Source organism: Fructilactobacillus sp. X7R9C1, assembly GCF_059901005.1.
Genome location: NZ_JBWXVG010000001.1, coordinates 57672 through 115342, shown reverse-complemented (window position 1 = coordinate 115342; position 57671 = coordinate 57672). Strand labels below are relative to the sequence as shown.

General features: G+C 36.7%; 60 protein-coding genes and 1 pseudogene (2 of these 61 cut by a window edge). 9 read left to right on the top strand and 52 right to left on the bottom strand.

Going from position 1 to position 57671, the window contains the following annotated elements; all coding sequences use genetic code 11:
• The 4 genes from ybeY to rpsU all read right to left on the bottom strand — a co-directional run.
• Window positions 1-435: the 5' portion of an rRNA maturation RNase YbeY gene (ybeY, locus tag AC6UD0_RS00605; protein ID WP_500696650.1), read on the bottom strand. The gene continues 48 nt to the left of window position 1, outside the view; only the first 435 of its 483 coding nucleotides appear in the window; the start codon lies at window positions 433-435; its stop codon lies off the left edge, out of view.
• Between the two features lie 2 nt (window positions 436-437).
• The gene (locus AC6UD0_RS00600) at window positions 438-1412 is read right to left on the bottom strand and encodes a PhoH family protein (protein WP_500707806.1); all 975 of its coding nucleotides are present in this window, start codon (window positions 1410-1412) and stop codon (window positions 438-440) included.
• Between the two features lie 116 nt (window positions 1413-1528).
• Complete coding sequence (locus tag AC6UD0_RS00595) at window positions 1529-1972, bottom strand: GatB/YqeY domain-containing protein (RefSeq protein ID WP_500707805.1); 444 nt, start codon at window positions 1970-1972, stop codon at window positions 1529-1531.
• A gap of 54 nt (window positions 1973-2026) precedes the next feature.
• Entirely contained in the window at window positions 2027-2224 is a 198-nt protein-coding gene (rpsU, locus tag AC6UD0_RS00590; RefSeq protein WP_039142968.1) for a 30S ribosomal protein S21, read from the bottom strand.
• Between the two features lie 142 nt (window positions 2225-2366).
• Here rpsU and AC6UD0_RS00585 point away from each other — a divergent pair, with 142 nt between their 5' ends.
• Window positions 2367-3185 carry a pyruvate, water dikinase regulatory protein gene (locus AC6UD0_RS00585; RefSeq protein WP_500693808.1) on the top strand — a complete coding sequence of 273 codons (819 nt, stop codon included), beginning with the start codon at window positions 2367-2369 and terminating at the stop codon, window positions 3183-3185.
• Here the strand turns inward: AC6UD0_RS00585 and AC6UD0_RS00580 are convergent.
• The 6 genes from AC6UD0_RS00580 to aspS all read right to left on the bottom strand — a co-directional run bounded on the left by AC6UD0_RS00580 (window position 3166) and on the right by aspS (window position 10149).
• Window positions 3166-4101: a deoxyribonuclease IV gene (locus AC6UD0_RS00580; RefSeq protein ID WP_500707804.1), complete on the bottom strand. Its 936-nt coding sequence runs from the start codon at window positions 4099-4101 to the stop codon at window positions 3166-3168. The genes AC6UD0_RS00585 and AC6UD0_RS00580 overlap by 20 nt on opposite strands.
• A complete protein-coding gene (locus AC6UD0_RS00575; RefSeq protein ID WP_500707803.1) occupies window positions 4094-5317 on the bottom strand; it encodes a CDP-glycerol glycerophosphotransferase family protein in 1224 nt (407 codons plus the stop codon). The genes AC6UD0_RS00580 and AC6UD0_RS00575 overlap by 8 nt, the downstream gene beginning before the upstream one ends.
• Before the next feature lie 11 nt (window positions 5318-5328).
• On the bottom strand, window positions 5329-6138 hold the full coding sequence (locus AC6UD0_RS00570; RefSeq protein ID WP_500693811.1) for an ABC transporter permease: 810 nt from the start codon (window positions 6136-6138) through the stop codon (window positions 5329-5331).
• A 27-nt stretch (window positions 6139-6165) separates the two neighbouring features.
• Window positions 6166-7233 carry a CDP-glycerol glycerophosphotransferase family protein gene (locus tag AC6UD0_RS00565; RefSeq protein ID WP_500695603.1) on the bottom strand — a complete coding sequence of 356 codons (1068 nt, stop codon included), beginning with the start codon at window positions 7231-7233 and terminating at the stop codon, window positions 6166-6168.
• 157 nt (window positions 7234-7390) lie between these two features.
• Window positions 7391-8269, bottom strand: coding sequence for a YitT family protein (locus tag AC6UD0_RS00560; RefSeq protein ID WP_500693813.1), 879 nt, complete (start codon window positions 8267-8269; stop codon window positions 7391-7393).
• A 101-nt stretch (window positions 8270-8370) separates the two neighbouring features.
• Window positions 8371-10149: an aspartate--tRNA ligase gene (gene aspS, locus AC6UD0_RS00555; RefSeq protein WP_500707801.1), complete on the bottom strand. Its 1779-nt coding sequence runs from the start codon at window positions 10147-10149 to the stop codon at window positions 8371-8373.
• 348 nt (window positions 10150-10497) lie between these two features.
• Between aspS and AC6UD0_RS00550 the strand changes: the two genes are divergently transcribed.
• On the top strand, window positions 10498-11349 hold the full coding sequence (locus tag AC6UD0_RS00550; RefSeq protein ID WP_500693815.1) for an N-acetylmuramoyl-L-alanine amidase family protein: 852 nt from the start codon (window positions 10498-10500) through the stop codon (window positions 11347-11349).
• Between the two features lie 13 nt (window positions 11350-11362).
• A complete protein-coding gene (locus AC6UD0_RS00545) occupies window positions 11363-12211 on the top strand; it encodes a fructosamine kinase family protein (protein ID WP_500701115.1) in 849 nt (282 codons plus the stop codon).
• Here AC6UD0_RS00545 and AC6UD0_RS00540 read toward each other — a convergent pair.
• From AC6UD0_RS00540 to AC6UD0_RS00495, 10 genes are all read right to left on the bottom strand, one after another.
• Window positions 12200-12832 (bottom strand): HAD hydrolase-like protein, encoded by a 633-nt coding sequence (locus AC6UD0_RS00540; RefSeq protein ID WP_500707800.1) that lies wholly within the window; start codon window positions 12830-12832, stop codon window positions 12200-12202. The genes AC6UD0_RS00545 and AC6UD0_RS00540 overlap by 12 nt on opposite strands.
• A 1-nt stretch (window position 12833) precedes the next feature.
• Window positions 12834-13289, bottom strand: coding sequence for a D-aminoacyl-tRNA deacylase (dtd, locus tag AC6UD0_RS00535; RefSeq protein ID WP_500695598.1), 456 nt, complete (start codon window positions 13287-13289; stop codon window positions 12834-12836).
• Between the two features lie 6 nt (window positions 13290-13295).
• Window positions 13296-15521 carry a RelA/SpoT family protein gene (locus tag AC6UD0_RS00530; protein ID WP_500707798.1) on the bottom strand — a complete coding sequence of 742 codons (2226 nt, stop codon included), beginning with the start codon at window positions 15519-15521 and terminating at the stop codon, window positions 13296-13298.
• A gap of 6 nt (window positions 15522-15527) precedes the next feature.
• Complete coding sequence (locus AC6UD0_RS00525) at window positions 15528-16271, bottom strand: RsmE family RNA methyltransferase (RefSeq protein ID WP_500707796.1); 744 nt, start codon at window positions 16269-16271, stop codon at window positions 15528-15530.
• A complete protein-coding gene (gene prmA, locus AC6UD0_RS00520; protein ID WP_500707794.1) occupies window positions 16272-17228 on the bottom strand; it encodes a 50S ribosomal protein L11 methyltransferase in 957 nt (318 codons plus the stop codon).
• 36 nt (window positions 17229-17264) lie between these two features.
• Entirely contained in the window at window positions 17265-17588 is a 324-nt protein-coding gene (locus tag AC6UD0_RS00515) for a hypothetical protein (protein ID WP_500695594.1), read from the bottom strand.
• A 152-nt stretch (window positions 17589-17740) separates the two neighbouring features.
• Window positions 17741-18127: a VOC family protein gene (locus AC6UD0_RS00510; protein ID WP_500693823.1), complete on the bottom strand. Its 387-nt coding sequence runs from the start codon at window positions 18125-18127 to the stop codon at window positions 17741-17743.
• Window positions 18128-18224: 97 nt separating this feature from the next.
• On the bottom strand, window positions 18225-18587 hold the full coding sequence (locus tag AC6UD0_RS00505) for a hypothetical protein (protein WP_500707792.1): 363 nt from the start codon (window positions 18585-18587) through the stop codon (window positions 18225-18227).
• A 20-nt stretch (window positions 18588-18607) separates the two neighbouring features.
• On the bottom strand, window positions 18608-18922 hold the full coding sequence (locus AC6UD0_RS00500) for an acetyl-CoA carboxylase (protein WP_500693825.1): 315 nt from the start codon (window positions 18920-18922) through the stop codon (window positions 18608-18610).
• Window positions 18915-20213 carry a Y-family DNA polymerase gene (locus AC6UD0_RS00495; RefSeq protein WP_500707791.1) on the bottom strand — a complete coding sequence of 433 codons (1299 nt, stop codon included), beginning with the start codon at window positions 20211-20213 and terminating at the stop codon, window positions 18915-18917. Before AC6UD0_RS00495 ends, AC6UD0_RS00500 begins: the two co-directional genes overlap by 8 nt.
• Before the next feature lie 450 nt (window positions 20214-20663).
• Here AC6UD0_RS00495 and AC6UD0_RS00490 point away from each other — a divergent pair.
• Window positions 20664-20792 (top strand): annotated as a pseudogene (locus tag AC6UD0_RS00490) (sunset domain-containing protein); the annotation flags it as partial.
• Window positions 20789-21571, top strand: coding sequence for a DNA/RNA non-specific endonuclease (locus tag AC6UD0_RS00485; RefSeq protein WP_500707790.1), 783 nt, complete (start codon window positions 20789-20791; stop codon window positions 21569-21571). The pseudogene AC6UD0_RS00490 and the gene AC6UD0_RS00485, both read left to right, overlap by 4 nt.
• Window positions 21572-21615: 44 nt before the next feature.
• Here AC6UD0_RS00485 and pnuC read toward each other — a convergent pair whose 3' ends face one another.
• Window positions 21616-22380: a nicotinamide riboside transporter PnuC gene (pnuC, locus tag AC6UD0_RS00480; protein ID WP_500693829.1), complete on the bottom strand. Its 765-nt coding sequence runs from the start codon at window positions 22378-22380 to the stop codon at window positions 21616-21618.
• Window positions 22381-22674: 294 nt separating this feature from the next.
• On the opposite strand from pnuC, the gene AC6UD0_RS00475 reads away from it, so the two are divergent.
• A complete protein-coding gene (locus AC6UD0_RS00475; protein WP_500696632.1) occupies window positions 22675-22944 on the top strand; it encodes a hypothetical protein in 270 nt (89 codons plus the stop codon).
• Window positions 22945-23756: 812 nt separating this feature from the next.
• Here the strand turns inward: AC6UD0_RS00475 and AC6UD0_RS00470 are convergent.
• The 24 genes from AC6UD0_RS00470 to rpsB form a co-directional block, all read right to left on the bottom strand.
• Window positions 23757-24242 (bottom strand): GNAT family N-acetyltransferase, encoded by a 486-nt coding sequence (locus tag AC6UD0_RS00470; protein WP_500707072.1) that lies wholly within the window; start codon window positions 24240-24242, stop codon window positions 23757-23759.
• Window positions 24243-24271: 29 nt separating this feature from the next.
• Window positions 24272-26110 (bottom strand): translation elongation factor 4, encoded by a 1839-nt coding sequence (gene lepA / locus AC6UD0_RS00465; protein WP_500693832.1) that lies wholly within the window; start codon window positions 26108-26110, stop codon window positions 24272-24274.
• Between the two features lie 115 nt (window positions 26111-26225).
• Entirely contained in the window at window positions 26226-27371 is a 1146-nt protein-coding gene (gene dnaJ / locus AC6UD0_RS00460) for a molecular chaperone DnaJ (RefSeq protein ID WP_500707071.1), read from the bottom strand.
• 97 nt (window positions 27372-27468) lie between these two features.
• Complete coding sequence (gene dnaK / locus AC6UD0_RS00455) at window positions 27469-29328, bottom strand: molecular chaperone DnaK (protein WP_500693834.1); 1860 nt, start codon at window positions 29326-29328, stop codon at window positions 27469-27471.
• 39 nt (window positions 29329-29367) lie between these two features.
• The gene (gene grpE / locus AC6UD0_RS00450; RefSeq protein ID WP_500707932.1) at window positions 29368-29949 is read right to left on the bottom strand and encodes a nucleotide exchange factor GrpE; all 582 of its coding nucleotides are present in this window, start codon (window positions 29947-29949) and stop codon (window positions 29368-29370) included.
• A complete protein-coding gene (gene hrcA / locus AC6UD0_RS00445; protein WP_500707788.1) occupies window positions 29946-30989 on the bottom strand; it encodes a heat-inducible transcriptional repressor HrcA in 1044 nt (347 codons plus the stop codon). Before hrcA ends, grpE begins: the two co-directional genes overlap by 4 nt.
• A gap of 90 nt (window positions 30990-31079) precedes the next feature.
• Complete coding sequence (gene ribF, locus AC6UD0_RS00440; protein WP_500707786.1) at window positions 31080-32030, bottom strand: riboflavin biosynthesis protein RibF; 951 nt, start codon at window positions 32028-32030, stop codon at window positions 31080-31082.
• A gap of 8 nt (window positions 32031-32038) precedes the next feature.
• Window positions 32039-32950, bottom strand: a complete 912-nt coding sequence (gene truB / locus AC6UD0_RS00435) for a tRNA pseudouridine(55) synthase TruB (protein WP_500695581.1) — start codon at window positions 32948-32950, stop codon at window positions 32039-32041.
• Window positions 32951-33012: 62 nt separating this feature from the next.
• A complete protein-coding gene (gene rbfA, locus AC6UD0_RS00430) occupies window positions 33013-33366 on the bottom strand; it encodes a 30S ribosome-binding factor RbfA (protein ID WP_500693838.1) in 354 nt (117 codons plus the stop codon).
• 21 nt (window positions 33367-33387) lie between these two features.
• Complete coding sequence (gene infB, locus AC6UD0_RS00425; RefSeq protein WP_500706410.1) at window positions 33388-35901, bottom strand: translation initiation factor IF-2; 2514 nt, start codon at window positions 35899-35901, stop codon at window positions 33388-33390.
• 23 nt (window positions 35902-35924) lie between these two features.
• Window positions 35925-36224, bottom strand: a complete 300-nt coding sequence (locus AC6UD0_RS00420) for a L7Ae/L30e/S12e/Gadd45 family ribosomal protein (RefSeq protein WP_500693840.1) — start codon at window positions 36222-36224, stop codon at window positions 35925-35927.
• Complete coding sequence (rnpM, locus tag AC6UD0_RS00415) at window positions 36211-36513, bottom strand: RNase P modulator RnpM (RefSeq protein ID WP_500695579.1); 303 nt, start codon at window positions 36511-36513, stop codon at window positions 36211-36213. The genes AC6UD0_RS00420 and rnpM overlap by 14 nt, the downstream gene beginning before the upstream one ends.
• A 19-nt stretch (window positions 36514-36532) precedes the next feature.
• A complete protein-coding gene (nusA, locus tag AC6UD0_RS00410; RefSeq protein WP_500699436.1) occupies window positions 36533-37645 on the bottom strand; it encodes a transcription termination factor NusA in 1113 nt (370 codons plus the stop codon).
• A 13-nt stretch (window positions 37646-37658) separates the two neighbouring features.
• Complete coding sequence (rimP, locus tag AC6UD0_RS00405; RefSeq protein ID WP_500695577.1) at window positions 37659-38132, bottom strand: ribosome maturation factor RimP; 474 nt, start codon at window positions 38130-38132, stop codon at window positions 37659-37661.
• A 117-nt stretch (window positions 38133-38249) separates the two neighbouring features.
• Window positions 38250-42560: a PolC-type DNA polymerase III gene (locus tag AC6UD0_RS00400; protein WP_500707785.1), complete on the bottom strand. Its 4311-nt coding sequence runs from the start codon at window positions 42558-42560 to the stop codon at window positions 38250-38252.
• Window positions 42561-42615: 55 nt separating this feature from the next.
• Window positions 42616-44322 carry a proline--tRNA ligase gene (locus tag AC6UD0_RS00395; protein ID WP_500693845.1) on the bottom strand — a complete coding sequence of 569 codons (1707 nt, stop codon included), beginning with the start codon at window positions 44320-44322 and terminating at the stop codon, window positions 42616-42618.
• A gap of 18 nt (window positions 44323-44340) precedes the next feature.
• Window positions 44341-45612: an RIP metalloprotease RseP gene (rseP, locus tag AC6UD0_RS00390; protein WP_500699433.1), complete on the bottom strand. Its 1272-nt coding sequence runs from the start codon at window positions 45610-45612 to the stop codon at window positions 44341-44343.
• Between the two features lie 24 nt (window positions 45613-45636).
• Window positions 45637-46425 (bottom strand): phosphatidate cytidylyltransferase, encoded by a 789-nt coding sequence (locus AC6UD0_RS00385; RefSeq protein WP_500693847.1) that lies wholly within the window; start codon window positions 46423-46425, stop codon window positions 45637-45639.
• Window positions 46426-46435: 10 nt separating this feature from the next.
• The gene (uppS, locus tag AC6UD0_RS00380; RefSeq protein WP_500707784.1) at window positions 46436-47173 is read right to left on the bottom strand and encodes an undecaprenyl pyrophosphate synthase; all 738 of its coding nucleotides are present in this window, start codon (window positions 47171-47173) and stop codon (window positions 46436-46438) included.
• A 53-nt stretch (window positions 47174-47226) separates the two neighbouring features.
• Window positions 47227-47640 (bottom strand): hypothetical protein, encoded by a 414-nt coding sequence (locus tag AC6UD0_RS00375; protein ID WP_500693849.1) that lies wholly within the window; start codon window positions 47638-47640, stop codon window positions 47227-47229.
• A gap of 20 nt (window positions 47641-47660) precedes the next feature.
• On the bottom strand, window positions 47661-48224 hold the full coding sequence (gene frr / locus AC6UD0_RS00370) for a ribosome recycling factor (protein ID WP_500693850.1): 564 nt from the start codon (window positions 48222-48224) through the stop codon (window positions 47661-47663).
• 1 nt (window position 48225) lies between these two features.
• Window positions 48226-48948 (bottom strand): UMP kinase, encoded by a 723-nt coding sequence (pyrH, locus tag AC6UD0_RS00365; protein ID WP_500695573.1) that lies wholly within the window; start codon window positions 48946-48948, stop codon window positions 48226-48228.
• 127 nt (window positions 48949-49075) lie between these two features.
• Window positions 49076-49957: a translation elongation factor Ts gene (gene tsf, locus AC6UD0_RS00360; RefSeq protein WP_500693962.1), complete on the bottom strand. Its 882-nt coding sequence runs from the start codon at window positions 49955-49957 to the stop codon at window positions 49076-49078.
• A gap of 80 nt (window positions 49958-50037) precedes the next feature.
• The gene (rpsB, locus tag AC6UD0_RS00355; RefSeq protein ID WP_500693852.1) at window positions 50038-50793 is read right to left on the bottom strand and encodes a 30S ribosomal protein S2; all 756 of its coding nucleotides are present in this window, start codon (window positions 50791-50793) and stop codon (window positions 50038-50040) included.
• Window positions 50794-51013: 220 nt separating this feature from the next.
• On the opposite strand from rpsB, the gene AC6UD0_RS00350 reads away from it, so the two are divergent.
• Complete coding sequence (locus tag AC6UD0_RS00350; protein ID WP_500696626.1) at window positions 51014-51712, top strand: HAD family hydrolase; 699 nt, start codon at window positions 51014-51016, stop codon at window positions 51710-51712.
• 41 nt (window positions 51713-51753) lie between these two features.
• Here the strand turns inward: AC6UD0_RS00350 and AC6UD0_RS00345 are convergent, their stop codons facing one another.
• The 3 genes from AC6UD0_RS00345 to AC6UD0_RS00335 are packed head-to-tail and all read right to left on the bottom strand — an operon-like array spanning window position 51754 to window position 53813.
• Complete coding sequence (locus AC6UD0_RS00345; protein WP_500693854.1) at window positions 51754-52755, bottom strand: D-2-hydroxyacid dehydrogenase; 1002 nt, start codon at window positions 52753-52755, stop codon at window positions 51754-51756.
• Between the two features lie 46 nt (window positions 52756-52801).
• Window positions 52802-53083, bottom strand: a complete 282-nt coding sequence (locus AC6UD0_RS00340; protein WP_500693855.1) for a GIY-YIG nuclease family protein — start codon at window positions 53081-53083, stop codon at window positions 52802-52804.
• The gene (locus AC6UD0_RS00335) at window positions 53073-53813 is read right to left on the bottom strand and encodes a tRNA1(Val) (adenine(37)-N6)-methyltransferase (RefSeq protein ID WP_500707783.1); all 741 of its coding nucleotides are present in this window, start codon (window positions 53811-53813) and stop codon (window positions 53073-53075) included. The genes AC6UD0_RS00340 and AC6UD0_RS00335 overlap by 11 nt, the downstream gene beginning before the upstream one ends.
• A gap of 96 nt (window positions 53814-53909) precedes the next feature.
• Between AC6UD0_RS00335 and AC6UD0_RS00330 the strand changes: the two genes are divergently transcribed.
• Complete coding sequence (locus AC6UD0_RS00330) at window positions 53910-54554, top strand: lysophospholipid acyltransferase family protein (protein WP_500693857.1); 645 nt, start codon at window positions 53910-53912, stop codon at window positions 54552-54554.
• A 12-nt stretch (window positions 54555-54566) separates the two neighbouring features.
• On the opposite strand, the gene AC6UD0_RS00325 is transcribed toward AC6UD0_RS00330, so the two are convergent.
• Together AC6UD0_RS00325 and AC6UD0_RS00320 are read right to left on the bottom strand one after the other, a co-directional pair.
• Window positions 54567-54785: a YneF family protein gene (locus AC6UD0_RS00325; protein WP_500693858.1), complete on the bottom strand. Its 219-nt coding sequence runs from the start codon at window positions 54783-54785 to the stop codon at window positions 54567-54569.
• A 69-nt stretch (window positions 54786-54854) separates the two neighbouring features.
• Window positions 54855-55106, bottom strand: a complete 252-nt coding sequence (locus AC6UD0_RS00320; RefSeq protein WP_500693859.1) for a DUF896 domain-containing protein — start codon at window positions 55104-55106, stop codon at window positions 54855-54857.
• Window positions 55107-55253: 147 nt separating this feature from the next.
• Here AC6UD0_RS00320 and lexA point away from each other — a divergent pair, with 147 nt between their 5' ends.
• Complete coding sequence (lexA, locus tag AC6UD0_RS00315; protein WP_500693860.1) at window positions 55254-55889, top strand: transcriptional repressor LexA; 636 nt, start codon at window positions 55254-55256, stop codon at window positions 55887-55889.
• Window positions 55890-55901: 12 nt separating this feature from the next.
• Here lexA and AC6UD0_RS00310 read toward each other — a convergent pair whose 3' ends face one another.
• Both AC6UD0_RS00310 and citG read right to left on the bottom strand, forming a co-directional pair.
• Complete coding sequence (locus tag AC6UD0_RS00310; protein ID WP_500706405.1) at window positions 55902-57086, bottom strand: hydroxymethylglutaryl-CoA synthase; 1185 nt, start codon at window positions 57084-57086, stop codon at window positions 55902-55904.
• A 46-nt stretch (window positions 57087-57132) separates the two neighbouring features.
• Window positions 57133-57671: the 3' portion of a triphosphoribosyl-dephospho-CoA synthase CitG gene (gene citG / locus AC6UD0_RS00305; protein ID WP_500699431.1), read on the bottom strand. The gene runs 349 nt beyond the window's last position; 539 of the gene's 888 nt are visible here — the last part of the coding sequence; its start codon lies off the right edge, out of view; its stop codon occupies window positions 57133-57135.

Sequence of the window (57671 nt, the reverse complement as noted above, 5' to 3'; positions counted from 1 at the left end):
CATGATGGCTTCATCCTCAGGCTTCATATGGTCATAACCATTTAGATGCAAAAATCCATGCACAACTAAAAAACCAAGTTCCCGATCATTTGAATGATTTAAAAAGTCAGCTTGTTCAGCAACTTTATCAACACACACAAAAATATCCCCAATATTTTCAGGAATATCTTTTTTCATTTCATCATTCATGATTACGGGAAAATCATCATCACTCTGATCTTCAATCGCAAAACTAATCACATCAGTGGCCCGATCTACACCACGGTAGTCCCGGTTAATTTCCTTGATGCGGTCATTGTTGACCAAAGTAACTGACATTTCAGTATTATTTTTTAAATCAATATACTTAGCGGCATAATTTAGAATATCTCTAATCAAATCAATTTTTTGGGGGTCGACCCCATCCTTAGTTTGATCATATATTTCCAGATCCATATCTATTCCCCATTATCATTTTTTTCGTAGGCATTAATGATTTTAGCCACAACTGGATGTCTAACTACATCATCAGCACTAAAGTTTACAAAATTAATATCATCAATATTTCTCAGGATTTTAGGAGCGGTGACTAATCCACTCCGGATTCTTCCGTTTAAATCAATTTGAGAAATATCACCATTAACAATCATTTTAGAACCAAAACCCAACCGGGTTAGAAACATTTTCATCTGAGCATTAGTAGTGTTTTGAGCTTCGTCTAAAATAACAAAAGAATTATCGAGGGTCCGACCACGCATATAAGCTAATGGCGCAATTTCGATAACGCCACGATCCATTAGCCTTTCAGTGTGATCAGATCCAAGGGTCGAATTCAGTGCATCGTACAGTGGTCGTAAATATGGATCAACTTTTTCTTTTAGGTCGCCAGGTAAAAAGCCTAAACTCTCACCCGCTTCAACAGCTGGTCTGGTTAAAACAATCTTATCAACGTCACCCTTTTTTAAAGCGGCAACTGCCATTACAATTGCTAGATAAGTCTTTCCCGTCCCAGCAGGTCCGATTCCAAAGGTGACATCATTATGCTTGATGGACTGAACGTACTGACGCTGCCCAAAATTCTTAACTCGAACTGGCTTCCCCTTATTATCCTTTAAAAGGACTTGATTATATAATTCTGGGAGAAAACCTAGAGTTCCTTTCTCAGCCATCTTCATTGCCGAAACAAAATCACTACCATTCAAAGTAATCCCAAAATGAACAAGTTCAAGCATTCCATTTAAAATATCAATGGTATTTTGAACCGCTTTCTGAATGTCACCTTCAACCGTAATCTTACCACCAGAATGGCGAATAGAAGTTTCCATCCCTCGTTCTAGAATATCTAAAAAGGCATCTTGAGCTCCAAATAAAGCTGATTCATCATTTGGATTCTTTAACGTTAATTCTTTTTTAAATTCAAAATTATCTGTCAATCAAACAGGTTCCTTTCATATCAACTCAACTTTTACTTAAAATACTAGCATATAATTTGCCACTTACAAAGTAAAAGAACAAAAAGAACCCATTGACCATTCAATGAGTTCCCTTCTTAACTAAGCGCTTTATTAACAAGTTTATTAACAGTGTTGCCATCGGCTTGTCCTTTAACTTTACCCATGACAGCACCCATTACTTTGCCAAAATCGCTCTTGTTTGACGCACCAAGTTGCTTAACCGTTTCGTTAACAATTTTTTTAAGATCAGCTTCTGACATTTGCTTTGGGGCATAATTTTCAAGAATCTTTAGCTCATCTTCTTGCTCCTTCACCAAATCATCCCTGCCACCATCTTTAAACTCAGCAATCGAATCTTTGTGTTGTTTAACTTCTCGATTAACAACAGCCGCTTCTTCACTATCAGAAAGATCATGACCTAATTTAATCTTTTCATTCATTAAGTTCGACTTAAGCATTCTGACAATTGTCAGCTTAGTCTTATCATGATTCTTCATTGCATCTTTTAAATCATTATTTAATTCATTTGATAAAGTCATATTGGACCTCTTTTCGTCAATATAAAAAACGCTCCTGATCAGGGGCGTTTACTATTAGAAGCTGCGACGCTTCTTTTTCTTATTGTTACGTTTACGAGCTGCTTCTGATTTTAATTTACGTTTTACGCTAGGTTTTTCGTAAAATTCACGTTTACGGAATTCCTGAAGGGTACCGCTTTTTGAAACCGTGCGCTTAAAGCGTCGAAGAGCATCATCAAGAGATTCGTTTTTACGAACGACAGTTTTTGACATGATAAAATCCCTCCCTCCGAGCTTAAATGATACCGTCTGTAATCCTTAACGGTCAATATTAATTATACATTATGGCACGGAGCCCGTCAACGAGTCTGAACAAGAAATATGATAAAATGTTAACAAAGTAGGAGGTAATATTATGGCAACTAATTTTAATGCATTTATCATTTCTGATTCAAGTGGTGCCACGGCAACTTCGATCGCCCGAACCGCTGCTTCTCAATTTCCAGAAGCAAACGCTAATTTTAAACGATACCCATTTACTCAAACGCAATCCATGCTCGATGGAATACTCAAACTTGCTAAAAAACAGGACGCCATCATTTTTCACACTTTAGTTGATCCGGGCCTGAGTAAAATGGTATCTCAATTTGCACTAGAAAATAACCTGTATAGTTTTGACTGCATTCAAAAACCCATTCAAATCATTTCTAAAAAACTCCATGAATCGGCTGCAGAAGTACCTGGCCTAGTTCACAACTTAAATGAAGACTACTTCAAACGGATCTCAGCAATCGAATTTGCGGTAGCTAATGATGACGGAAAACGACCTAATGACCTCAAAAAAGCTGATATCGTTCTCTTAGGAATATCAAGAACATCTAAAACGCCATTATCGCTATACCTTGCCAATCAAAACTTCTTGGTAGCAAACGTCCCAATCGGTCCTACCATCCAATTACCAGAAGAGGTTTATCAGATCGACCACAATAAAATATTTGGTTTAACCAATTCAGTTACCAATCTAAAAAAGATTCGGCAGGAAAGAATGATTGCTTATGGGTTAGACCCAAACACTCCATACTCGGACTCAAATCAAATAAAAAAAGAGCTTGACTATGCCAAGCAACTTTATCGAAAACTAAATTGTCTTCAAATTAACGTGTATAACAAGTCAATTGAAGAAACGGCCACCATCATAACTCAAAGTCTTAATATTAACGAACAAGATCATTAATCTTTTTAGCTTGGTAATCTTCTTTAATATCCTCAATCATATCAGGATTAAATTTCTGTTCTTTTAACATTTTAATTTCATATTGATGAGGATTAATTTTAACATCCCCAATCTTAACAACCGGCGTCTCTAAAATCTTAGGAACTTGATCAAACTTGGGATACCGGGCTACATAATTTAAAGCATCAAATCCAATGGTCCCGAAACCAATGTTAGTATGACGGTCTTTATGGGATCCCATCGGATTTTTAGAATCATTTAAATGAATCACTTTGATTCGATTAATACCAATAACTTGATCGAACTCTTCCATAACCCCATCAAAATCATTTTTAATGTCATAACCAGCGTCGCTAGTATGACAGGTATCAAAGGTAACCGATAACTTATCATTCAAATTAACACCGTTAATAATCTCAGCAAGTTGTTCAAAAGTCGACCCGATTTCAGTCCCTTTTCCTGCCATTGTTTCAAGTGCAATTTGAATCTTTTGTTCTGGGGTGATTACTTCATTTAACCCTTTAATGATCTGCTTAATTCCGGCTTCAACGCCAGCACCAACATGTGCACCGGGATGCAAAACAATTTGATCAGCTCCCATTGCTTCAGATCGATCAATCTCTTGTTTAAGAAAATCAACCGCAAAGTGGAAACTTTGTGGCTTTTTTGTGTTACCTAAGTTAATGATGTAAGGTGCATGAACTACCACCTCACGTAAATCATGATCAGCCATGTAGTCGTGTGCTTGATCAATTTTAAGATTTGCAATCGGGGTCCTTTTTGAGCTCTGAGGAGCACCAGTGTATAACATAAAGACATTCTCACCATCGCGTTCGGCTTCTTTTGCGGATCCTAACATCATCTCTGGCTTTTTCATTGCAACATGTGAACCAATCAAAAATTCATCATTACTCATGTTTATCCCCCATTACTTTAACAACTTGATTAGAAGCATCTCCATGCTCCCAACTACAAAACTTACCATAAAATTTCTTCATTTTCTGATGATACCCAGCAAACTTACCATTTTCATTAAAATTAGACAACTCTTCATAAAAAGAATTTTGATTTTGAACAATTGGACCAGGAGCATCGCTTAGAAAATCAAAATAAAATCCACGTAGTTCATCCTTATAATGCTTTAAGTCGTAAGTATAAAACAACATTGGCCGTTTTAGATTGGCATAATCAAACATTACTGAAGAATAGTCAGTAATGAGTAAATCTGAAATTAAGTATAACTCATTAATATCACGATCAGCTTCAATGTAAACTCGCTTTTCATACCCAGAAATATCAATTTGGTCCTTGACTAAGTAATGCGGACGAATAATTAAAACAGTGTCACTAGATACATACTTAAAGAAACCTTTTAAAGAAAACGGTAACTCAAAGTTATAACTGCCCTTCTTTTGATAATCATCATCACGCCAAGTTGGTGCATACAAAATAACTTTAGAAGTCGAGTCACCAATAATTTTTTCTTTTAATTTTTTAATCTCACCTGAAGTATTTTTATGATATAAGACATCGTTTCTGGGATAACCAATTCGTAACGGAATATTTCTAAAATCAAAGGCGTGATCAAAGATTCGTTCTGAATACTGATTAGGCATAATTAAATAGTCCCACCGCTTGGCTTCTTTGACAAAATCATCATGGTATTGATTAGTGGAAATACCTGGAATCGCAACGTGTTTGATATCAATTCCTAATTTTTTTAACGGGGTTCCATGCCATGTTTGGATATAGGTGGTCCGCTTATTCTTTTTCCACCACTTCGGAAATCGGGAATTAAAAACCCAAAAGTCTGCCCTAGCAATGTGCCAAACCCACCTTGGAAAAAAACGCCGTAAAATCTTTATGTTGGGGTACTTTTCGTGTAATTGTTTGTATTTGGAAGCTTTGACACCAAAATAGGCCTTTTTAGCATCATGAGGATGTTGCTTCACCCACGCAAGGTAAATGGCGGCTGGATTATCGTTTATATCCCTACCATTAAAACTTTCAAACATTACTTCATTTTTTTTAGTTGGTAAACAAATAAACCCATCGTTTAAAACGATGAGCCCAGTGCGAATAGTCAACTTAATCACATTAATTAACTTGTTTTTAATTTGTTTTCCATTCATGTTATTTTTACCTATACTAAATCAACAAAATGCGATCTAAATTTAAAGTGAAGATGAGATCCAATTAAAAAGAAAAATAACGTCATCAACCAAAAAATCACGGTTAACAGTGGCTTCTCCCAAAACCAGCTACTCGATAACATTGAATCCCGGAATCCTTGAACAATGTAAAAAAACGGATTCAACTCCAAAATTCTGATTAAAAATGGCGGAAATGATGCAGACGATTCGAAGTTAAATAGAACTCCTGAAATGTAGAACAGCATTCTCATAAACGATTGCAACATGACATGATAATCTCGGACCAAGACGGTAATGGTCGAATTAAAAATGCCAAAAGCAATTAACCAAGCAATCATGGCAATAAAGTAATAAATCCACTGGAACCAGAACAAACTCGGTCGAACTCCATAAAGATAACCAATTACAATTGAAAACGCCAACATTGTCCAAAAAGAACTCAAGTTACTGACTAACTTAATCGAAGGTAAAATGCTAATTGGAAACTTCATTTTTGAAACTAACCCAGCTCGTTGGTAAATACTCTTAGAAGCGTCTAGTGTAACTCGGTTCATAAAAAACCAAGGAGTAATCCCAATGACCATCCATGGGAGATAACTGCCGTTGTGTCCGGTACTACCCTTTAACCCAACACCAAAGACTAACCAGTAAATTGCAATTTGAATCAGCGGATAAAGATACTCCCAGACTAAGCCCAAATAATGACTTTGATACGTAGCCTTATCTTCATACTTTGAAATTCGAAAAATAATGCCTAAATTTTCAAATTGTTCCTTAAGTAAGGCCCAAACTTCCTTCAAGCTCAGCACTCTCCCTTTTCTGTTTATCTAATTATTTTGTAAAACATACTTTTTAATAACCCGTTCGGTTGCATACCCATCATTATAAGTGTTCCAGTGTTTATTAAAATTAGTAAAATCAATTTTTTGATTATCCACAATGGCTTTATTCAACTGATCAACCTTAGTGATTGGTTTAGATGGTAACCACTGTAAGAAATCCTTTTGAATTCCTGGGTCTTTTTCGTATTGTTCTAAATCAAACATAAAGAAAATCATTGATCGCGCTTGTGGCAATAAGCTAAAATCAAAGGCAACTGAAGAATAGTCCGTTACGAGTGTGTCACAAACTGAAAGTAAATCAGACGTTGAAAGTTGATTATAAAAACGAATATTTCCGTTTGAAAACTTTCTAATACGTGCTTCCTGATCCCTGAGTAAGGGATGAAGTTTAACCACTGTAATCGCATTTGGATCAGCGGTCAATGCTTCGCCAATACTTTTTGGAGGTTCAAACTCTAGACCATCCCGATATGTTGGAGCATACAAAATGACCCTTTTACCCTTTAATTCTGGAGCAACCTGATAAACACGATGTCTGGCAACTCTTCTCCAGCGTTCCTTAAACAATCGATCCGAACGTGGATAGCCTAAATATTTCATTTTACTAGGAACTTCATGATAACTGCGTTCAAAGATCTTTCCCATCGCTTTTGAAGCTACCACAAAGTCATCAAAATGATTGTACACACTTTGAAATCTAAGTCTATCGAAAAACGATCTTTTCTTGGTCGTGGGATCTTCCCATCCAAAACATTTAATGGCACCATCAGCATGCCACAATTGAACAATTCTCATCTTACTCTTTGGTCGTACTAAACCAGCCAAAAATGGGAAGTAATTATCACAGAACAAAACTCGAGCTGACATTAATTGAGGAACGGTAAATAACGCAAATTTAGCGTTTTCATTAAAGGGAATCGTCTTAATTCCAAATGCACTCAAATCAGTTGCTGCAGCTTCAATTTCGGGTTCGTATAATACGACTAATTCTTGTCCAATGGGCGTGTTAGTGGCAATCTGTTTAATCAACCTAAGGTTATTATCGAAACTCATAACATAATATATATTTTTCTTTGGTCGAAAATAAAAAATTGCAGAAACTATTTTAATTAACCATGTATACATGACTTTCACTTAAACCACCATTTTCAATAATTACAATGAGACATTATATCATAAAGAAAAAACCGGGACACTCTAACTTAATAAGCTATTTTCGCTTCTTTTCATAGAAATTCCCTAGTACCTTATCAACATCCACAACCACTCCAAATGAATCTGGATCAGATTCATTTAAAGCCGCTTCAAATTCGGTCATTTCATATCGTGAAATTGAGGTGAACAAAACCGACTTTTTTTTATGGTTATAGGCTCCCTCAGCATTATGAATAATCGTAATCCCTCTCCTAAGGTGATTTTGAATACTATCAACCACCGTCTTAGGACGATCAGTAACTACCATTACTTGCACGATTTGTTGCCTTGTATATGCCAGATCCATCGCTTTCGCGTTAACTAGGACTCCAATTGCTGAATAAAAGGCATATGGCCAACCATAAAAGAATCCCGCTGATAAGATGATAAAAGTATTGAATATCAGATTAATTGTCCCAATTGATTTACCGGTTTTACGTTGGATAACAATTCCTAAGATATCTAACCCACCAGTAGAAATCCCATTTTTAAGCGACAGACCCACTCCAAATCCGTTAATGGCACCACCAAAGATAGCACAAATCAATGGATCCGTTGTCAGAGTCAGTGGCCGTAATATTTTGATCATAACACTGGCAACCACAACGGAAACGAACGTAAACATGGTAAACTGATGACCAATTTGTTTCCAAGACAAAATAAACATTGGAATGTTCAGTAAGAAAAGTCCCAAAGCAGCTGAAATTGTAAATGGAAAATACCGTTCTGTAAGAGTATCCAATAGCTGTGCAAAACCGGTAACTCCTGAAGAATAAATGTGTCCGGGAGTCCAAAAGAAATTCATCGCAATTGAAACCATGATTCCGTACACGAAGGCAGTCGAGAACTTAGATATGTACTGATGTCGCTTTAAAATTTTCTGTACGTCGTCCATTTAAGTAGCCCCTGATCATTTAGAAATTCATAACTAGTATACCATTCCAAAATTTAAAAAAAATAAAAAGTTGTGGGGTTACCACAACTTTTAGCTAATATTTAATTATCCTTTTTATCGACTGAAATGCCTAATTCATCTAACTGTTTGTCAGAAACAGGTGTAGGAGCACCAGTCAATGGTTCAACTGCCTTTGAATTCTTAGGGAAGGCAATTACATCTCGAATATTACCACGATGTGCTAATAACCTAGCAAAACGATCTAATCCAATTGCCAAACCACCATGTGGTGGAAAACCATAATCCAATGCTCTAAGGAAATATCCAAATTGATTCTCCGCACTTTCCTTAGTAAATCCGAGGGCTTTAAACATCTTTTCTTGAAGATCACGGGTATGAATACGAATTGATCCTCCACCAAGCTCCAGTCCATTCAGAATAATATCATAACTTTGAGCATGCGCTTTGTGGGGATCTTCTCCATCATTTAGGTAATGTTCGTCACCTACATTTGGCATCGTAAATGGATGGTGAGCAGCAACCCAACGCCCAGCACCCTCATCATATTCAAATAGTGGCCAATCAACAATCCAAAGGAAATTATACTTGTCTTCTGGAATCATATTTAACTCATTGGCAATGGCAACCCGGAGATATCCTAAAGTATCAGCCACTACCTTACCCCGATCAGCAGCAAATAATAACAAGTCACCGTCTTTTGCCCCAGTGGCTTTTTTAATTTTACTTACCATTTCTGGATCTTTGAAGAATTTAGCGATTGGACCAGAGAATCCATCATCAGTAACTTTCATCCATGCAAGTCCCTTAGCGCCAAAACGCTTTACGTATTCACCGTACTTATCAATATCTTTTCTTGAGAAGTTTGCTGCACCACCAGGAATAGCAATGGCTTTAACCTGACCACCATCTTTAATTGCTGAATCAAATACCTTAAAGTCGGACTCAGTAACTACGTCCGAAAGATCCTTTAATTCCATCCCAAAGCGAGTATCCGGTTGATCTGTACCAAATCGGTCCATTGATTCCTGCCAAGTAATCCTCTCAAAGGGCAAATTAACATCAACGTCAACCGTATCTTTCATGACTTTTTTAATTAATCCTTCTGTGATTTCCTGAATTTCTTCAGCAGAAAGAAATGAAGTCTCCATATCAATCTGGGTAAATTCTGGTTGACGATCACCCCGTAAGTCTTCATCTCTGAAGCACCGTGCAATTTGATAATAGCGATCAAATCCAGCTCCCATTAGTAATTGTTTAAACTGCTGCGGAGATTGAGGTAATGCATAAAATGATCCCGGATATACTCTTGATGGGACTAGGTAGTCTCTTGCTCCCTCTGGAGTTGAAACCGTTAGATCTGGGGTTTCAATATCGATAAATCCATTTTCGTCAAAATACTTGTGAGTAGACTGTAAGATCCGATTCCGGATCAATAATCCCTTTTGCATCACTGGACGTCTAAGATCAAGATAACGATACTTTAATCTTAAGTCATCAGACGCATTGATATCATTTTTGATTTCAAATGGGGTTTGCTTGGAGGTGCTTAAAACCTTAGCGTCAGAAACATCAACTTCAACTTTTCCGGTATGGATATCCGGATTAATTTCTTTTTCTGCTCTAGCAACCACTCTTCCTTTAATCTGGATAACATACTCATTTTTAACTGATTCGGCTACTTTAAAGGCTTCTTTGCCATTTTTTTCATTAAAAACCAACTGAACGATCCCAGCACGATCACGTAAGTCAATAAAAATAAGACTTCCCAAGTTACGCTTTTTAGCAACCCATCCATCTAAGACTACTTCTTGATCTAAATAATCCTCGTTAACGTTTCCAGCATACGTTGTTCGCTTCATGTACTAATCTTCCTCTCATTTAGTTGAGTCAAAAGCATAAAAAAAGCGCACCATGTAATCACAAGGGCGCAATTAGCACGGTACCACCTTTTTTAGTTTCTTTTGTTTATTCATTTTACCTCGATGCGTCTTTACCATTTATAGGACACGCCCTCTCAGCATTTGGACGTTCTCTTCAGACCACTAAACGGTTACTATTCATCGTCAACAGCATTTTAAATCACTTTAAGACTAATAAAACCCACATAAATTGTCAAGATTCTAGTGAATATTTTTATTATATGCTTAAACAAAAAGTCAAAAAGTTATACTATTATGAGTAATCGTATCATTAATGAGGTCGAAAAGATGAATATAAATTTATACATAAAAAATAAACGCGGTTTTTACACTACTTTGATAATTGTTGGCGCAACCTTGATCATTCTTTTAGTTATGTTAATAAAAAATAATGTCAGTATTGGCTTTAATAACCTAAACATAAAATCCGGCCCAGGGATTGAATATCGTACTGTCAAAACCGTTAATCAAGGAACTAGACTTCAAATTCTAAGTGAAAAAGACAACTGGTACAGAGTTGTATATCAAAACCAAAAGATTGGTTGGGTCCCCACTTGGTTAGTCAATAACCGTAAGCTTAATAAAGCCACTAAACTATCGGAAACCACCATCGTCTTAGACCCTGGTCATGGAGGAAGTGACTCGGGTGCACTATCAACCAGCGGGCAAAAAGAAAAAAACTACACCCTTAAACTAGCCCAACAAGTCGCAAATAAGCTGCGTAATCGTGGTGCGCATGTTATCATGACAAGGGATTCAGATAAGACGGTTAGCCTATACAAACGACCCGATTTTTCAACTGATAATCATGCCAATTTCTTCGTGAGTTTCCATTTTGATTCATCCAGTACCGATAATACCGCAAGTGGATTTACCAGCTACTACTATCATTCAGGAAAATCAAAACAACTGGCATCTGACATCAATTCCAATATGGATGATGTTCCCCTTAATAATCGTGGTGTCCAAGTTGGTAACTATTTAGTGATTAGGGATGTCTCAATCCCATCGGTTTTACTCGAAATGGGATACATTAATAATGACCATGACTTTAGTAAGATTAAAAATGCTAGTTACCAAAATCTCGTTGCAAATGATGTAACCAATGGAATCAATAATTATGTAAACAAGACTTATTAGAAGGGAGTTTACTATGAAAAAATTAAATCAAGATTGGATTACTCAATTACCATTAAAGAACGTTGAATCGTTAACTCCGGTTTCAGGCGGAGACATCAATGACTCATACCAAGTTAAAACCCCAGATAAAACTTATTTTATGAAGGTCCAGCCTAATCGTGGAAAAGTATTCTTCGATCATGAAGTTGAAGGAATTCACTTGTTATCGAAAGCGGCCAACGTCCCAACGGTAGTAGCATCTGGTGAAATTGATGGTGACGGCTTTTTAATCCTGGATTGGATTGACGTTGGTTCTGGAAACCAATACAATCTTGGTAAAATGGTCGCAAACGTTCATAAAATTCATAACGATCAGTTTGGATTAGACCAAAACTTTGATGCTGGAAAAATACCAAAAAATAACACCTGGCAAGATACTTGGCAAAAATTCTACGTTGAACAACGCATTGATCCGTTGGTAAAAATAGCAAAAGAAAAGGGCCGCTGGAATGATTCCAGAGACCAACATTACCAAGTCATGAGACAACAAATTATTGACTACTACACAAAACATCCCAGTATCCCAAGCCTGCTCCACGGAGACCTCTGGTCTGGGAATGCTATTTTTACAGCTAATCATGAGCCCATGTTGATTGATCCAGACGTCTACTTTGGCGACCGTGAGTATGACCTTGGTGTAACAACCGTCTTTGGTGGATTTAACCGCGATTTCTACCGCGGTTACAATGACACCTATCCAATTGAACCGGGTTTTGAAAACCGGGTCGGTTGGTACCGCTTCTATTACTCACTAATGCACGTTGTATTATTTGGGGAAACATTTGGGCCCTTATTAGACGGCGTGCTAAGTTCATTTAATTAAACTTAACATATCGTTAAAATCATGAACTACGTAATCTGGGTCTCCTGATTCAGCAATTACGTAGTCAGGATCGAAAAGGATGGTTTTAATTCCAGCATTATGACCAGCATCAACATCTAAACGTCGATCACCAATCATAAAAGTATCAGAGCGATCTAAATTCATCTTTTCAATTAAATAATTCAAAGACCCCGGATCAGGTTTCCTTTTAAAAGACTGTTTGCTAGTAACAAAACCAGTAAACAGTCTTTTTAAGTCAAAATGATCAAGTAGAGTTAATGCTTGGTCATCTCTATAAGTTAAAAGTCCGTTCTTTCCATCCGTTTTTAAAACTTTTAACAAAACAGATTGAACCCCTTTAAATGGCTTTGCTAACATAACTTCATCAACTTCAAACTTTTTATAGTCTTTTAGAAATTGATCTCGATTAAGATTAAATTCAGCGCAATATTTGGTCTCAGCCGAGCCCAATGAATGAACTCGCATATCTTCATAGATTGACTCAGGATCAAAGTTAACATCACTCACTCCATTCTCAGCTAACGCCTTACAAAACGAAGTCACCATGTACGGGTAAGTATTAAAAAGTGTTCCATCAAAATCCCAAACTGCATTTGTCATGTTAAATCTTTCCTTTTTTCTGATAATTCAAAATAAATGTGGCAGGACCATGGTTCTCTAAATCAACGTTCATATCGGCACCAAACACGCCAGTTTCAACTTTCAATCCGATCTCTTTGAGTGCGTCATTAAACTTTTCGTAAATGAGTTTAGCGTGCTCAGGATTACCAGCTCCAGTGAAAGTTGGGCGATTTCCCTTTTTGGTGTCAGCAAGTAATGTAAATTGCGAAACAGAAAGAATTGAGCCGTTAACTTGCTGGATGTTTAAATTCATCTTGCCATGCTCATCTTCAAAAATCCTTAGATGAGCAACCTTATGAACAAGATGATTAATTTCCACTTGTCCATCGGATTCTGTAACCCCAACTAAGATCATATATCCGTTACCTATTTTCCCGTTTATTTTACCATCAATACTTACGCTTGCATGATTAACTCGTTGAATCACTAATTTCAATCTTCCTCATCCTTCCGTTCGTTTAACTTCATAAACATCAGGAACAGCACTCACACTATCAATAATGCGATTTAGTTGTTGAATATTTCTTACGCCCACAGAGACTCGGATAGAAACAAGGTCTTCGTGAATGACCTTTCCTTCAACTGAATTCAAATTCTTAGTAGCAGAATTAACTCGTTTTAAGATATCGTTTAAAAGACCACTTCGGTTGTACCCTTGAATCTCTAAATCACTACTATAAGTAATGACATTATTATCAATTTTACGCCAACTAAGATTAATAATTCGATTATTACCATTCTTTGCTTGAATTAAGTTAGGACAATTACTTCTATGAACTGAGATACCATTTCCCATTGTGATGTATCCCTCAATGTCATCTCCTGGAACCGGATCACAACAACGACTGATATGAACTAATAGGTTGTCAACGCCTTGAATCTTGATGTTATCTTCTGGTTTCTTTCCTTGTTCTGCGTCCTCACTCTCATGTGAGATGGTTTTATGACCTTCTAATACATCACGTTCGGCATCTTTTTGTCGTTTCTTCTCAATTTCATCTTTTTCTGGTTCTAGTAAACGATTAACAACTCCGTTAGGTTGAATATCACCAAACCCAATGGCTGCATATAAATTATCGATACTTGTATAATGCATTTCATTGATAACACGGGATAAATTATCATCAGTTAAAATGGTAGCCGGATCAAATCCAGAATCGACAATTTCTTTTTCAAGTATTTCTCTTCCAGAATTAATGTCATCATCGTGACTACTCCGTTTGAAAAATTGCTTAATCTTATGCTTAGCACGACGCGTTTTAACCATGCCCATCCAGTTCTTGCCAGGACCGTCGGAGCTACTGGAAGTGATAATATCAACAATATCTCCATTTTTAATTTCATAATCTAGGGGAACTAATTTACCATTAACTCGTGCCCCTGTGGTTGAATTACCAACATCCGTATGAATTGAGTAAGCCATATCAATCGGAATTGACCCCTTGGGTAATTCAATAACATCACCTGATGGAGTAAAGGCATAAACTCGGTCGCTAAATAAATCCCCTTGGACACTATCCATGAAATCAGAGGCGTCCTCTGACTCCTCTTGAATTTCAATGATCTTTTTAAAAAGATTGAGTTGAACATTGTTTTTATTACTTTCAACCTCGTCCTTTTTACCTTCTTTGTAAGCCCAGTGAGCAGCAACACCATATTCAGCAATTCGATGCATTTCCTCAGTTCGAATTTGAATTTCAAGTGGTTTGCCTTCAGGACCAACAACTGTAGTATGCAACGATTGATACATATTAGGCTTGGGCATTGCAATGTAATCCTTAAACCGATCTGGGAACGGTTTCCATTCAGTATGGATTGCACCTAAAACTGCATAACAATCCTTTACCGATTTCACAATCACCCGAACAGCTAGTAAATCATAGATTTCTTTAAAATCTTTATGTTTATCATGCATCTTACGATAAATGGAGTAGATATGTTTAGGCCTTCCATAGACTTCTCCCTTGATTCCCAGGCCCTTAATCGCTTGTTGAACTTTTTTTACGGCATTATCAACGTATGCCACTCGCTCATTCCGCTTGGAATTCATCAAATCAACAATTTGATAATAATCATCAGGCTTTAAGTAACGCAAAGAAAGATCTTCTAATTCCCACTTAATCGTTCCAATTCCGAGCCGATCAGCTAAGGGGGCATAGATATCTAAAGTTTCTTGAGCAATTCGCTTTTGCTTATCTGGGCGAAGAGCATCTAACGTTTCCATGTTATGCAATCGATCCGCTAATTTAACAATCATTACTCGAATGTCTTTGCACATTGCTAGTAATAGTTTCCGGTGATTTTCAGCAAGTTGTTCTTTACTCGATTTATACTTAATCTTACTAAGCTTTGAAACCCCATCAACGATTAATGAAACGTGTTTACCAAAAAGTTCAGTAACATCTTCAATCGTTGCACCGGTGTCTTCAACCACATCATGAAGAAAACCAGCCGTGATCGTTTCTGCATCCATATGAAGATCAGTTAAAATGCCTGCCACCTCAACAGGATGATTAATATAAGGCTGCCCAGAAGCACGTTCTTGCCCCTCATGAGCAATTTTGGCAAATTTATATGCTTTTTTTATCATTCGAACATCACTATCATCAAGATACTCAGAAGCATCACGAAAGATTTCTTGTGGTGTCCATTCTTTAATTTTCGACATTATATCCTACTCACCTTGTTTTAATTCTAATATAGTTGAAACGGCTGATAAAAAATATAAAGGCGCTGATTCAGTTCGCAAAATCCTCGGCCCCAATCCGACGGGAACAAAACCATCTTGCTTTAATTGTTCGATTTCTTTAAGTGAAATTCCACCTTCAGGTCCAAAAAAAGCGGTCAAGCTTTTGCCAGGCTTCATTTCCGACACACATTCATACAATTTACTGTTTTCACCCTGTTTAGCCGATTCCTCATAGGCCACAACTTTTTGATCACTACTAAGTTTTTTTACCTTAGTGATTGAATCGGTGTACTTCACCATTGGAATAATATTTCGGTGAGATTGTTCGGCAGCACTTTGAGCGATTTTTTGAAGTCTCTTAATCTTCTTCGGTGCCTTATTCCCCCATTTAGCAATTGACCACTCAGTAGGCACAAAAATAATCTCACTGACCCCCATTTCGGTTGCCTTTTGCGTGATGAGGTCGGCTTTGCTCGCCTTCGGGATTCCACAAATAATCGTTACTTTAACCGGAAGTTCAGTATTTTGACTAGTTACATCAACAATCTTAATTGTTGAGGCCGTTTCATCAACTAATTCCCCAATATAAATAATATTTTGACTAGAAACAAACTCAGCCTTGGTTCCAGCTTTTGCTCTTATAACCCCAACAAAATGATGTGTCACATCGTTTGGAAGTTTAACAATTTGACCCACTTTTAGTGGCTTATCTAAAAAGTAGTGTTGCAATTAATTAACCTCAATATCTTTCTTTGCAATTACTGATCGCCAATCATCCATACTTAAAATTTGATCAACCTTAAAATGATGTTTTTTTAGCGCGTCAATCACTAGCTCTAATTTATCGGCAATAATACCGGAAGTAATGAACACGCCACCTTCATTTAAACATTGTTCTGCTTGCGGGATTAACGGAATGATAATCTCAGCTAAAATATTAGCTACCACAATATCTGCTTTTTCATCGATTCCATTTAACAAATTATTAACACTAACGTTGATTCCCTTCATCCCAGAATTCAATTCAATGTTTTTTTCAGCTGATTTAACGGCCACCTTATCGACATCATAAGCATTTATATTGCCAGCACCAAGTTTCCTCGCTGCAATACATAGCACTCCAGATCCAGTTCCAACGTCAAACACTCTTTCGTTTCCTCTAATAACAATCTCAAGTGCTTGCATGGCAAGTTTAGTAGTAGGATGGGTGCCGGTTCCAAATGCCATTCCAGGGTCTAATTTTACCATCAACTCGTCAGAGCTTTTGACATCATAGTCTTCCCAACTTGGGACAACGGTTAAAAATCGTGTCACCCGTTCTGGATGATAATACTTTTCCCAAGATGTCGCCCAATCCTCATCTTTTACATCATGAACATTTATCACATTTTTACCAGGATTCAAACCGAACCGCGTTAAATCAGCAACTTTTTCATGAATCTTTTTTACGGTCGCATCTACCTCAATATCATCCTGAAAATAAGCACTTACTTTAGCGTTAACTAGATCGTTATCAGCTTTAGAATCTCCCAATTCATACTGATCCCAATTAGATTCTCGTTTTAAAACCTCATAATCATTTCTATCATTAATCTGAACCCCATTTGCTCCAAGATCCATTAAAATATTAGCGACCGCATCAACTGCTTCGTGACTGGTTTCAACTGAAATCTCGACTAAGTTCATTGTTATCCCTCATTCTTTTTATAAAAAAAGCACCCGTTAATTGGATGCATTATTTTTATTGTCCTCAATTTTTTTAAGCTTCTGCTCGTGTTGTTTCAAATGACCAGCCAAATACTTAAGCAATCCTCGTTCTGTCTTAAAAATTCGAGGATGCTTTTGTTTATGCAATCGAAGATCAATTTCCTTAATTCTTTGTCGCCCTGTCCATCCATGGCCATAACGAATAATGAGCCGATTATTTAAATTATCTTTACCGAAGCGAAATACATAGACGTTATCTGGAGTAATTAACGGTCTGATATATGTTTTTTTGTAATGATATCCTTGATCGCGCAAAAACCTTTTAGTTTGATCTAACATATTCATCCTCCTCTCATATTTTTAATAAAACTCGTTCTTAAAGCCTTTAGTCTATATCATAATGGAGATATATTTAATTGGCAAGCATCTAACTTCCAGCAAACAAAAAGACGTGTATCGCCACGTCTTAATATAAACATTCAAACTATAAACTAAACAATTTGACAGAATTCAATTTTTTCGTGGTTAGGCCCATAAATGTTAAAGAAACGGATTCCCTTATCCCAGAATGGACGAGTATCAATTTCATCTTCCTGAACATCTAAGCCCATTTTCTTAGCTTCTTTAAACGCTGCGTCAGCATCAGTAGTGTTTAATGAGATATGGTTAATAGCGCCATCTTTATCAGCAACTGGATCGCCCTCCCATGTCTCAATCATTAAATTGCCATACTTCATAAAAGCACAACGATTTCCTTGATACATGAATTGACCAGCTTTATCAAAACCTAACTTCTTATAAAAATCAATCGTTTCATCTAAATCTTTTGCTGGAATACCAACATGTTGGATGCCGGTAAAGTAATTACTAAGTGCCATAATAATTCTCCTTATGATATATTTTTCACCATATGTGAAATCTCTAACAACTACATTGTAAGACATTAATGATAAATAATAAAGCCATCATCCTAGTTTATTTTATTAATTTAGCATTCACAATTTCATTCCATTTAAGAATTTGGTCTCCCACAATTACTAAGTTCTTATAATACCCTTTCATCCTACCGATAATTTGTTCCACTTTTAGTTCGTTTTTGTCATAATAAGCATACTGTAGTTCCACTCTCAGTCGACTGACAAACGATTTTTGCAGAATTTCATCAATTTTTGAGTGATCCATCTGATCATCTAATTTTCTGGTTTGCTCATTATCCTTTTCTTTCTTTATTTGATTTAGTTTACTGGTATGATCTGATAAAAAATAACCCTGCCATTTTTTAATCCCACGATCATGATAATCAAACTTAAAAAAATCATGTACAGCTTCTTCGTTCATAACGTTCTCCTAACTTTAAGTTAATCTTGAATTTTCTTCTGTGAATCAGGCCAAACCATGTCATCAAAATTACGATAATAAATGGTTAACAGGTTATATTCAGTTACATAGTTAACTACCTTTTCTAAAAGTTCCAAGTCGTAATCAGAAATAACATAGATTGGTTGCGATCGCTCCTGTTGATACTTCTTCTTAGAACTCAAAAACCAATCGTACTCTTTATCAAAAGTGTTATTAACAATCATCATCCAGTAGCGGGTCTTAGGAATTCGCAAAAATAGATGATTAATATGGGATAAAACTTGATTCCCAATAAAAATCACATCATTACTCATAAGAATTGCCTCCATTGTGTCCGCCAACCAAATTAGATCTTGAAATTGCGGTAGCACCGACACACAAACTATTGGCATTTAATAAAGCCGTGTTACCAAACCGTTTTCGAATTTGATCACCGGTTTTATTTAACACATTTTGCTTAATCATATTTTGATTATCCTTAAATAGGTTTAATTGTTCTCCAACCTTATTTGAGAGATGACTGTAGTCAACTCCAATATTTCGCACAACTTCACCGTGCCAGTTTCTTTCAAACAATTCAATTAAATAACGACCAAGGTCATGATCATCATCTGTTGGTTCAACTTTCATTGACTGAGAAAAACCATTGCTACCAATAAGCTGTTTTATTGAAAAAGAAAAGCCAACCCATAACGTCACACATCCGGCTTGCAGTCCATGATTACGAATTCGTGAAGCAACCTGACTCGCAATTTCTCTAATAACAACTTCAATCTCATCCCGCTTAACGTAATCACGTGGAAGTACCTGAGAATTACTGTAACTTTTTTCTTTAGTATGCAGGGGTTGTCTCAAGTTACTTCGATCAATTCCCCATGCAGTGGCAAATAGCTGTAATCCAATGACTCCCATTTTTTCTTTCAACAGATACGGGTTAGCATGCGCCAATTCATACATATTATTAATATGAAGTCGCTTTAGATGGACTTTTGTTCTTTTTCCAATTCCCCAAACATCCGTTAATCTATTGATATTCCAAATCTTATCAGGAACATCTTCGTAATGAATCTCACCAATCAGGTCGTAATCATGCTTCGCATAAACGTCTAACGCTAGCTTAGCTTGAACGGGATTGTCACCAATCCCAACCGTTGTATACAGTCCTAAACGGCTTCTGACCTCCTCTTGAATTTTAAGAGCCACTTCCCTCAAACTACTACCAAACAACCTCCAAGTATGAGTCATATCCAATAATGACTCGTCAATTGAGTATGGCAAAATGTCATGTTCATCGGTAAATTCAGCAAAAATATCATTAATTTGTAGATTCTTTTCAATGTATAAGTTCATTCGTGGAGGAACAATCAACAACCTTTCATCGTCAGGAAGATCACGCTGACGACTAACGTTGCTAATCCCAAATAACTTTTTTGCCATAGGAGAAGCTGCCAGTATTAATCCGCCATTTGTATTAGCTTGTTCCGACATAACCACCAAAATCGAACGAAGTGGATTAAGTCCACGTTTAACACTCTCACAACTTGCATAAAAAGACTTATTATCAATGAAAAAGTAAACACCATGAGGTTCATCATCATAATTCAAAATATCACCTACCCGAACATCTGTTCGTATTAAATATTACTATCTTTCATTTGCTTTGTAAATATAATTTTTTGCTTTTATTTTTTATGATATTCTAATTATATTAAGTAGAAACGGAGCATAATAGCCATGCATCGAATTAAGAAAGCAATAATATTAATCGGCTGTACCTCATTACTATTCACTACTCCGGCAGTAATTCTGTCTGCTTCAAAATCTAGTAGATCAGAATTAATTTCCCAGAAAAAAGCACTCATTGAACAGAATCAACAACTATCAAAACAGATCAATCATACGGAAAATGATCTAAACAGTAGATATGTATCGATTAACCCAGTCTCAAATGTCAAAACAGTCGACTCTGATGCCTTAAAAACAAGACCTACACCAAAGCATCAAAATCAAAGTAATAGCAATGACATCAATACTTCAAACGCTCAGCGAGTCGTTGGAAATAAAAATTCACACATTTATCATGTCCCCGGCCAAACTGGTTACAACATGAACAGCCAAAACATCATCTACTTTAACTCGGAGGCAGACGCACAAGCAGCTGGATATCGGAGGGCTAAACGATGAAAAAGTTCCTGCTATTTCCAATCATGGTATTATCCTTATTACTTGCTGGATGTTCACAACAAACCAATTCAAACGAACACAAAAGCCTTCATGATAATGAAAATACCCAGCAACTTGAAAAAAGCATTAATCAACTTCAAGGGCAACTTGACACTAAAAAATCAAAGCTTAAAAAACTTCAATACCAATTGAAACATGCACCAGATTTAAAATTAAGTGATTTAAATTACGACGGAAATCAAGAAGTAGAAGTTGATCACAATAATCCTAATTTTTCTACTGAAGAATTGCATAATAAACGCCCCTGGTTACGATTTAGTAACCTTGATCATCTTAACCGAGCCACCGATGCTAACGGTATGTTAAACGTTAAAACAATGCCAACTAAGAAACGTGAACCACTTACCTTTAATCCCACTGGATGGCACAATAAACACACCAACAGTGGTTGGTTATATAACCGAAGTCATCTGATTGGTTACCAACTATGTGGTGAAAACAATAATCCCAAAAACTTAATAACTGGGACAAGGACGTTAAATTCCCCATTAATGCTTTATCATGAGGATGATATTGCTACTTATCTAAAAGAAAATCCAAATAACTACGTTAGATATCAGGTCACTCCGATTTATCGAAATAATGAATTACTTAGTCGTGGTGTCCAAATGAGAGCCCAATCAGTCGGAAGTAATCAAATTCACTTTAACGTGTACATTTTTAACGTCGAGCCAGGATACAATATTAATTATCAAACTGGATACAGTACCAAATCATAAAAAAGGACAGTGACCATCTAGTCACTGTCCTTTCAATTTAAATATTAATGATTGGTTGGTTTCGTATGGAACCATGCAATGTTTTTGTCAAAAAAGCTTAACAAGTCATTACATAAGTACAAAATGTAAGTTAAGAATAACGTCCAATTGGCACCACCCTGATATGCAGTAATGCCCCACAGAATAATCGAGAAAATCCCCTGGGCAAGCCAGAAATAATAAGTATCCCGAAACCTTAAAGTCGTAAGTAAAGCACCAGTAATTCCAATTGTGGCCGCAAAACTATCTACAAAAGGACGAGGGCTATCACTGTATCCATGCTCCCAGGCATATAAAGCTCCTAATACTACAACAAAGAAAAGAGCTGTCAACCCCCAATTCATAAACGTTTTTTTAAGGTTACCCTTAACAGTCAATTTCTTAATATGTTCATCAACATTAGTAGCCCAACTAGGAATTAACAAGACCGGAATATCCAAAAGTACAATGTATGTAGTTTGGAGAATAATATCATTGTAATTCTTAGCAGTGAATGCAACATAGATATAAATCAAAGCACTAATCAAACCAAAAATTCCATTTAATGGTTTCGTATTAGTAATTGAAATGGTAGTAGTAAATCCGAGCATCCCCGCTAACATCGTCATAATCGCAATAAACGAAAGTGGTTGTGTGACAGTTGATCCAGCAATGACTCCCAAACCAAATAGGAGCAACAAATAGCTTTTAAAGCTCCAACCTTTCATCTGATTGACATACCAATTAGGCTTTAATATGTCATAAGCCGCAATGTTGTTTTTCTCTGACATAAATAATCATCCCTTCGACAAATTTGAATTCACTTTTCATCATTACACACTTATAATCTCTAAACAAATTTGCTAACAACCCTAACTTTTATAAATTGGCCCAACATTGGTCCATAAAAAAATTTTTTTATTTTTATAGCTTCATTTTTTATTCGATCATAAGAGAGAAATTGATAAAAAAATTCAAAGTGTGACAAATTAAGATAAATGTATCATTTATAAAATATAAAAGATATTGTAAATGCAAACAAAAAATATGTATAATGAATAATGAAGTATAAAGGAGGAAATAACATGCTAGTAAATGTCCCATTTGCAATCAAAGCCGATGGAGTTCATGATCTTAGAAAAGTTACCGTAAAAATGCCATCTGGTGAAAAAGTAGAATTAGACGCCGTCACCCTTGACGATATTGATCGTGATCATGAACATCTTTTAACCATTACAAAAGACGCTAAACATGAATTGGGAGCTCCTGGTGAAAGTATTTCCTTTGATGAATTCGGTGAAAAGAACTCATTCCCATCAAATAATACGGTTGTGTTCATGGCAATTCCAAAATAAAAAGAAGTACTACCTAACAGATAGTACTTCTTTGGTAAATAAGCATCATAATTATGAGAATTCCCTGGTAAAATTTCGTAAAGTGTGATTAAATATAGAGTGTAGATTAGAGAGGTAATAAATTTCTGTCACATTCTCAACATTCACATCAGCTAAGGCTTTCCACTCCTACTGCTTATTAGTCTTAGACACGTGTGCTCTTTTATTTCATAGATCTTTACTTATTAGATTGTTACTTCTCATAACTATGCTACAGTTCTTGAACCTCTCTAATCGTAGAAAGCACTCTATTTGAGTGCTTTTTTTGTACATTCAAATCCCCTGGCGTGAATTCTTTAATCTTTACCTTACTTTTACAGTATATTATATTAGCTGTTACTAATCAAGTATATAAGTAAAAAATATCAAAATATACTCCTTATAAGAGAACACAAAGACTAATCATAAAGCAATTTTTATCTTATAAAAAATTTTTCTAAGAAATTTTTACAATTATATTGTTTCCCATATCACATATCTTAACACCCATGACAACGGGATTAATAGTGGCAATTCATAATTAAAAACAAAGAACCCTTTCGTTTGATAGTTGGAAAAGTTAGTCATATCACTTCATTAGTGTACTCAATCCAATTGTGTAATCCATAACATTAACTAATGATTTTCATAATCATAATACCGGCATTTCATGAAATTTATTAACAATTAACGGAAAGAATAATATCATTTAAACTAAAAAACCACTATTCTATAATAGTGGTTTTTAGTACTAAATAAAATAATAAATTTTAATTTTTAAAATATCATAATTATTATTTAAAAAGCGGTTCGTGGGCCATATTTACATGTTCAACATTTCCCTCAATGAAAACTTCTCCTTCTGGTCGAAAGCCAAATGAAGCATATAAATTTTCAACGTATTTTTGTGCCTCAATAATAATCTCTTTATGAGGATATTTTTCTTTAATAACCCTCATCACTCTCTGAACTAATTTTGTTCCCAAATGTTTCCCACGTTGTTCGGCAGAAACAGCAATTCTTCCAAAAGTTATATAGTAATCTTGTTTATATATTCGACCATAAGCAATAACGTGATTTTGATCGTTAAGCAAAAAAACATGCCATGCCTTCTTGTCATTATCATCAATATCCTGCAAAGTAATCTTTTGTTCTACTACAAACACCTCGCATCTCAGTTGATAAATATCAAATAATTCGTTCAAAGTTAATTGATCAAATGACTTTACCATCCACATATATTCACTTCCAATCATCAAATTTAACTTATTATAACCCATAATTGTTAGTATCAAAAAAGCGGCAACTACTATTTGTCGCTTTTTTGGTCTTCATCAGTTTGTAAGACAGCCATGAAGGCTTCTTGGGGAATATCAACCTTTCCAACCGCTTTCATCCGCTTTTTCCCACGTTTTTGCTTCTCAAGTAACTTCGCTCTTCGATCAGGGTCACCAGTATGAATTCTAGATGTCACATCTTTTCGATAAGCTTTAATATTAGTCCTAGCAATAATGGTAGCGCCAATTGCTGCTTGAATTGGAATTTCAAAATTTTGTCTTGGGATAATACTCTTGAGTTTTTTAACAATTTCACGACTTCGGCCGGCAGCAAACTGTTTATGGGAAATAAAACTTAAAGCATCGACCTTATCACCGTTCAATAGAATATCCACTTTAACTAGATCACTTTGTCGATACTCAGATAATTCATAGTCAAGTGATGCATAACCATGCGTACTTGATTTTAATTTGTCGAAAAAATTAAAAATAATTTCTGATAAGGGCATTTGATAAATGACATTCACTCTGGCATCGTCTAGATACTCCATCGTGACAAACTGACCACGTCGATCTTGACACATTTCCATCACAGCACCAACATAATCGTTTGGCACCATGATACTAGCCTTAACAAATGGTTCCTTAATATCCTTAATTGCTGATACATCTGGCATTTCAGATGGATTTTCAACTTCAAGTGTACTTCCATCATTTAAATCCACATGATAAGTTACTGACGGAGCCGTAGTAATTAAATCCAGCCCAAACTCGCGTTCCAGACGTTCCTGAACCACGTCCATGTGAAGTAATCCAAGGAACCCACAACGAAATCCAAAGCCCAGTGCTTCAGACGATTCCGGCTCAAATTCAAGTGAAGCATCGTTTAGTTTAAGTTTTTCAAGTGCTTCCCTTAAATCACCAAACTTCGCATTATCAGTTGGATACAATCCAGCATAAACCATGGGAATCATTTCACGGTATCCTGGTAGAGCTTTATCAGTTGGATTGTTTGCGTCAGTAACTGTATCGCCAACTCGCGTTTTAGTGATATCTTTAATGCTGGCAGTAATGTATCCCACATCCCCAGCCATTAAGTACTTTCGTTGAAGTGGCTTCGGCGAGTTAACACCAACTTCTGTGACTTCATATTCACTTCCACTGTTCATCAAGCGAATTTGATCTCCAGGCTTTACGACTCCATCATACAAACGAACACTTAGTACTACGCCACGATAATCATCGTAAACTGAATCAAAAACCAACGCCTTAAGCGGACCCTCAATATTTCCCTTTGGAGCAGGAATCTTTTTAACAATTTCCTCTAATAAGTTCTCAACCCCGAGTCCAGTCTTAGCACTAATCTCAACCGCATCAGAGGTATCTAATCCAATAACATCTTCAATCTCTTTTTTAGTTTTCTCGGGCTCTGCTGAAGGCAAATCAATTTTATTAATGACAGGAATAATTTCAAGGTCATCATCCAAAGCCAAATAAACGTTAGCTAAGGTTTGCGCTTGGACTCCCTGAGTGGCATCAACAACCAGTAAGGCACCCTCACAAGCAGCCAGACTCCTAGAAACTTCATAAGAAAAGTCTACGTGTCCGGGAGTATCAATCAAATGAAATACATAATCAATCCCATCCTTACCATGATAAGTTAACTCAACCGCATTTAACTTGATGGTAATTCCACGTTCCCGTTCCAAATCCATATTATCCAAAATTTGATCTTGCATGTCCCTTTTAGAAACTGTGTCAGTCAACTCCAAAATTCGGTCGGCTAAAGTTGACTTACCGTGATCAATATGAGCAACAATAGCAAAATTCCTCGTCCGGCGTTGCTTTTCCTTCATTTTTTTATAATCCACGATATTTTCCTACTTTCATTATTAATTCGTCCAAGTCGTTACTATTATTATAACAACCCGATATATGTATAACAAACAAATAAAGGAGCGGTCTTTAAACCGCTCCTTTATTTGTTTATTTAAAAGCATCTTTCATTTTATCAAAGAAATTCTTGCCTTCTTCAACATTAGTATCACCACTAGCTTCAGCTAAGGCTTGTAAAGCAACTTTTTGTTTAGAGTTAAGTTTCTTTGGCGTCTGAACCTTAACTTTTACCATTTCGTCACCATTACCATTTCCATGAAGTTTAGGCGCACCTTTCCCTCTTAAACGGAAGACCGTCCCAGTCTGGGTGCCTGCAGGAATTTTCAAATCAACGTCACCATGAACGGTTTTAACTTTAATTTCTCCACCTAAACCAGCAGTGGCAAATGAAATTGGTTGATCAAAGTAGATAGTAGATCCGTCTCTTCTAAAGTACTTGCTTTGAAGAACTCTAAAGATCACGTACAAGTCACCATAAGGACCGCCATTTTCACCGGCATCACCTTGACCCTGCATGTGCATTTGCTGTCCCTCTTCGACACCAGCAGGGACCGTAACTTCAAGAGAATGTTGTTTCTCAACTTTTCCAGTACCACCGCAGGTTGGGCACTTCTCTTTAATTACTTTTCCAGTGCCGCCACAAACTGGACATGGTTCCTGGGTCTGCATCTGACCGAGCGGGGTATTAACCGTTTTAGTAACATAACCGCTTCCATGACAGTTAGAACAAGTCTCTGGTTTAGTCCCGGGCTTAGCCCCAGTGCCATGGCAGGTCGGACAAGTTTCTTCACGATTATACTTAATGGTCTTTTTAGTCCCAAAAACAGCTTCATCAAATGTAAGTGTCATCTGATATTGCAAATCTCGTCCACGACGTGGTGCAGTTGGGTCAGCTTGACGACGTCTTCCGCCACCACCAAAAATATCATTGAAAATATCAGAAAAGTCACCAAATCCGGCATCTTGTCCGCCTGCACCAGCACCGGCTCCGCCACCAAAGCCTCCAAATCCTTGGGGACCATCAGCTGAACCATACTGGTCATAATTGGCTCGTTTCTTTTTGTCACCTAAAACTTCATATGCTTCGGTTATTTCCTTAAACTTTGCCTCTGCATCTGGAGCTTTATTAATATCTGGATGGTATTTTTTTGATAATTTTCGATAGGCATGCTTAATGTCATCTTCACTGGCGCTTTTGTCCACGCCTAATACTTTGTAATAATCTTTATTAGCCATTAGTTCGCCTCCAAGCTCAAATAATACAACAAAAAGCCAAAGCCCATCAAACTGACTTTAGCTTTTCATCAATTGTTAATAGCATCAACTGCCACAATTACTTGTTGTCATCATCATGAACTTCATGGTAGTCACCATTAACAGTATTATCATCATTTCCATTAGATGATCCACCGTTAGCATTATTTCCACCTTGTTGTCCTTGATCAGCTTGGCCTTGGTTTTGTTGATACAATTTAACCGCTAATGCTTGAACTTTTTCGTTCAAAGCATCCTTTTTAGTCTTCATTGCATCAGTATCGCCATCTTCTTTAGCTTTTTTGAGTTCGTCTTCAGCATCCTGAGCGGCTTTAATCTCATCATCTGAAACTTTGCCTTTAACATCTTTCAATGTCTTATCAGTCTGGAAGATCAATTGGTCAACTTCATTATCTAGATCAACCTTGTTCTTCTTTTCCTTGTCGGCATCTTCATTTGCTTCGGCTTCTTTCATCATCTTATCGATTTCGTCGTCTGATAGACCATTGGAATCTTTGATGGTGATTTTTTGCTGTTTTCCAGTTCCCTTATCTTTAGCAGAAACATTTACAATTCCGTTTTTATCGATATCAAAGGTAACTTCGATTTGAGGAACACCTCTTGGTGCTGCAGGAATATCAGTTAATTGGAATCGACCTAATGATTTATCATCAGCAGCCATTGGACGTTCACCTTGCAAAACATGAATGTCAACGGCCGTTTGATTATCAGCAGCAGTTGAGAAAGTCTGTGACTTGGAAGTTGGGATGGTTGTATTTCTATCGATTAACTTAGTGAATACCCCACCCATCGTTTCAATACCAAGTGATAGTGGAGTAACATCAAGTAAAACAACATCCTTAACGTCACCAGTAATTACTCCACCCTGAATAGCTGCACCTAAAGCAACAGCTTCATCGGGGTTGATTGAATGACTTGGTTCTTTACCAGTCCACTTTTGAACTTCCTCTTGAACAGCAGGAATTCTAGTTGAACCACCATTAAGAATTACTTGGTCAATATCACTAGCTGAAAGTCCAGCATCCTTCAAAGCATTGTCTAAAGGAGCCTTAGTCTTTTCAACTAAGTCAGAAGTTAATTCGTTAAACTTAGCACGTGTAAGCGTGGTTTGTAAATGAAGCGGACCATTTTCACCAGAAGAAATGAATGGAAGTGAGATTTCAGTTTGAGTTACACCTGACAAGTCTTTCTTAGCTTTTTCAGCAGCGTCTTTCAAACGTTGTAAAGCCATCTTATCCTTCGAAAGGTCAACCCCATTTTCCTTCTTGAAGTTATCGATTAACCAGTCCATGATTCTCTTATCAAAGTCATCCCCACCTAAGTGAGTATCACCATTAGTTGAAAGAACTTGGAAGACTCCGTCACCTAATTCAAGGACGGAAACATCAAAAGTACCTCCACCTAAATCATAAACCAAGATTTTTTCATCTTTATCTTTTTTGTCTAAACCATATGCAAGTGAAGCAGCAGTAGGTTCGTTAATAATTCTCTTAACATCAAGCCCAGCAATTTTACCAGCGTCTTTAGTAGCTTGACGTTGTGCATCATTAAAGTAAGCAGGAACGGTAATAACAGCTTCACTAACAGTGTCACCAATGTAATCTTCCGCATAGCCTTTAATGTATTGAAGAATCATAGCTGAAATTTGTTGTGGAGTATATTCTTTTCCGTTTGCCTTTACTTTGTATCCTTGCTCACCCATGTGACTCTTAATTGATACAACAGTATCTGGGTTAGTAATTTCTTGACGCTTAGCAACTTCACCAACTTGAATCTCGCCATCTTTAAAAGCAACTACTGATGGGGTCGTTCTTGATCCCTCTGGGTTGGTAATGATTTTTGGTTCATTACCTTCCATAACGGCTGCAGCTGAATTAGTTGTTCCTAAATCAATTCCAATAACTTTATTACTTGCCATAACTTAAACCTTCTTTTTATATATTTAATAACTATTTAATTACTGTGCCACTACTACCATTGCTGGTCTTAAGACCCGATCAGCAATTTTATAACCGCTTTGAAGTACCGATACTACGGTTCCCTTTGGATGTTCATCACTTGGAGCAACCGTTTGAACAGCTTGATGAAAACTAGGATCAAATTCCACTCCATTAGCATTAATTTCCGAAATATCATTATCCTTCAGAGCTTTTTCAAGATGTTGTTGGACCATTTCGATCCCCTTTTTGAGTTGCTTACCGTTTTCGTCAGAAACGTCAACGTCAAGAGCTCTTTTTAAATCATCCATCACAGGCACAACGTCTTTAGCAAGATCTTGTGCACCATACTTTGCTAAATCAGCACGCTCTTTTTTGTTTCGATTTTGAATGTTCTGAATCTCAGCTTCTGCTCGTAAGTAGTTGTCTTGAACTGAATCTAGTTGTTGATTTAGTTCATCAATCTTTTTTGCAGAATCATCTTTTTTGTCCGTTTTGACTTCTTGCTCTGACTTACTCGATTCATCAACCTTTTCCGTTTTATCATCTAAATCTTTACTTTGCTTTTCATTATCGCTCGCCATTTTGAACCTCCTTTTTATTTATCATAATTATCATAGTATCCATTGATTCGTTTCTGAAGTTCATCTTTAAACGCATCAACTAGGCCCAAAACCTTAGGATAAGACATTCTGGTAGGACCAATTACGGCAATCCTACCAACACCATGAATTCCAACATCATAAGTTCCAGAGATAATACTATAATTTTTCAATAAATCATTTCGTAGTTCAGAACCAATCATAACTGAAATGGGTTTGGATTCATTATCTAAAATTTTTGCCATATTCGAGTTATTTCCAAACATTGAATAAAGTGGCTTAATATTTTTTAGATCGTTCTTATCATCCATTGTATCCAATAAATTCATTCTTCCACTAACAAAGAAATGGTCTTTAAGCGATTTATTAATGACGTATTCAAAAGCTCCAACAAAGTTTTCTGAAGAAGTTAAATAGTGTCTAATTTCGTCAGGAATTGTACTTTTAAGTGCCTCTAAAACTTCCGGAATTGTCTTACCAAAAAGCTTGTCATTAACTAAATTAGTTACTTGAAGTAACTTATCTTCATCAATTTGGTGATTAGTTATAAAGGGCTGACTTTCAACTTGCCCATCATTCATCACCATAATTGCCATCATTTGGTGATCGGCTAACTTAATTAGTTGAAAATGTTGTAAAGTTTCGGTATTAGTCTGTTCTGGGCTCAAAGTCATCGCGGTATAATCGGTCAAGCTGGACAAAATATCAGCAGATTGTTTAACAATATCATCAATTTGTTGAAATGTTCCTCCCAGAGCATTATGAATCAAACTTTTTTCTTCATTGCCAACCAGTACAGGATTAACCAAATTATCAATGTAATATCGATATCCTTCATTTGAAGGAACTCTTCCAGACGAAGTATGAACTTTTTGAATCAAATTTTGACCACTTAAAACTGCCATCTCATTACGAATGGTAGCCGAACTAACATTCATTGGGAGTTGATCAGCCAAGCGTTTTGATCCAATTGGAACACCATTGTTAGTATAGTCATCAACAATGTACTTTAGAATCATATCTTGTCTCTTTGTGAGCATTCTTACCACCTCTTTTAGCACTCTTTATTATCAAGTGCTAACGTACATTTATACCTTACCAAAGGTATTAAAGAACGTCAAGAAATAAGTTTACTGGTGAGAATTAATGTATTTCTTAAAATAAGATCGGGTGTTACTTTCATCAATTTTTAATTGATCAACCAACGGTTTCCGCCCCTGATATTTGACCTCATCTCTCATTTTCGATAACCATCTAACTCTGACGTGATTACCATAGATATTTTGATCGAAATCCAAAATATTAATTTCTAAAGTAACTGGATTATCATTTCCAAACGTCTCATTTTTGCCAATTGATGCCATCGCTTTGTACCACGTACCATTAACTTCAAGCTGGACCACATACACCCCAAGTTTGGGCAACTGCTGTTTTGCCGAATACTCAACGTTAGCAGTGGGAAAGCCTAATTCACGACCACGAGCAAACCCATGAACAACCACTCCGTCATTTTCGAATTCATATCCCAAAAGATCGTTAACCGTCCGGATGTGTCCCTGTTCAAGATTTCGACGAATCCTAGTAGAACTAACCTTCTTGTCGTCCATTTCATCAGCGGCCACACTGACTACATCAAATCGCTCCCTGGCATATTGAGGGAGCTCCTTCATGCCCGCATTTTGTTCTCCATAAGTATGATCAAATCCTGCTATAACCGTATCAGCATTCAATCCAATCAAATAATTATCAACGAATTCTTGGGGATTTTGATTTTGAAAAGCAAAGTTGTAATTGATGACATAGACCACATCAACCCCCAGTTGCTCAAATAAATGTAATTTACGATTAAGCGGGGTTAAATAACGTTTTTCATTTCCATCCAACTTCTTGTACACTAACGACGGGTGATGATCATAAGTTAAAATTGCCAAAGGAAGTTTTTTTTGTTTAGCAATTTGTTTAGCTTGATTAATCACTTTTTGATGTCCCAGGTGAACTCCATCAAAAAACCCCATGGCAATGACTTGGGGACGATTTTTTTCGTTCTTATCAAGTGGGTATGATAAATAATTGACTTCCATAATTTCCTCTAATCTAAATCAAACATTTTTTTGGGCTTATAATTATTTTCCTGTTCATTTCTATAATACAAAGCTCGATCAATATTATTATACTTTAAAACTATCACTTCATCTTGACAAGCGATCTCATCAATACTTAAAAAACCGCCATTTTGAACACGATTCCACTGCTCTTTATTAATCACAATAGTCTTAAAATCTTTAAGAGCATGTGAAATTGGAAAAACAACTTTATTGATTTGATTAGAATTCATGGCTTCTTTAATATCTTTAAAAGTTACTGTATCGCAAAGATTAAATCCACCACTTTTAGTCCGAGTTAAACTTGACATCACAGCTGGGATGCCAACTTTTTTTCCAAAATCAGTTGCCAAAGTTCTGATATAAGTTCCCTTTCCACACTTCACCTCAAAATTAAAGGTTTGGGTGTGAGTATCACGATTGTAGGAACTCGCATTGATACGAACAAATTGACTAACGTTAATTTGTCTTTTAGGCCGATCAACTTTCATACCAGCACGTGCGTACTCATATAACCTTCTTCCATTCACTTTAACAGCGGAAAACATGGGAGGAATCTGGGTCGAAATCCCCAAAAATGATTTCAAGACTTCGTCAATTTCTTGATCTGTGATTGGCTGAAAATCAAAATTAGTATCAATAATTTCACCATCTAAATCCTCGGTAGTAGTGGAAAAACCTAACGTAATTGACCCACTATAAACCTTCCCTGATTGCATTAAATAATCAACTACTTTAGTGGCATGGCCCAAACAAATCGGTAAAACTCCATCTACATTAGGATCAAGTGTGCCACTATGGCCCACTCTTTTTTGTCCAATAATGTGTCGAATCTTACTCACACAATCAAAGCTCGTCATTCCCCTAGGCTTATACAAAGGGATAATTCCAGTGACCAATTCACTCACTCCTGTACCATATACGCAAAAAAGACCGGAAATAAATATTTCCAGTCAATTTTTTACTTATTTTTTTTATTTAAATTATCAATCAAACGATCAATCTTACTTCCGTATTGAATGGATCCATCCCGTTCAAAATGAATCTCTGGAGTAACGTAGATACTTAACCGATGACCTAACTCGCCTCGAATTAAACCAGTTGCTTTATCCAAGCCCTTTTGAACCTTTTCTTGTTCAGACTTCTTGTCAGATAAACTACTGTAATAAATCGTAGCTTGTTGCAAATCACCAGTAACTTCAACACCAGTAATAGTTACTCCTTGAACTCGTGGGTCACGAACACGCTTAAGTAAAATATCGTCGACTTCTTTTTGAATTTCCTGCTGTAGTCTTCCAACACGATATTGTGCCATGACAATCACTCCTTACGGTATCTACTTAGGTTGGACTTCTTTCATGTGGTATGCTTCGACTTTATCTCCAACTTTAATGTCATTATAGTTTTCAATCGTTAAACCACACTCAAAGCCTTGTTTAACCTCTTTAACATCATCTTTAAAACGCTTTAGACTACCAAGCTCTCCATCATAAATCACAACATTATCTCTAATCAGACGAACTTTGCTATCACTTTTTACGTACCCATCAAGAACCATTCCACCAGCAATCGTTCCAACTTTAGAAGCTTTATAAATTTGTCTTACTTCAATATTACCAGTAACTTCTTCTTCATAAGTTGGATCAAGCATGCCTTTCATTGCAGCTTCCACGTCATCAATGGCGTTATAGATAACTTGATAAAGACGAATATCAACCTTATCAGTTTCAGATTGAGCTTTAGCTTGCGGAGTAGGACGGACATTAAAACCAATGATGATGGCATTACTTGCTTCAGCAAGTGCAACATCACTTTCGTTCACCGCACCAACAGAGGCATGAATAACGTTAACCTTAACTCCCTCAACATCGATTTTTTTGAGGCTTCCAGCTAAGGCTTCCACTGATCCTTGTACATCAGCTTTAATAATTACGTTAACCTGTTTCATATCTTCTTGTTTCATTGAATCAAACAAGTTATCAAGAGTAACACGGTTATTTTGCTTCCGTTCTTCGATTTGGGCTTCTTTAGCTCGTTCTTCTCCAGCAGCACGAGCAGTCTTTTCGTCATTAAAGACAACAAAACGATCACCGGCTTCAGGAACATCATTTAACCCCGTAATTTCCACTGGAGTTGATGGTTTAGCATTCTTGATTTCTTTCCCGTTCTCATTAGTCATGGTTCGAACTCGACCAAAAGTGTCACCAACAACGATTGGATCCCCAACGTGCAAAGTTCCTTGTTGAACCAAAAGGGTAGCAACAGGACCCTTACCCTTATCCAATCTTGCTTCAACGACTGAGCCAGCTCCATTTTGTTTTGGATTAGCCTTAAGTTCAAGCACATCGGACTGAAGTAAGATCATATTTAACAATTCATCAACATTAGTTCCATTTTTAGCAGAAATATCAACAAAAATCGTATCTCCACCAAAATCTTCAGGAACCAATCCATAGTTCATCAATTGCTCTTTAACATGTTGTGGATTGGCATTCGGTTTATCAATTTTATTAACTGCCACAATAATTGGAGTTCCCGCTGCTTTAGCATGATCAATTGCTTCAACAGTCTGTGGCATAACACCATCATCAGCTGCCACTACCAAAACAGTCACATCGGTAATGTCAGCACCACGAGCTCTCATGGCAGTAAAAGCAGCATGTCCTGGAGTATCAAGGAAGGTAATGGTCTTATCGCCATGTTTTAACTGATAAGCACCGATAGCTTGAGTAATTCCACCGGCTTCACCTGCTGTAATGTGTGAATGACGAAGATAATCTAGTAACGTGGTTTTACCATGATCAACGTGTCCCATGATGGTAACAACGGGTGGACGGCTTTCTTGGTAATCGGTGTTATGCTCTTCTTCATTAAAGAACTTGTCAATATCTGATACATTAACATTTTCTTTTTCTTTAGCTTCGATCCCATAATCGGTGGCAAGAAGTTCAATGGCATCCTTATCCAAGGATTGATTCTGATTAACCATCATTCCCAGCATAAATAATTTTTTAACAATCTCTGCTGGTTCCCGATGCAGTAACTTACCAAGATCCTGCGCATTCATACCATCCTGATAGATTAAAACTTTAGGTAATGGACGACTCTTACGGGTTGGCGCCGCATTCTTTTTGTGATTCTGACGAATTCGTTGATTCTTAGAATACATATTATAACGATTATCGCGACGCTTATTACGCTTCTTGCCCTTTTTATTTTTGTTGCGGTTCAAACTACCACCAAATTTTCCACTTCCGTTATTATGTGGCTTAGAAGTATTATTAACCGGCTTCTTGCTTGCACTATTTGCAGTTGCGGGACGATTACTATTCGCATGGGTCGCACTTTGACTATTATTCGTGTGCGAATGTTGACTATTTTGATGATTGTTGTGATTAAAATGATTACTTGAATTCTGATTCCGGTGCTGACCACTAGTATGAACACCATTGCTATGAGCATTTTCTGGACGCTGATTACTTGTTTTCCCATTATTTTGATGTTTATTTACTTGTTTATGTTCAGAATTACTTGGTCGATGCTGATTGTTAGAATGATTGCTTCTACCAAAATGATTGTTATTCTGACCATTTTCATGTTTTGCAGTATTGTGACCATTACTTCCGTTATGGGAGTCAGCAGTCTTTTTTGCTGGAGCATGCCGTTGTTCACTTCCACTGGTCGCTTTCTGACTATTCTTAAGCGCGCCTCGGACGGTCTTCTCCTGATTTGAATCAAGCGATGACATATGGTTTTTAACCGTAAAACCATTTGACTTAGCAGTGTCAATCACACGTTTACTAGGTATATTAAGCTCTTTGGCTAATTCATAAATTCTTTTTTTGGCCATATAATCACACTCCTTTACTTGTATTATTTTAATTCTTTAAATTTTTTCGAAAATCCTTTATCCTTAATCGCTACGATTGATCGTTTCATCCCAATCGCGTCGCTAAGATCATCTTTAAGCATACCAGTATTAACTGGAACTTCATAGAATTTACTTTTATCGAGAAACTTCTTTTTGGTACTTGCACCACAGTCTGATGCAATAAACAGGTAATTAATCTGTCCCTTTTTAATTGCATTCAAGACAATCCCCTCACCTGATATTATTTTACCAGCTCGTCTTGCAATTCCCAATAAGTTTAAGACTTTATTATAATTTGTCATTATCAATCAATTCCTGTCGAGCCTGCTTATGGTCGACGTAACTAATAAGTTCATCATAAAAATCATTTGTTAAAGTTACATCAAAAACTTGATCAAGGATTTTATCCCGCTTGGCTTTTTTGGCAATTGTTACGTCAATTTTTACGTAAGCTCCTCGACCAGATTTTTTCCCAGTTGGATCGACTGACACATTACCCTCTTTATCACGAACAATTCTTACTAATTGTCGTTTAGGTGCCATTTCACCCGACACCACATCTTTTCGCATTGGCACTTTTCTTTTTCTCATAACAGTACCTCCTCAAAAATTATTCCTCGTTTTCGTCTTCATTTGATGAAACATCATCAGTAGAATGATTATCTTCACTGTCACTTTCGTCAGTGCCATCCATTTCTGATTCGGATTTAATGTCAATCTTGTATCCAGTCAGTCTAGCGGCTAACCGTGCGTTCTGACCACGTTTCCCAATTGCTAACGACAACTGATCGTCTGGAACAACAACGGTACAAGAACGATCGTCTCCATCTTTAAAAATAACGTCAATAACGTCAGCGGGTTTCAATGCATTGGCAATGTACTCAGCTGGATTCTCATCCCATTGGACAATGTCCATATTTTCTCCACCAAGTTCATTTACAATTGTTTGCACTCTGGTTCCTCTAGGTCCAACACTAGTTCCCACTGGATCAATATCAGAACTATTAGAACGAACAGCCACCTTAGCACGGTCGCCGGCCTCCCTTGCGATCGAGACAATTTCAACTGTTCCATCATAAATTTCGGGAACTTCTTGTTCAAAGAGTCGTTTTAGCATTCCAGGTGCAGTTCGACTTACAAAAATTTGTGGTCCCTTTGAGGAATTTTCAACGTTTGTAACATACACTTTTAACTTGTCCTGTGGACGATAAGTTTCATTTGGCATCTGATCATTTTTAGCCATCACGGCCTCAACTTGACCAAGGTTCATATACACAAAACGACTATCTTGACGTTCTACTTCAGCAGTTACAAGTTCATCTTGATACTTACTGTACTTGTCATAAACGGTCTCACGTTCAGCTTCACGAACCCTTTGAGTAATAACTTGTTTAGCGGTTTGGGCAGCAATTCTTCCGAAGTTCTTTGGTGTAACTTCAAACTTAATTTCGTCACCAAGCTCGTACCCTTTATTAATCTTTAAAGCTTCATCCAAGCTAACTTCTAACCGTTGATCCTCAACATTATCAACTACTTTTTTAACAGCGTAAACATGAATACTTCCAGTTTTTTCGTCGAAGTTAACTTCGACGTTCTGAGCCTGATCAAAGTTACGTTTGTAAGCCGAAGACAATGCTGCTTCTAAGGCATCGATCACAACCTCTTTTTTTACGCCCTTTTCTTTTTCAAGTTGATCAAGCGCACTTACTAATTCTTTACTCATTTTAATCTCCTAACTAAAATTCAATTGCTAATCTAGCTTTTGAAATTAATTTTCGCGGAATTTCAAGTTCACTAATTCGCGTTTTATCTTTAATTGCTAACGTTAATTTATCATCATCAACACTTTTGAGGGTTCCCTCAAAAGACTTTTTCCCATTGAGTTTTTGATATAAAGAAACGTGGATATAATCACCAATTGCATTTTGATAATCAGACTCCCGTTTTAATGGCCGTTCGGCACCTGGCGAAGACACCTCTAAGAAGTATGGTTCGTCAAATGGATCTGGATCCAATTCATCAAGTTTTTCACTTAACTGATCACTAACCAAAACACAGTCATCCAAACTAATTCCTTGGTCTTTATCAATATAAACTCGCAAATACCAGCTTCCACCCTCTTGAACATACTCAATGTCATAAAGGTAAAAATTGTTATCATCTAAAATCGGTTGAACGGTTTTAGTAACTCTATCAATAACTTCGCTCAAATACTTTACCTCCTAAAAAATACCAATAAAAAGAGCGAGCATCCCTGCTCACTCATCAGAAGAGTTTATTATTACTGATATAACTATACCATATAACCCAAATAATATCAAAAAGCCCTAGATATCAAACAGACTTAACTGATTTTCATCGGGTAATTCACTTAAGACTCCATTTTGGGTCATAAATTCAATAATGGTTTTAGAAACTTTACCACGTTTAGCAAGATCTTCCTTTGAAATAAATGGCTTATCTTCTCGAGCCGCCACGATTTGTTTAGCAACGTTTAAACCTAATCCAGGAATTGCTCGAAATGGTGCGATTAATTTTTTACCATCAATTAACCACTCAGAAGCGTCCGAGCGATTAATGTCGACCATCTCAAATTCATAGCCCCGCTCCAACATTTCATTGGCAATTTCCAAAACAGTCAAAAGATTTTTCTCTTTAGTGGATGCTTCGGTCCCTTTATCGTTGATTGCCTTAATGCTTGATTTAACTGCTTCTTTTCCATGACTCATAGCCACAATGTCAAAATCATCAGCCCGAACAGAAAAGTAAGCGGCATAGTAAACGAGTGGAAAATAGACTTTAAAGTAAGCCACTCTTAGTGCCATTAACACATAAGCAGCCGCATGAGCTCGCGGAAACATATACTTAATCTTTAAACAAGAATCAATGTACCACTGCGGAACACCAACGTCTGTCATTTTATCCTGCCACTCATCCTTAATTCCACGACCATGTCTAACTTGTTCCATGACCTGAAATGAGGTTTCTGAATCTAACCCCCAGTTGATCAAATCAGTCATAATATTATCACGACATCCAATCACATTCGCAATGGTAGCCGTCCCATCCTTAATCAGTTCTTCAGCATTTCCTAACCAAACATCGGTCCCATGTGACAACCCAGAGATTTGCAATAATTCAGAAAAATTACTTGGTTTAGTTTCTTCAAGCATTCCACGCACAAAACGCGTCCCAAATTCAGGAATTCCAAGTGTCCCTGTCTTTGAAAAAATTTGTTCAGGACTCACACCAAGAATCTTAGGACTAGCAAACAATGACATCACACCCGGATCATCCATTGGAATCGTTGTCGGATCGACCCCTGATAAATCTTGAAGCATTCTGATCATCGTCGGATCATCGTGTCCTAAAATATCGATTTTTAAAATATTATCGTGAATAGAATGGAAATCAAAATGGGTCGTTTTCCATGCTGCATTTTGATCTTCAGCCGGATACTGAATGGGAGTAAAATCATAAATATCCATGTAGTCTGGCACAACAATGATTCCAGCTGGATGTTGTCCCGTTGTTCTTTTAACGCCAGTAGCACCCTTAGATAATCGATCAATCTCCGCATTTCGAAAGCGTTTCCCGGTATCCCGTTCATAAGCCTTTACGTATCCGTAAGCGGTCTTGTCAGCAACGGTTCCAATCGTTCCGGCCCGATAAACATTATTCTCACCGAAAAGAACCTTGGTGTAATTATGAGCAATTGGTTGATAGTCTCCAGAAAAGTTTAAATCAATATCCGGAACCTTATTTCCCTTAAATCCTAAGAAAGTTTCAAAGGGGATGTTGTGCCCATCACCAACCATAACTGTTCCACACTTTGGACACTTTTTATGTGGTAAATCAAATCCAGAACTATATTCACCTTTAGTGAAAAATTGCGAGTACTGACATTTAGGACAACGATAATGGGGAGGAAGTGGATTAACTTCAGTAATTCCAGACATAGTGGCAACTAAACTCGATCCAACTGAGCCTCTAGAACCTACTAAATATCCATCCTTGTTACTTTTAGAAACTAATCTTTGAGCAATTAAATAAATAACAGAGAAGCCGTTTCCAATGATACTTTTCAGTTCCTTATCAAGACGCTTCTGGACAATTTCAGGAAGCGGATTGCCATACAAACGATGCGCTGTATTCATCGTTCGATCTCTAATTTCGTCCTTAGCACCCTCCATTTTTGGTGTATACAACTTGTCTTTTAAGGGTTTTACATCATCAATTTCGGAAGCAATCTTATTAGTATTATCAACTACAATTTCTTCAGCTTTATCTTCACCCAGAAAATTAAAATCTTTCAACATTTCATCAGTGGTCCGAAAATGGAGATCTGGTAATTCTTGGCGATTCAGTGGGTTAGCTCCACCTTGAGAATTAATCAAGATCTTACGATAAATATAATCATGAGGATCGAGATAGTGAGCGTCACCAGTTGCTACTAACGGAATATCTAGCTCATGGGCAATTTCATACATATTACTAATAATTTCTTGTAACTTACCCCGATCACTAATTAATCCCTGATCGATTAGTGGCTGATACGCTGCTTGAGGTTGAACTTCAAGATAATCGTAAAACTTAGCCTTATCAAGCGCCTCTTTTTTACCCTTTTGCATCATCGCCGTAAACACTTCACCGCTTGAACAGGCCGATCCAATCAATAGGCCATCCCGAAACTTCTTAAGCTGACTCCTAGGAATTCGAGGAACCCGATAATAATAATCAACATGAGCAAGTGACACCAGTTTAAACAGATTCTTTAAACCAGCTTGAGTCTTCGCCAGGATAATCGCATGGAATGGACGAGCATGCTTATAAGCATCATGTTCCTCCATATGATCATTAAGCTGATCGTGATACTGAATGTTATATTTATCTTCAGCCTCTTTTAAAAAAAGATAATTTAAATGACCAGTTGATTCTGCATCATAAATCGCACGGTGATGGTGCTCTAATGAAACGTCAAACTTTTTAGCTAACGTGTTTAATCGATAACTCTTAAAATTAGGATACAGAAAACGTGCCAACGTCAAAGTATCAATAATTGGATTACTAATCCGACTCATGTCATGGCGTTCGTAACCAGTATTCATGAACCCAATATCAAAAGTAACGTTATGTCCTACAATGATTGCATCACCACAAAACTCACGGAACAACTTAAAGACTTCTTCTTCAGACTTAGAACCAGCCACCATATCATTGGTAATTGAAGTTAAATTGGTAGTTTGTTCAGACAATGGGAAACCAGGATCAATAAACTCCTCAAACTGTTCAATCACATTGTTATTTTGCATCTTTACAGCCGAAAGTTCGATAACCTTATCGTAAATTGCTGATAAACCAGTGGTTTCAACGTCAAAGACAACGTATGTAGCATCCTTTAAAGCAACATGTTTATCGTTATAAGCAATTGGTTCACCATCATCAACGACATTTGCTTCCATTCCATAAATCATTTTAATATCGTTATCAACTGCAGAATGATAGGCATCCGGAAAGGCTTGCACATCGTCATGATCAGTAACAGCAATTGCAGGATGGCCCCACTTTTTAGCGCGACTAACATAATCACTAATCGAATTAGTAGCGTCCATCTGGCTCATGTTAGAGTGCAAGTGTAGCTCAACCCTTTTTTTATTTTCAGGGGCAGTATCTTTTCTTTCTTCGTGTTTAATTGGATTAATATCATAAGCATTAAGTGTCAATTCATGAGAGTAGTTATCTTCTTGAATGCTTCCACGGACTTTAACCCAGTCTCCTACATTTAATGATGCAAATTCTTGTTCTTCGTCATCATTTTTGGAGAATTTTTTAACAACAATTGACGAAGAATAATCAGTAACCTTTAAAATCATCAATTGGCGGCCAGATCGTAATGATCGAATTTCTTTATCAAAAACATATCCACTAACCACGGCGGAACGTTCCTCTTCGGTTATGTCCACCATCTTAGTAATATCAACATCATCTTTGATTTTCTTTCCAATCATTTTAGAATGCTTACTTGGATGTGATTTGCCTGAGGAATTCTTTAGAGCCTGCATCGCCTTTTGAGCCAACTCAACGTCACGTTGTTGTTTCTTTTTCTTTAAATCATCTATTTTTTCTTGAGATGCTGTAGTATCAATCATGGTATGAATGGAAAATTTAGGAAATCCAACTCTTTGATAAGTTGATTCAATTGGTCCCAAAGCATTACCATTTAGAAAATCTTTGACGATTTCATTTTCAGCAAGAAAGGTAACTCGGTCATCAATCAGTTTTGGTAAATTATTATTACATAATTCATGCGTTAAATTTGAAGTAATTCCAGCGTGATTTACAACCCATTGCCAATAATCACCAAGCTTACGATTATCAAAACCACTATTCTTAGTTTTAATCTCGAAATCTACCTTAGCAATCCCATCGAAGGCCACACCCAAATGATGAACAAATTCTATAAACTTTTCGTAAGGCATAATCTCTGGTAGTATCAAATGAAAATGCCATCGATTTGATTTCTGATGGACATCGATTTTGTCAATTTCAGCATTTTGAAAGTAAGATTGATCAGCTGAATCTTCTAATTTAATTTGCTGAAGTAATTTACTAAATAATTCTTTTTTATTTAAACTCACTTTGATCCTCTCTTTCATTAGTTTAAAAAAGACCAGTTAAAACCTGGTCTTTAATTTAAATCTCTTTAGACAAAATATCAATTGTATTACTTAAATCATCTTGTTTAGTCTCAATCGTTTCGCCAGTTTTACGAATTTTAACTTCTACAATTCCTTCATCCGCCTTTTTGCCGATTGTAACCCGAATTGGAATTCCAATAAGATCAGAATCAGCAAACTTAACCCCGGCACGTTCCTTACGATCATCAACCAAAACAGATAGTCCTTTTGATTCCAATTCTTTTTCAATTGAAGATGTCATCTCTAATTGCTCATCATTTTTAACATTCGTTGGGATAACATGAACATCATATGGAGCAATTTCTTTTGGCCAAACTAATCCATTTTGATCAGCTTGCTGCTCTGAAACTGCCGACAACAAACGACTGACACCAATTCCATATGAGCCCATGACAACCGGGATATTACGACCATTCTGATCGAGAATATCAGCACCCAATGTTTTGGAATATCGTGTTCCCAATTTGAAAATATGACCAATTTCAATTCCCTTGGTAAACTTCAATACTCCGCTACCATCAGGAGAAATGTCTCCTTCTTTAACTAAATGAAAATCCCCAAAGTCTTTTACTTGGTAATCACGGTCGTAATTAACGTTTTTATAATGCTTCCCGTTTTTGTTAGCCCCGGTAACACCATTACTAATACCTTTAACATACTGATCAGCATAAACAGAAACGTCATCTGGAACATTAATTGGTCCAACCGATCCGGGTTTAACGTCTAAGTATTTAGAAACCTCAGTTGGGCTAGCAAGTTCTGCCGAATCAGCATCAAAATAATTCTTAACCTTTGTTGGATTAATTTTTTGGTCTCCCCGAATCAAAATCATTACTGGCTTACCATCAACGATATAAAGTAAACTTTTAATAATCTGATCTTTTTCAACATCAAAGAACTTACTAACTTGATTAATGTTATTAACATCTGGAGTGTCAACTAATTCCAAATCATTTAATTCTTGATGTCCCTTTTGATCAACAAACATATTCGTTGCCATCTCCAGATTAGCAGCATAATCACTATCATCCGAATAGACAATCGTATCTTCACCAACCGCAGCAGGAGCAGAAAATTCTTTTGAATCGGAGCCACCCATTGACCCAGAATCACCAATGATGGTCCGATAATTTAACCCAATCCGGTCAAAAATTCTCTGAAACGCTGCTTCCATTTGTTTATAAATCTTATCCAAATCATCATCATCTTCAGAAAAGGAATAGACATCGAGCATAATAAACTCTCGACTACGCAACAATCCATAACGTGGCCGATCTTCATCACGATACTTAGGTTGAATTTGATATAAAATTAAAGGAAGCTTTTTATATGATTTGATATTATTTTTAATTAGATCTGTAAAAGTTTCTTCATGTGTAGGACCCAAAATAAAATCCGTATCATGTCGATTTTTAAATTTAAATAGTTCGGGACCATAAGTGTCATATCTACCCGAATCTTTCCATAATTTAGCTGGAATAACTGTGGGCATCAACATTTCTGCTGCATCGGTTTTATCTAATTCTTCACGAACAATTTTTTTGATGTTTTCAAGCACGCGATATGCCAGTGGTAAATATGCATACATACCTGCCGAAACCTGCCTAACGAATCCAGATCGAACTAGCATTTTATGACTAAGAGCTTCAGCTCCCGCTGGATCTTGTTTTAAAGTTGGTATCAATAATTTTGACTGTTTCATTTTATAACCCCTAAAGTTTTATCGAATAAAGTATCGCTCAATATCATTCCAAGTTACCAGTACCATCAATACTATCAGAATGGCAAAACCAATGAGCGTAATGATCGTTTCCGTTTTTTCCGAAACTGGTTTTCTTCTAATTGCTTCCACAATATTTAATAATATTTTACCACCATCCAAGGCTGGAATTGGTAACACATTTACAATGGCTAAATTAATGGATAAAAATGCTAAAAAGCTCAACAGTCCTAAAAAACCGCCCTTGGATGCGTTAGACGTCTCCGCAAAAATGGCAACTGGACCACCTAAGTCATTTAAAGAAAAATGGGTAAACATTGAACCCAACACACCAAACAATTCAGTTGTCATATCCCAGGTTCGAGTAAATCCAGAAAACAACTTAGCTGAAAAGCTAGTGTCCATCGCCTGCTGAACTCCAATCATACCAACTTTTTGCTTCTGAATGGTTTTGGCTTCAGTCGTCATTGAAATATTTTTAACTTTTCCATCATGCTTAACCGTTAAAGTTACTTTTTTATCTGGGCGCTTCTGAATCAACGTGCCGATATCATTCCACGTGTTGGTTTTGTGACCATCAACAGCCAAAATATTACTATTATTTTGCAGACCAGCTTTTTTCGCAATTGAAACTTGTGGCGACAGGTTAACCCTGTTTGAGTTATTAGGAACTCCACCTTGCATGAAGGACAAAAGCATAAATGCCAAAATTGCCAAGACAACGTTGTTAAAAATTCCCGCGCAATTTACCAAAAGTCGTTTATACAAGAGTGCTGACTGAAATTGAACGTCAACCGGCGCGATTTGAACCTCGATCCCATCTTTTTCAATAATAGTAGCATCGTGATCAACAGAAAACTTTTTTTTCTCAGAATCATCACCATTTTCGTATCCTTCAATCCAGAGACCCCCTTCTAGATCGGATCCCGACACATCTAGTGGTATTCCTTGAAACAGTTGGCTTTTATTACTCAAATCAATTCTAGTAACAACACCTTTGCTATTAGTTTGAAGCCGAACTGGAGTCCCTGGCTGAATTTCTTCATCCTCATCATCACTACTTCCAGCCATTCGAACATATCCACCAATAGGCAGTAATCGTAGTGTATAAGTCGTGTGATTATGTCGATAGTAAAACAACTTGGGACCCATTCCAATTGAAAATTCACGGACCATGATTCCTGACATTTTAGCCACGATAAAATGACCAAATTCATGAACAAAAACTAATATTCCAAAAATGATTATGAAACTAATGATTGTAATTAACAATAAAGACCCAGTCCCTTCCAGATATTACACAATTCCAAATAAATGTAGTAGTGGTAGAACAAATAATAAACTATCGAATCGATCTAATATTCCACCGTGGCCTGGCAAAATCTTGCCGGAATCCTTAACTCCATAATAACGCTTTAAAGCTGACTCAACTAAATCACCAAATTGACCAAAAATGGAAAGAACAATCGTAATAAAGAACATACTTACAGTACCAATCCCATCAATTGGGAAAAAGCAGACAAAGATTGTACACAAAATGGCTGCTAGTGCTGTACCGCCAATCGATCCCTCCCAAGTCTTATTAGGAGAAATATGAGGTGCCAATTTGTGCTTTCCAAATGCCCTTCCAAAGAAGTAGGCGCCGGAATCAGTTAACCATACAATAAATAGAGCGTACAACAGGGTTGTTAATCCATCAGTCCGGGCTTCAATAAAGTAATGAAATCCAAACCCAATGTACAAAATTGCCAAGGTAAAGACTCCAGCGTCATCAAAATTGAACTTATTTTTAGAAAATACGGTAAATAACATCAATAACATTATTAAAATGTAAATTGCAAATGGAGGTTTAATCCACAATGGTAAAAATGATAACCAGTTTGTCGGGATAATCATAGCAATTGTCGCAACAAACGCAATTAGTGTCTCTGGAGACACTAAAAGTCTTTTTTTCATAATAAAAATTTCTGCTAGGGCAATCAAACCTAACACGATAGCGGCTAAGTCAATCCATATTCCACCAGCAATGATAATCGGTATAAAAATAATCAAAGCAATAACCGCTGTGATAATTCTCTGCTTCATAATAAATCTCCTATTTTGCGTCCAAACCACCAAATCGACGGTGACGCTGTTGAAATTGTATAATTGTTTTTTCTAGATCGTCAGGTGTGAAATCAGGCCAGTACTGATCAACAAACTCTAATTCACTGTACGCAATTTGCCATAACAAAAAATTAGAAATCCGTTCTTCACCACTAGTTCGAATCAATAAATCAGGATCAGAATATTCACCCAAAAAAGCGGTCATCAAATGATCTGAAATTGTCTGATCAGAAATTTCATCAACATTTATATTACCCCTTTTTACATTTTGCGCAATTTCCTTAACGCCACGCACAATCTCGTCACGACTACCGTAATTTAAAGCAAAATTCAAAACCATCCCGGTACAATCCTTAGTATCATCAATTGCGTCATAAACTGCTTTTTGGGTTCTCTTAGGTAATCCAGAAATGTCACCAATTGTCGTAACCTTAACATTATGTTTAATGAGGCTCGGAACAAAATCATCAAAAAATTTAGCTGGCAAACTCATCAAGTAGCCAACTTCCTTTGCGGGTCGCTTCCAGTTTTCAGTAGAGAATGCGTATAACGTTAATACTTTAACCCCAAGATTACTTGCTTTGGTAGTAATATCTTTTACTACTTCCATTCCGCGCTTATGGCCAGCAATTCTAGGTAAGTGTCTTTTTTTTGCCCAGCGCCCGTTTCCATCCATAATTATTGCAATATGATTAGGAATGTTTTTTATATCCAGTTCGTTAGTCATTTGAGTACCTCAATACTTTTACATAAATAAAGGATGAGAGAATCCTCATCCTTTTACTTTACTAATTTCCATTCTCCACGACCTGCGTCAACCAAAGTATTAAAATACTTTAAAATCTTATTAGCGTCTTCTGGGCTCTGTTCCCCGAGTTGATTCAATCCCTCACCCGTTGGGATTGGCTCTGACAGATCTGTAATCTCGTTTCCATTCTCAATCGTCGCTTTTGAGAAAGCAATAATCCAGTCATTTTCGATCAAGGGAGAAACTACAAAAAATAAGTTAAAGTCATCATTAATATAAGCGGGCATCACGTACACATTATCTTGAATTTTCTGTAATTGATTACCATCATAGTCCAGTGCACGCAGGTTTCCTTCGTTAACTGGCTGTTTCAAACGAAATGCCATGTGATCAAACTCAGGTGTGCCCGGTGTTACTTCTTTTTCGTTATCATTATCATCAGCCATTAGAAAAACTCCCCATTTTATTAACCATTAAGAATCTCGTCTTCCTTTTTCGAGATAATGTCTTCCACTTCAGAAATTGACTTATCAGTGATTTTTTGAATTTTGTCCTCCAAATTATGAGACTCGTCATCCGTAAAATCACCATCTTTGTTACCACGTTTGGCAGCGTCCATGCCGTCACGACGAACATTTCTAACTGCTACTTTACTTTCTTCACCAGTTGCTTTAACTTTTTTCGCAATTTCTTTTCGACGATCTTCTGTCAACTGTGGGATCACAATTCGAATATTGTCACCATCATTCATCGGATTAATTCCAAGGTCAGCCTCTAAAATACCATGCTCGATGTCCTTTAACGAACTCTTATCATAAGGTGTAATTAAAATTACACGCGGTTCTGGAATTGAGATTGAAGCGACTTGGTTTAATGGCGTGGATGCCCCATAATAGTTAACTCTAACCGGACTTAATAAACTAGCATTAGCACTACCAGCTCGGATGTTTCCAAGTTCCCGCTGTAAGGCTTCCTCTGCTTTTTTCATTTTTGACTTAGTTGTGTCAATAATTTCATTTGAACTAGGCATATTATTTTCCTTCCACGATTGTTCCAATTTTATCACCTTGAACAACCTTCTTGATATTGCCAGGCTTATTTAAATTGAATACCACTAACGGGATATTATTATCCATCGAAAGTGAGCTTGCAGTAGTATCCATAACATGTAAGCCTTTGTTAATGATATCCATTTGCGTTAATTTCTCATACTTTTTAGCATTGGGATCGGTTTTAGGATCAGCTGAGTAAATTCCGTCAACTCCGTTTTTTGCCATTAAAATGGCATCAGCGTCAATTTCAGCAGCACGGAGGACTGCCGTAGTATCAGTTGAAAAGTACGGATTACCAGTACCTCCAGAAAAAATCACAATTCGTCCCTTCTCTAAGTGGCGAACTGCTTTACGCCGAATGTAGGGTTCTGCAATTTGCTTCATTTCAATCGATGTTTGAAGCCTAGTCGGAACATCCACTGATTCAAGGTTATCCTGTAAGGCTAAACCGTTCATAATGGTCGAAAGCATCCCAATATAATCGGCTTGAGATCTTTCCATTCCCATTTCTTCACCAGCTTCACCACGCCACATGTTTCCACCACCGACAACGATGGCAATTTGAATCCCTAAGTTATAAACATCTCTAATTTCTTCAGCAATCGTCTTGATAACGGGGGGATTAATTCCAAATCCTTTATCACCAGCAAGAGCTTCACCGCTTAACTTTAAAACGATCCGTTTGTACTTTAAATCTGCCATCAGATTTCCTCCAACAATATAAATTAACTACGATAATTTTAGCATATATTAACGTATAACAACAGTGCCCTGAAGTTAGGTATAACAAAAAAGCCAGTGCATTTAACACTGACTTTTTGCTGAAATATTATTGATTCATTTGTTGTTTAACTTCATCAGCAAAACTTTGAGTATCTTGTTCAATACCTTCACCAACTTCATATCGAACAAAGCCTTTTAGTTTACCATTATTTGATTCAACATATTGTTGAACAGACATATCAGGATCCTTAACAAAAGGTTGATCAGCTAAACTAATTTGAGCTAAGAATTTCTTTAAACGCCCATCAACCATCTTTTCAACGATCTTTTCAGGTTTACCCTCACTTAGAGCTTCCTTTTTAAGAACTTCACGTTCATGCTGCAACCGATCTGAAGGAATTTCATCTTGAGTTAAGAATTCTGGGTTTTCAGCAGCAACATGCATGGCAACATCCTTAGCAGTATTGTCATCTCCACCTTGAAGTTCAACCAAAGCACCAATTTCTCCACCATTATGAAGATAAAAGCCAAAACTATCATCATCATTTTTATTAAAGGTCTTGAAACGACGCAATTTGATTTTTTCACCAGTAACTTGGGTAGTATTAATGATGGCATCTTCGACGGTTCCATCGTTTAATTCAAGTTTCATTGCTGCATCTAAATCTTTAGGCTGATTTAAAGCAATTGCATCAGCAACAGCATCAATCAAATCCTTAAAGTCATCATTGCTGGCAACAAAGTCCGTTTGCGAGTTAATTTCAACGATCGCAGCCTTGTTATCATGAACAGCAACTCGAGTGAGGCCACTGGCAGCCACCTTTCCACTCTTCTTTTCAGCCTTTGCAACCCCATTTTCTCTAAGAATATCAATGGCTTTCTTTTCATCACCATCGGCGGCAACTAAAGCCTTCTTAGCATCCATCATACCAGCACTAGTCTTGTCACGTAACTCTTTAACTTGTTTAGCAGTTACTTTTGCCATAATTGTGATCTCCTTTGTTTTAATAAAAAACTGACTTAAATTAGGCCAAAAGGGTCTAAACAAAAGTCAGCCTATCACTTTAATTATTTAGTTTCTTCGGATTTTTCATCTTTTTGGTCAGCATTTTTATCAAAATCTTTTTCGCTAACTTCATCTTCACCCTGTTTACCCTCAATAATAGCATCAGCCATTGTTGAAGTAATCAATCTGATGGCACGAATTGCATCATCATTAGAAGGAATAACATAATCAATTCCATCAGGATCAGTATTAGTATCTACCATTGCTACAACCGGAATATTAAGCTTTTGAGCTTCATGCAAAGCAATTTGTTCCTTATGTGGATCAACGATGAACATTACATCCGGAATCTTAGGCATATCTTCGATACCGCCTAAGAATCTTTCAAGTTTGTCGGTTTGCTTCTTAAGCAAAGCAACTTCCTTCTTTGGTAAACGTTCAAAAGTGCCATCTTGAGCCATCTTTTTAAGTTTCTTCAAGTACTTAATTCGTTTTTGAATCGTGTTCCAGTTGGTAAGAGTACCACCTAACCAACGATGGTTAACGTAGTAAACACCAGCACGTTTTGCTTCTTCTTCAATTGAATCTTGAGCTTGTTTCTTAGTACCAACAAAAAGAATTACAGCATCATTTGCTGCTTCATCCTTCATAAAGTTGTAAGCACGGTCAATGCACTTAACCGTCTTTTGTAAATCGATGATATAAATACCATTACGTTCAGTAAAAATGTATTTCTTCATCTTAGGATTCCAACGACGAGTTTGGTGACCGAAATGAACACCAGCCTCAAGTAATTGTTTCATTGTAACTACAGCCATAATTAGCCTCCATATAAAAGTTTTTTCCTCCCTAGAATTATGCAAGGAACTCAAATGAGCACCGCCTTACAAAACCTTCTAGGTGTGTATTGGTAATTAACACCAAGGATTAGTATACAAAATATCAACGTAAATAACAATAATATTTTGAGATTTAATCAAATCTTGCGTATAATATTAAAAATGTGTTACGGTTCTATGTATCTGAGGAGGAGTTTAAATGATAAAAGCTGTCGTATTTGACGTCGACGACACATTGTATGATCAAAAGCGGGTTTCAGAAGAGGCCTTTTTTAAGACGTTCCCTAATCATCCAATTATTGACTCAGCTACTTCATTTAAAAATTTTCAAATTCAAAGTCCCTTAGTTTATTCCAATATAATGTCTGGAACTTACAAGCAAAATGAACTAGTTTATCAAAACATCAAAAATGGTGTTAACGATCTTGATCCGGATAAAGAAGAAATTAAACATTTTAAGAAAAACTATCTAACTTGTATTAAAGAAATTTCATCTTATCACGATCTTTTAAAGACAATCCAAATGTTGTCAAATGATTTAAAAATTGGAATTATTGCTAACGGATCCAGTCAATTCTTAAATAACGAACTAAAGATCCTTGGATTAGATGATTACATTGATCCTAATTACATCATTGCTTCAGAGTCAGTTGGCATGTTAAAACCGGATCCTAAAATTTTTACCGTTATGAATCATAGATTAGATGTAAGACCATCCGAAGTAGCTTACATTGGCGATTCATTTACTGGTGACATCATTTCAGCCAAGCGAGCTGGTTGGCATGCCTTTTGGTTCAATCACCGCAAAAGGTCTGTTCCAGAAACAAACTTCGTTCCTGACCAAACAGTAACTTCTCAAACTGAACTTTGTGAACTTTTAAAGGCTCTATCAAAATAAAAAGCGCACTTCATATGAAGGGCGCTTTTTATTTTGATTTCCTATTTAACTTCAACTGAGTTATCGGACTTACCGTTTTTAATCAATTGAACGTTTGAATCGAGTGCAATTTGAACCATGTTCTTAACCGCAGGCTTCGTGTAAAATGCAATGTGTGGAGTGATTAAAACATTATCCCGTTTCATCAAGTTCTTCAGTCTGTCATCTGGGATCTTATCAAAACTTCCAAAATCAACATTGAAAATACCCACTTCGTTTTCGTACACATCAAGAGCAGCTCCTGAGATCTTGCCACTGTCAAGGCCACGAATCAAAGCATCAGTATCAATTAAACTTCCACGGGCAGCATTGATAATTTTGATTCCATCTTTCATTTGCGCAATTGAATCATCATTAATCATATGATCATTTTCTTTTAATGCTGGGGCATGAAGAGTTATAATATCAGAATTTGCATACAATTCTTCAGGGGTATCAACGTAAATTCCCTCTTTTTTGAGCTCAGGGTTTGGATAAGGGTCATAAGCAATCACTTTGGCACCAAAACCTTGAAGGATTTTAACAACTTGGCGTCCGATTCTCCCAGTAGCATAGACACCAACGGTTTGCTTGTTCATTTCGTCAGCAATATCTGGAGCCCAGGTCATGTTACCATGGCGTTCCTTATCTTCAAACTTTTTAGTATGACGAAGTAACCGCATCATTTCTGTAACCGCTAATTCAGCAATAGCAGCTGGTGAATAAGCTGGAACGTTAGTGACATTAATGCCATCACGTTTAACAGCATCAGCATCAACATTATCCACCCCAACGTTTCGAAGTGAAAGTGATTTAATGCCAAAACTAGCTAATTTGTCTAAAATATCAGCAGTATAAGGCTTTTGCTGGTATGCAACCACACCATCAAATCCCTTTGCTTCGTCGACAGTGTCATTATCCAATAATTTTGATTCTGCTTTTACTTCAATGTCTGGATGAGCTTTATCCCATTGTTCTAAGTATGGTCGTTCATCGTCTCTAATTCCATATGCAATGATTTTCATAACTTAGTCCCCCTTTTCTTTTCACCATAATTATAACACCCAACCACTAATTACCCCAAAGAGTCGAGTCAATTCCATGGCTAATTAGAAAAAATTCTTTTTTTCTCCGAGTTTGATGCTTAAAAGCGTATTCTGCTTTCATGGCACTCCTTTTATCATTAAATTTTTCGTAGTACAGTAGCTTTAAAGGTCGCCTAGTTTTAGTATATTTGGCCCCTTTCCCAGCTTGATGAACCGCTAATCTACGATAAACGTCATCGGTAAACCCACCGTAAAACGTCCCGTCACAACAAAGTAAGACATACATATAGTAACTTTTACTTTCCATACAATATCTTTTTAACCTCTTTTGAATAACTACCATGGTCATAAACCGTAATCGGGTAATCGACTTTTAAACCAGCATTTTTTCCATCTTTAATTGCAGATACCAAAATCATGTTAGAATTCTTTCCCTCTTTAGGGTAAATAAATTGAATTTGCTTCATTGCTAGTCGAAAGTTAGTCATTAAGTTCATTAATTCATGTAGGCGATCAGGACGATAAACCATGTAAAGTTTCCCACCAGTTTTTAAAAGCTCACTACTAGTTTTAATAACGCTTTTCAAATTAGTTTTTACTTCGTGTCTTGCAATCGCTAAATATTCATTCGGATTTTTTTTACTAGTCGGAAGATTTGAAAAATACGGAGGGTTAACCGTAATAGTATCAACCTCATCTTTGCCAAAAATTGTGGTAGCATTAGCTAAATCATCATTATAAACGGATATCTGATCCTCTAAGCCGTTCAGTTGAACACTCCTAGTTGCCATATCACTTAGACGTGATTGAATCTCGACTTCGGCAATCTTACCATGTGTTTTTTTGCTTAAAAACAAACCAACGGCACCATTACCAGCACATAAATCAACCAAAAGACTATTCTTATTGATCTTAGGCTGAGCAAAATTAGCAAGCATTACGGCATCCAAAGAAAATGAAAACACACTTGGACTTTGAATGACTTTAATGTCCTGACTGTAGAGTTGGTCAATTCGTTCATCACCAATCAAGTTCACCTAGTTCACCACCATTTTTTAAATTTAACTTGTCACTTTTACCGTTAATAATATACTATTAAATTATACATCTTAAAAAAAGGAGCTTAAAATCTTTTGTGGTACTCGTTTTTATTTACAGTTGGCCAATTCATTTTAAGAATTATAAATGGACCAATGAATGTGATGCACAAGAATCGTATCCCAGACGGAAATTACGTGTTAATTGCTCCCCACCGGAGTTGGTTTGATATGATTCTAATTGCAACGGTAATTCGCCCTAAACAGTTGTGTTTCATGGCTAAAAAAGAACTATTCAAAAATCCAATGCTGGGATGGTTTTTGCGGCACGTCAACGTATTTTCGGTTGATCGTTCAAATCCAGGAATTTCAGCAATTAAAATTCCAGTTAGAACACTGAGAAAAACCAATCTATCACTCATGATGTTCCCGTCTGGTACGAGGCATTCCAAAAAACTCAAGGGCGGTGCAGCACTGATTGCCCAACTAGCTGGAGTGCCCCTGGTACCAGTTGTTTATCAGGGGCCATTGACCCTCAAAGAAGTTTTCAAACGCCAGAAAGTTTCAATTAACTTTGGTGATCCAATTTATATCAACAAAAAAGAAAGATTGGATGATAAGAATCAAAAATTAATTGAAAATCAAATGCAAGCCGCCTTTGACAAGCTCGATGATGAAATTAATCCCAACTACGTGTACATTGATGAATCAAAACCGCATAATAAAAAAACGTCGAAGTAATTCGACGTTTTTTTAATTTTGATGATGTTTCATTGCGTTCATCATTTGGTTAAGTTTCTTTTGTGATGGCTTTTGTCCCATCTGAAGCATCATCGCTTTAAGTTGTTCCTGGTTGATTGGTGGATTATCCTTCAAATACTTTTCCATGTACTTACGAGCACCAAAGAAGCCAATTAGTGCACCAGCTAGTAAAGCCAAAATCACTATTAAAATCCAGATCCATGTAGACAAATCATTGACCTCCCTTCAAGCCTTTTATTATTATTTTACACAATTAGCAAGGTTTTGAAAAGATTGGAATCAATCGTCTCGCAAATTTTTCTTTCGCTGAGATTCCTTGACTTTGTCTGAAGTAATTTCGTTCCCTTTTTTATCATAGACCTTAGTCATTTCAATCTGACTTTTAAAATTAGCCTTGAAACGATCTAAGTACTCTTTTCGTAACTTCTTCTGTTCTTCTTTTTCTTCTTCAGATAAACCTTCGTTTTTTGATTTTTTAGATAATTCGTTAATTCTTGGAATGAGTTTTTCTAATTCTTTATCTTCAGCCATGTTAACCTCTCCCTTCATCTGATATCATAATATCACGAAATAAAGCGTGAAAACAAGGATTTGTACACGAACAAACGTTTGCAAAATTCCGTTTTTGTGGTATTCTTATTTTAGCTAAAAACCAATTAGAAAGCACAGAGGTGCCTTATGTCGCAAGCATCACAAACAAAACAACATGATATTCTCGAATACATTTGGAAACAAGTTCGTGATCAAGGATACCCACCAACCGTTCGAGAAATCGGCGAACACGTTGGATTATCGTCAACTTCAACGGTCCATGGTCATCTCGCTCGTTTGGAAAAGAAGGGCTATATCATCAAGGATCCAACTAAACCGCGTGCCCTTGAAGTTACTTCTGATGGAATGAACTATCTTGGTGTTTCTCAAGAATCAAAGCCGGACGAGATGCCTTTACTTGGAACCGTTGCTGCCGGAGAACCAATTCTTGCGGTTCAAGACGCAACTGATTATTTCCCGATTCCAACCGAACTCCAACGAAGTTCTGATTCACTCTTCATGCTTACCATTAGTGGTACAAGTATGATCAATATCGGAATTTTAGACGGTGATCAGGTAATTGTAAAACGCCAAAATACCGCTGAAAATGGTGATATTGTTATCGCCATGAACGACGAAAACGAAGCCACCTGCAAACGATTCTTTAAAGAAAGTGACCATTTCAGACTCCAACCCGAAAATGATGACATGGCACCAATTATTTTAAAAAACGTAGTCATCTTAGGTAAAGTTGTCGGTTTATATCGAATCGGCATTAAATAAAAGCCATTCACTTCAAAGTGAATGGTTTTTTTCTTGATTTAAATACTGACGTTTACCTTCTTTAACACCAGAAAAGACAAATTTAGCAGGATCATTACTTAGATCCAATTCATAATTATCATCCAAAAGACTAGGCAAACCATTGAATATTTGTTCATACTCTTCAATTGATAATTTCTTTCGACTGTCTAACAGCTCATTCATTAACTGTTTTCGCTTTTGATCTCTAAAGTTATCTTGTAATATTCCGGTATAAAACTCGCCCTGAGCCCCAGAACCATAACTAAACACGCCAACTTGGTCTCCCACCTTTAAATCTGAAGAATTATCCAGAAGTGAAAGAAGACTTAAATATAATGATCCAGTATACAAATTACCAACTCGTTTACTGTAAACCCGACTAGCCTCAAATTCTCTTAACAATTTCTCCTGTTCCCTAACTGAAACTTCAGGAAGAACTTGGCGTAATGCTTTTAACCCCATCTTAGTGTAAGGTAAATGAAAAACAATTGCCTTTAAATCATTAAAAGTAAGACCATGTCTTTTTAAATAATCATGAACGGTTTCATTAAAAAATTTTTCATAAATATCATTTGAGTAGTGTCCATCCACAAGGGCCTCAGTCTTTCCAATTGGCCGCCAAAAATCCATAATATCTTGAGAATAAACACTACTATCATCGCTTATAGTCATAATACGTGGGTTACTCGACACCGTCATGGCAACTGCTCCACCGCCTTGTGTAACCTCGCCAGCAGTTTGAACTCCGTATCTAGCAATATCAGATCCAACCACTAAAGCCTGCTTATCGGGATGCAAGTGAACATAGTCTTTAGCCATCTGTAATCCTGCAGTTGCTCCATAGCAGGCTTGTTTAATTTCAAATGCTCGTGCGTGTGAACTCAATTTTAACAGGTTTTGAACATAAATTGCTCCCGACTTAGAGTTATCAATTCCACTTTCTGATCCAAAAATAATTAAATCAATCTTATCTCGATTTTCTTGACTTACAATTTGGTCCGAAGCATTGGCTGCCAACGTAACAGAATCTTGGGTGGAGGGAATGACAGCTTGTTGAGTTTGTCCGATCCCAATTAAATACTTGTTTGGATCTTCATCACGCGCTTTGGCTAAATCCACCATATCAATAAAATAAGTTGGGGTATAAAAGCCAATTTTATCAATTCCAACTTTCACTAATACCACTCCATTTTCAATTTAATTTTCTAAACGTCACTCATGTTTAAAAATGATCAGTTATCTTACCAAAAAAGATGGTTAAAATTAATAAATCAGCTGAACCACCTAAGCTTAAATCTTGATTATCAAAGTTTTCACACATTTTTTCCAGTTGTTCTTTAACTAGAGCGGAATTAAAAGCTTCAGTGTTTAAAATTGAAGTAACCTGCCTGTGTACCTTTTCAACGATTTCAGGCGATCCAGCACGTTTAATCAAATTACTATCTTGACTATGAGCAACAATGTTAAGTAACGCTCGAAGGATCTTTTCATTTTTATTTCCATTAAAAGCGACCAAAGCTGGCAAGCCATGACCTGTCACAGTTTTGAATCCAGCCTCGGCTTCTCCACGAATTCCTGTCATCCCATATTCTAAAAATTGGTGCTCACCAGCGGTTAATTTGCTAGCAGATTTTCTTCTCACCTGCGAAAAGTCTGATTTAACGATTCCAGCAGTCATAGCTTTTTCTACATTAATTATATCTCCAAGTGTAAAGGAAGCTTTGGACTGAGAAAGATAGCCTAGTGCCGCAACAATAATTC

Bases quoted from the DNA above. Each gene is read 5' to 3' on its own strand.
- AC6UD0_RS00595 (WP_500707805.1), bottom strand. From the start codon at position 1,972: ATGACTTTATCAAATGAATTAAATAATGATTTAAAAGATGCAATGAAG.
- rpsU (WP_039142968.1), bottom strand. From the start codon at position 2,224: ATGTCAAAAACTGTCGTTCGTAAAAACGAATCTCTTGATGATGCTCTT.
- AC6UD0_RS00585 (WP_500693808.1), top strand. From the start codon at position 2,367: ATGGCAACTAATTTTAATGCATTTATCATTTCTGATTCAAGTGGTGCC.
- AC6UD0_RS00580 (WP_500707804.1), bottom strand. From the start codon at position 4,101: ATGAGTAATGATGAATTTTTGATTGGTTCACATGTTGCAATGAAAAAG.
- AC6UD0_RS00575 (WP_500707803.1), bottom strand. From the start codon at position 5,317: ATGAATGGAAAACAAATTAAAAACAAGTTAATTAATGTGATTAAGTTG.
- AC6UD0_RS00565 (WP_500695603.1), bottom strand. From the start codon at position 7,233: ATGAGTTTCGATAATAACCTTAGGTTGATTAAACAGATTGCCACTAAC.
- AC6UD0_RS00560 (WP_500693813.1), bottom strand. From the start codon at position 8,269: ATGGACGACGTACAGAAAATTTTAAAGCGACATCAGTACATATCTAAG.
- aspS (WP_500707801.1), bottom strand. From the start codon at position 10,149: ATGAAGCGAACAACGTATGCTGGAAACGTTAACGAGGATTATTTAGAT.
- AC6UD0_RS00550 (WP_500693815.1), top strand. From the start codon at position 10,498: ATGAATATAAATTTATACATAAAAAATAAACGCGGTTTTTACACTACT.
- AC6UD0_RS00545 (WP_500701115.1), top strand. From the start codon at position 11,363: ATGAAAAAATTAAATCAAGATTGGATTACTCAATTACCATTAAAGAAC.
- AC6UD0_RS00540 (WP_500707800.1), bottom strand. From the start codon at position 12,832: ATGACAAATGCAGTTTGGGATTTTGATGGAACACTTTTTAATACTTAC.
- AC6UD0_RS00530 (WP_500707798.1), bottom strand. From the start codon at position 15,521: ATGTCGAAAATTAAAGAATGGACACCACAAGAAATCTTTCGTGATGCT.
- prmA (WP_500707794.1), bottom strand. From the start codon at position 17,228: ATGAACTTAGTCGAGATTTCAGTTGAAACCAGTCACGAAGCAGTTGAT.
- AC6UD0_RS00515 (WP_500695594.1), bottom strand. From the start codon at position 17,588: ATGTTAGATCAAACTAAAAGGTTTTTGCGCGATCAAGGATATCATTAC.
- AC6UD0_RS00510 (WP_500693823.1), bottom strand. From the start codon at position 18,127: ATGGCACTTAGTAATTACTTTACCGGCATCCAACATGTTGGTATTCCA.
- AC6UD0_RS00505 (WP_500707792.1), bottom strand. From the start codon at position 18,587: ATGAACGAAGAAGCTGTACATGATTTTTTTAAGTTTGATTATCATGAT.
- AC6UD0_RS00500 (WP_500693825.1), bottom strand. From the start codon at position 18,922: ATGAGTAATGATGTGATTTTTATTGGGAATCAAGTTTTATCCCATATT.
- AC6UD0_RS00485 (WP_500707790.1), top strand. From the start codon at position 20,789: ATGAAAAAGTTCCTGCTATTTCCAATCATGGTATTATCCTTATTACTT.
- pnuC (WP_500693829.1), bottom strand. From the start codon at position 22,380: ATGTCAGAGAAAAACAACATTGCGGCTTATGACATATTAAAGCCTAAT.
- AC6UD0_RS00475 (WP_500696632.1), top strand. From the start codon at position 22,675: ATGCTAGTAAATGTCCCATTTGCAATCAAAGCCGATGGAGTTCATGAT.
- AC6UD0_RS00470 (WP_500707072.1), bottom strand. From the start codon at position 24,242: ATGGGTTATAATAAGTTAAATTTGATGATTGGAAGTGAATATATGTGG.
- dnaJ (WP_500707071.1), bottom strand. From the start codon at position 27,371: ATGGCTAATAAAGATTATTACAAAGTATTAGGCGTGGACAAAAGCGCC.
- dnaK (WP_500693834.1), bottom strand. From the start codon at position 29,328: ATGGCAAGTAATAAAGTTATTGGAATTGATTTAGGAACAACTAATTCA.
- hrcA (WP_500707788.1), bottom strand. From the start codon at position 30,989: ATGCTCACAAAGAGACAAGATATGATTCTAAAGTACATTGTTGATGAC.
- ribF (WP_500707786.1), bottom strand. From the start codon at position 32,030: ATGGAAGTCAATTATTTATCATACCCACTTGATAAGAACGAAAAAAAT.
- rbfA (WP_500693838.1), bottom strand. From the start codon at position 33,366: ATGGCACAATATCGTGTTGGAAGACTACAGCAGGAAATTCAAAAAGAA.
- infB (WP_500706410.1), bottom strand. From the start codon at position 35,901: ATGGCCAAAAAAAGAATTTATGAATTAGCCAAAGAGCTTAATATACCT.
- AC6UD0_RS00420 (WP_500693840.1), bottom strand. From the start codon at position 36,224: ATGACAAATTATAATAAAGTCTTAAACTTATTGGGAATTGCAAGACGA.
- rnpM (WP_500695579.1), bottom strand. From the start codon at position 36,513: ATGAGAAAAAGAAAAGTGCCAATGCGAAAAGATGTGGTGTCGGGTGAA.
- nusA (WP_500699436.1), bottom strand. From the start codon at position 37,645: ATGAGTAAAGAATTAGTAAGTGCGCTTGATCAACTTGAAAAAGAAAAG.
- AC6UD0_RS00395 (WP_500693845.1), bottom strand. From the start codon at position 44,322: ATGAAACAGTCAAAATTATTGATACCAACTTTAAAACAAGATCCAGCG.
- AC6UD0_RS00385 (WP_500693847.1), bottom strand. From the start codon at position 46,425: ATGAAGCAGAGAATTATCACAGCGGTTATTGCTTTGATTATTTTTATA.
- uppS (WP_500707784.1), bottom strand. From the start codon at position 47,173: ATGACTAACGAACTGGATATAAAAAACATTCCTAATCATATTGCAATA.
- AC6UD0_RS00375 (WP_500693849.1), bottom strand. From the start codon at position 47,640: ATGGCTGATGATAATGATAACGAAAAAGAAGTAACACCGGGCACACCT.
- frr (WP_500693850.1), bottom strand. From the start codon at position 48,224: ATGCCTAGTTCAAATGAAATTATTGACACAACTAAGTCAAAAATGAAA.
- pyrH (WP_500695573.1), bottom strand. From the start codon at position 48,948: ATGGCAGATTTAAAGTACAAACGGATCGTTTTAAAGTTAAGCGGTGAA.
- rpsB (WP_500693852.1), bottom strand. From the start codon at position 50,793: ATGGCTGTAGTTACAATGAAACAATTACTTGAGGCTGGTGTTCATTTC.
- AC6UD0_RS00350 (WP_500696626.1), top strand. From the start codon at position 51,014: ATGATAAAAGCTGTCGTATTTGACGTCGACGACACATTGTATGATCAA.
- AC6UD0_RS00345 (WP_500693854.1), bottom strand. From the start codon at position 52,755: ATGAAAATCATTGCATATGGAATTAGAGACGATGAACGACCATACTTA.
- AC6UD0_RS00340 (WP_500693855.1), bottom strand. From the start codon at position 53,083: ATGGAAAGTAAAAGTTACTATATGTATGTCTTACTTTGTTGTGACGGG.
- AC6UD0_RS00320 (WP_500693859.1), bottom strand. From the start codon at position 55,106: ATGGCTGAAGATAAAGAATTAGAAAAACTCATTCCAAGAATTAACGAA.
- lexA (WP_500693860.1), top strand. From the start codon at position 55,254: ATGTCGCAAGCATCACAAACAAAACAACATGATATTCTCGAATACATT.